Source organism: Streptomyces sp. NPDC091649 (assembly GCF_044756785.1).
In the GTDB taxonomy this organism is placed as follows: Bacteria; Actinomycetota; Actinomycetes; order Streptomycetales; family Streptomycetaceae; genus Streptomyces.
Window position 1 is genome coordinate 385374 of the sequence record NZ_JBIVTR010000003.1, and the last position, 54968, is coordinate 440341.

Here is a 54968-nt window from a genome sequence, read left to right on the forward strand (position 1 = left end):
CGGGCTGCTCGTCGGCATCGACATCGGCGAGACCCGGGTCCGCGTCGAGCTGTTCGACCTCTCCCTGACCGAACTGGCCCGCACCGAAAGGCCGCTGGCCCAGCACGGCTACGACGTCGAGCGCATCGTCGCCCACGTCCGCACCGGCGTCGCGGATGTCCTGCGTGTCGCGGGCGCGGACCCCCGCCGGCTCCTCGGCATCGGCATCGGAGTCCCCGGCATCATCGAGCGGGACGGCCCGGCCGGCCCCGACGGTGCGCGCAGCGCGGTCGTGCACGGCCAGACCATCGGCTGGCGCGCGGTCCCCTTCGAGCAGCTGCTCCGCGAAGCGGTCGACGTGCCGCCCGAGGTGCCGCTGTTCATCGACAACGGCGCCAAGACGCTCGGGCAGGCCGAGATATGGTTCGGCGGCGGCCGGGGCGCGGGCGCCGCGGCCATCGCCCTCATCGGCTCGGGCGTGGGCGCCTGCGTGGACCGGGGCGACATCCTCGACGAGGACCGCACGAGCCTCGCCCTCGAATGGGGCCACACCACCATCCAGCTGCGGGGCCGCCGGTGCCGATGCGGCTCGGTCGGCTGCCTGGAGGCGTACGCGGGCGCGGAAGCCCTGCGTGAGCGCTGGCGCGAGGCGGGCGGCCCGCTGCCCGAGGACGCCGACGACGAGACCGCGCTCGCCGCCCTGCTCGCCGCCGCCTATCCCGAGCCCCGCGGCCCCGCCCCCGACCCGGTGGCCCTCTCGCTGCTCGACGAGACGGCCGAATACCTCGGCGCGGCCCTCGCCGATCTGGTCAACCTCTTCCTGCCCGAGCGGATCCTGCTCGGCGGCTGGGCGGGGCTGCTCATCGGCCCCCGTCTGCTCCCCGAGATCCGCCGGTACGCGAACGAGTACGCCCTGAGCCACGCGGCGGCCCGCACCACCATCGAGATGGGCCGCCTCGGACCGGACGCGGTCACCGTGGGCGCGGCCACGCTCCCGCTCGCCGACTTCCTCACCCGGGGCGGCAGCCGCACGGCGCCGGGCAGCACCGGCGCGCCGCCCCGCAACGCCGTCCAGGCGGTCCGGGAACGCCACCGAACCCCGACGGGCTGAGGAAAGCCCGGCGGGGCTCGTCCGGGCCGGAGCCCGTGGGCGCGCTGCCCGCGCGTCGGCCGCCCCGGTGCCGGGGCCCGTCCCGCGTCAGCCGCCCGCACGCCCGCCCGCGTCCGTGCCCGACGCGGTCCAGCGCGGGTCCACCCGGTCCAGCCACGCGTCCTGGCCGTCGGCCAGCGGGCGCTCCAGAGGAAGCGGCGCGAACCGGCAGGCGAACCGCATCCCCGCGTCGGCGCCGTCGCCGCGCACCCGGTGCTCCCACGCCGGCGACCCGCCCGGCGGGGCGTCGAGCAGGAAGAAGGAGGTCAGCCGGGGCTGCCCGGTGCCGGGATGGGGCCGCTCGTCCACCGCGATCCGCCGGACGACCCGGGCCCCGGTCAGCCCGGTCTCCTCGGCGACTTCGCGCAGGACCGCCCGCTGGGCGTCCTCGCCCGGCCCGACCCCGCCGGCGGGCACCTGGGTGCCCGCATCGGGGGAGTCCACGTGGTCGAACACGAGAAGAGCCGGGAAGGGGTGACGCCGGATCACGTAGGCGGCGACCCGGACGCGGGGCTCGGCTGCGGGAGAGGTCATGCGGGCATCCTCGCGCACACCGCCGGACCCGCCCCGCCGGACCCGCCCCGCCGGACCCGGCCTCCCGGATCACCGGAGCCACCCGGCACACCCCGCACGCGCGTCCTCGGGGCGGAGGCGCACACCGAGGGGCTGGGGATCGGAATCCGGCCACGGATCGGCCGGGGGCGGCCGACTATCACGTTTTGCTTGTGATCAGTCACGGCACGGACCTACGTTGCCCCTGGCGAGATGTCTCAACGCAAGTGGGGGAGCCACGTATGGCCGCGAACGGACGGCACCGCAGATACCAGCCGAGCCGGATCAACCGTGTCTCGCTCACGGTGACCGCGGGCGGCGCGGGTCTTGCGCTCCCGCTCATCGCCGCGACCTCGGCGGGGGCCGCGTCGGGTGAGGTGTGGGAGAAGGTCGCCGCCTGCGAGTCCAGCGGCGACTGGACCGTCAACACGGGCAACGGCCATTACGGCGGGCTACAGTTCAGCGGCTCCACCTGGGAGGCGTTCGGCGGCACGCGTTACGCGCCGAGCGCCGATCGCGCCACCCGGGACCAGCAGATCGCCATCGCGGAGAAGGTGCTGGAGGGTCAGGGCCCCGGCGCCTGGCCCACCTGTTCCGTACGGGCGGGGCTCTCCCGGGGCGGGGACGCGCCCAACACCGCCCCGGCGGAGACCGACACGCAGAGCGCGGGAAACAGGCCCGTGCGGGCCCCGGCGCCGCAGAGCGCACCGCCCGGACAGCAGCAGGCCCGCCCCGCCGCGGCGACGCCCACCCATGTGCCGGGCAAGCGTGACTCGTACACCGTCGCGAGCGGCGACTCCCTCTCCGGGATCGCGTCCGCCCAGCGGGTGCGCGGAGGCTGGCAGGGCCTCTACGCGGCCAACCGCACCGTGGTCGGGAGCGACCCGGACCTGATCTTCCCCGGCCAGCGGCTGAGCCTCGACCGGAGCGGGGCGCCGAAGGCGGGGGAGGGAAGCGCCTCCGGAAAGCCCGGGCGGAAGACCGCCCCGAAGCCCCCGGCGGCGGCGCCCGAGGCGAAGAAGACCGAGCAGCGCGATTCCGCTCCCGAGAAGGGGGCGCCCGCGTCGGTCGCGCCGAAGAAGGAAGCCCCGAAACAGCGGACACCGGAACAGCAGGCGCCGAAGAAGGAAGCACCGAAGGAAGCACCGGGGAAGGCCGCCCCGCAGAAGGAGCGGCCCGCTCCGGAGCGGGCCGTGAAGCACTCCGGTTTCAGCGCCCCGGTGGCGGCCGGCACCGGCACTCCCTACCGGCAGGCCGGCGGCTGGTCCAGCGGATACCACACCGGGGTGGACTTCCCCGTTCCCACCGGGACATCGGTGAAGTCGGTGTCCTCGGGACGGGTCGTGTCGGCCGGCTGGGCCGGAGCGTACGGCTACGAGGTCGTCATCCGGCACAACGACGGCAAGTACAGCCAGTACGCCCACCTCTCCGCGCTCCATGTACGCGCCGGGCAGTCGGTCTCCGGCGGGCAGCGCATTGCCCGCTCCGGCTCGACGGGCAACAGCACGGGTCCGCACCTGCACTTCGAGATCCGCACGGGCCCCGGCTACGGCTCGGACGTCGACCCGCTCGCCTACCTCCGGGCGGGCGGCGTCAGGCTCTGAACGGGCCGGGCGGAGAGCGAGTGGCGCAGGCCGCCGCCCCGTAGCCGCTTCGTGACCGGGCCGGGCCTGCCGAACTCCACCTGCGGCACCGCGTGCCCCGGCGGCAGGGGCGACGCGGCGCGTGCCACGGGCAGCCGCCCGGGCAAGGGCGGTGACGGCGGGAGAGGTGGGTCCTCCCGCGCCTCCGTGCCGACGACCGTGTCCTTCCGCCCGAAGTCCGAGGCCGGACGCCGGGCGGCGGGGCCTGCCGACCCCGCTGCCGTACGCCGTTCTCCGGTCCGCTCCGAGCTCAGCCGCTCCGAGCTCAGCCGCTCCCGGGTCAGCATGATCAGGCCGCCGGCCGCCAGCGCCCCGCACGAGAGCGCCAGGGCGGCGCCCGGGAGGCCGAGGCGGAAGTGCTCGCCGAACAGGGTGATGCCGATCGCCGCTGCCACCACCGGGTTGACCACCGTCACCGTCGCCAGCGGAGCCGTGAGCCCCGCGCCCCGGTAGGCGGCCTGGGACAGAAACAGGCCCGCCGCCGCGAGCCCGGCGATCACCAGCAGCGTCGGCAGCCCCGAACGGACCGAGCCGGACGTCCACTCCACGGCCACGGTCTTGGTGAACACGGAAGCCATGCCGAACGCCGCGCCCGCGCCCGTGGCCAGGACGACGCTGCGCAGCACCGGCCGGCGCAGCGTACGGGCGAACACGACGAGCGCGCCGACGGCGCCGAACGTCACCGAGGCCAGCAGCGCCTGCTCGGGGCCGTTCAGGGTGTGCGGCTCGGCGTTCCCCGTGAGCGCCAGCAGGCCGCCCAGCCCCACCGTCGCCATCAGCGCGCCGCGCCAGGCCGTCGCCCCCGCCCGCCGCCCGACGAACAGGGCAGCCATCGGCAGGGCGAAGACGATCGTCAGGGCACCGAGCGGCTGGACCAGGCTGAGCGGACCGTAGGCGAGCGCCACCACGTGCAGGACCGCACCCGTCCCGTTGAGGAGGACGGCGACCCACCACACGCCGTTGCGCAGCAGAGTGCGCGAGGAGTTGTCACCGGTCGCGGCCACGCGCTCCTGGATGATCGCCCCGGCCGCGTAGGCGACCGCGGAGATCAGTGACAGCAGCACGGACCACGCAAGGGAACTCATGTACACCACGATGTCCCGTCCGGGGCCCCACGTCGTCGTCCTTGAGACTGCACTTCGGCGTACTGCCCCAGGAGTACGCCCGTCGCACCGACGTCCTCCTCCCGACGGTAGTCCTGCCGCCCCCCAGCCGTCAGAAGTAGCCGCCCGGCGGATACGGTGAGCCGCGGGGACAGCACAGCGGGTGGCGTACGGCGCTCACGGGAGCCGCCGGCGGACGGACCGGGACACCGAGAGGGAGCAGGGTATGGACCTGACGCTACTGAGCTCGGTCGGAGGATTCTTCGCGCTGCGGACCACTCCGGTGCCCGGCGGCGCGCACCGGCCGCTGGAGCGGTTGTACGCGGGGGAGGACGGTCCTCTCACCGCGCGTGTCGACCGGGTCGCGGCGCGCCTCGCGGCTCCCGAGCGCAGGGTCGCCGCCTCCATCGCCCATCTCGGGCTGGCCGCTCGGCTCTGGTCCCTCGCCCTGGGCCCGGCAGCGATCTTCGGACGGATGCCCGCACTGACGCCCGGCGCCCTCCACTGGGACCCGTCGTCCACCTCACCGGACGACCTGTGGCTCGCGGGGACGGCGGAGCTGCCCGGCACGGCGTCCACGATCCGCGAGGAGGTCCAGTACGGACATCTCGTCCCGCTGTCCGAGGCGTTCCGGCGCGACGGGAACATCTCCCCGAGGCTGCTGTGGGGCAACGCGGGGTCCGCGCTCGCCGGAGCCGTACGCGAACTCGTCGCCTTCGCCGGCGCCCACGACCGGCCGGACGTGGCCGCGCGGGCGCGGGCGCTGGCGGCCGGACTCTTCGACGACGACGCGTTGCGCGACACCGGGGCCCCGCACGGCCCGGCGTTCCGGCGGCGCAGCTGCTGCCTGTACTGGCGCTGTCCGGGCGGCGGGCTCTGCGGGGACTGCGTGTTCGACCGGGCGCCCGGGGCGGGCGGGGCCGGAGGCTGAGGGTTGTCCCGTTCGGGGTCGTGCCGGGCTCGCGGGCCCGGCACGACCGGAGCGGCGGGCCCTGGACCATCGCGCCCACCCCCCCGCCGGGCCGCGCCCGGGACCTCAGGGAGACGGAACGGCGTCGATGGCGTCCTCCACGGTCGGCAGGACGGGCAGTGCGGTGGCCAGACCGATCATGTCGATCAGACGACGCATGAACGGCGACGGGGCGGCCAGCCGCAGCCGGTCGCCCAGCGTGGTGTGTCCCTGGAGGAGCACGTTCACGGTGGTCGAGTCCGCGAAACCGATGCCCGAGAGGTCCACGACGACCGGGCCGGAGCCGTGGTCGGCCGCCGCGGTCAGAGCGAGGTCCAGGGGTCCGACGCTGTCGATATCGAGGTCACCCGACACGGTGAGGACCAGAGCACCCCGCTCCTGCCGGGTGGTGATGGGGACGGCTCTGTCTTCGTTGGGCGATGAAAGCACGGAAGGCACCTCGGACGGGTCGGAAGGGGGCGGAGAGCCGTTCTGCCGGACGGGTCGGCATGGTTCCGTCCCTGGTCGCGGCGGGGTACGGGGTAACGATAGAAGTAACAGTTGCCATTTGACAACATTCTCCATCGGGTAACAATCTGAACCCCGACGGTCGCCCGGCCGACGGCCGGGGGCGGAGAACCGATGGATGCGGAAGCAGGAGCCGGATGAAGCTAGGCGCTGTCGGCGACATCATCGCGGAGTGGGGTGGCGACCGTGTCCTTTCGCGGGGAGAGGCGCTCCGAAGCCGCGGCGTGGAAAGCCGCGAGACCCTCCGCCAGCGCGGCCAGGGCGCCGGGTTCCATCCGCTCCAGCACGGCGTTCAGTTCGCCGGCACGCAGGGCCCGGTACTCTTCGAGAAGGGCGCGGCCGCGCAGGCTCAGCCGCAGCTCCACCTCACGTCGGCTGGTCGGGCTGGGCGCCCGCTGGACGAGCCCCATCGCCTCCATCCGGTCGCAGAGCCTGCTGACGGAGGGGGCACGCGAGCCCAGAGCCTCGCCCAGGGCCCGCAGATTGGCGCCCTCCTGCCGCTCGATCACCAGCAGGGCCCGGAGCTGAGAGGGCGATACGGTTCCCGAAGCGGCGGATTCCTGGCCCCGGCCCCACAGCACCTCCAACAGCTCCGAGGCGGCGACGGCGTCGGCGGACGCCTGTTCGCGACTGCTCGGGCGGAATCCTCGGTGGGGCATTCAGCCACTGTGTCACCCGTCAGGCCCGCTTGTCAGCCCGGCCCCGGCCACTACCACGTCGCAGGACGAAGATTGCGCGAGAGACCGTGAACAGACGAACGGACATCGAGGCCGCCGTACGGGCCGCCGCGCCGCACGCCCTGCTGGCCACCCTGCGCACCAAGCTCAGCAGCGCCTACGGCGCCCTCGCGGTGGAGCTCCACCTCGCCGACTACGGTCTGCGCGTCCTCAAGTCCCTGGACCGGCCCGACGGGGAGGGCGAGCCGCTGTCCCTCCACAACAGCCCCGAGGGCCGGGCGTTCGGCAGTCAGGAGCCGCGTGAACAGCAGGTCCGGCACGACGACGCCGTCGACCACCACCTGCCCGTGACGGTACGGGGCGAACGGCTCGGCATCCTCACCGTCCGGCTGCCCCAGGCCCTGTCCACCCCGGAGCTCGTCGGCGAGCTGGCCCACATGGCCGATCTGCTCGGCCACGAGATCCTGGTAGCCGAACGGGACACCGACCTCTACCAGCGCGCCCGGCGCACCACCCGCCTCACCCTCGCGGCCGAGATGCAGTGGCAACTGCTGCCCGCCCGCGCCTGCACCGCCGCCGAGTTCGCCATCGGGGCCCAGCTGGAGCCCGCGTACGCCATCCACGGCGACAACTTCGACTGGGCCGCCGACGCCGACGAGCTGACCGTCGCCGTGACCAACGGCATGGGTGAGGGCATACAGGCGTCCCTCCTCACCAACCTCGCCGTGAACGCCCTGCGCAACGCCCGCCGGGCGGGCATCGGCATCGCGGACCAGGCGGCCCTCGCCGATCAGGCCCTCTACGACCAGCACCGCGGCGCCTCCCACGTCTCCACCCTGCTGCTCCGCTTCGAGCTGGCGACCGGGCGGGTCGGCGTCGTCGACGCGGGATCGCCGCAGCTGTGGATGCAGCGCGGCCGCACCGTGCGCCGGGTGGAGCTGGAGGCGCAGCTTCCGCTCGGCATGTTCCAGGAGTCGCAGTACACGGTCCAGGAGTTCCACGTGGAGCCCGGCGACCGGCTGCTGCTGCTCAGCGACGGCGTCTACGACGCGGTGTCGCCGCTCGGCGAGACGTACGGGGAGCGCATGCTGGCCCGTGCCATCCAGTCGACGCGGCTCCTCCCGGCCGCCACTGTCCCGCGCGCGATGCTCGGCGAACTGGCGGAGTACCGGGGCACGGAGACACCCGACGACGCGCTGGTGCTGTGCCTGGACTGGTTCGGCCGGCCGGAGGGCCGGGGCGTGTCCTAAGCCGTGTCGAAGGCGCGGCGGGCGGTCTCGATGTGACCGATGTGCTCATGGGTCCAGTCGCACATCACATGGACCGTCCGGCGCAGGCCCTGCCCCGGCTCGGTCAGGGTGTACTCGACGCGCGGGGGCACGGTGGGGTGCACACACCGCTCGACCAGCCCGTAGCGCTCCAGCATCCGCAGGTTCTGGGTGAGCATCTTGTGGCTGATGCCCTCGACCTCGCCCCGCAGCTCAGTGAAGCGGAGGGTGCCCCCGCCCAGGGCCTCGATGATCAGGAGCGCCCACTTGTTGGCGACGTCGGAGAACACCTCCCGCGCCAGCGAGTCCGCGCGCCGCAGATCCGCGTCTTCGGGCGACCCGCTGAACTGCTTGGTCACCATCAGGTTCCCCTGTCACCGAAAAGTGCGTTCTTCCATGTCAGCGGCCACTCTCCTACGGTTTCGGAGTAACCACAAGTGACCGGGAACCGACCGGTCCGGTGGAGAAGAGGGGGCGCACGGCCCCCGGGACGAGGAGGCGGGCAACATGGCCATCACCCTGGTGAACCCGAGCGGGCTGCCGGAGATCGGCGCCTACAAGCAGGTGTCGGTCGCGACCGGCTCGAAGCTGGTCTTCATCGCCGGACAGGTCGCCTGGGACGCGCGGGGCGCCACCGTCGGCGAGGGCGACCTCGCCGCGCAGGTGGAGCAGTGCTACGTGAACATCGGCATGGCCCTCGCGGCGGTCGGCGGCACCTTCGCGGACCTGGCGAAGCTGACCGTGTACGTCGTGGACTGGGCGCCCGAGAAGATGCCCCTGTTCCTGGAGGGCGTCTCCCGGGCCGCCGCGCGACTGGGCGGTGCTCCCGTACCGCCCGGCACGCTGGTGGGCGTCGCGGCCCTGGACGTCCCCGAGCACCTGGTGGAGATCGAGGCCACCGCCGTGCTCGACGCCTGAGGGACGCCGGCCGGGCTCAGGTGCTGAGCTGGAACTCCGCCCGGATCCGTTTGCCCACCGGCACCCGCTCGGCCGTGAGCCGGTCGCACAGGGCCACGACGATCTCCATGCCGTGACCGCCGAGGCGGGACGGATCGGGGGAGTACAGCACCGGCATCGCGGTACTGCTGTCGTACACCGTGACGCTGATGAGCTGTGCGCTGCCCTCCAGCTCCAGGAGGTACGGGCCGTGGCTGTAGCGGTCGGCGTTCGTGACCAGCTCGCTCACGGCCAGCATCAGGTCGCTGCGCGTGTGTTCGCCGATCGGGGCGAGGCACTCCACGGCGAGCTTCGTCAGGAACCGGTCGGCGAGCGCGCGGGCCAGCGCGATGCAGCCCGGCTCGCCGTCGAAGACCTCGGCGCTGAGCAGTACCTCCGCGGAAGCCAGCCCCTGACCGGGTTCTTCCGGTGGGGAGGTGAGCTGTTCGTTCATGTGCTCCAGCCAGGGCGCCGCAGTGAGGTCGCAGACCTTTTCCGCCATGCGTCTACCCGTGGCGAAGGATCCCACTCCAGGAGATCCGGACCGATCCTACGCACGTCCGGGCAGCCGCACCACGGTCACGAAGAACTCGTCGATCTGGCGCACCGCCGCGATGAACTGATCGAGGTCCACCGGCTTCGTCACGTACGCGTTGGCGTGGAGCTTGTAGCTGCGCAGAATGTCCTCCTCGGCCGAGGACGTGGTGAGCACGACCACCGGGATGAGGGAGAGTTCGGGGTCGCCCTTGATCTGTTCCAGCACCTGCCGGCCGTCGTACCGGGGCAGATTCAGGTCCAGCAGCACCAGGTCGGGCCGAGGGGCCTCGGTGTACTCGCCGCGCCGGTAGAGGAAGTCCAGCGCCTCCTGCCCGTCGCGCACGACGTGCAGGGTGTTGCGGATCTTGTTGTCCTCGAATGCCTCACGGGTCATCAGCTCGTCGCCGGGGTCGTCCTCGACGAGCAGGACCTCGATGGGCTGGACAGGGGTGTTCACGAAGGATCTCCCGGCTGGCTGGTGAGCAGGGCGGGAGCGAGCAGCTCCGCCGTGGTGTGGGTGGGCGCCTCGGGCGCCACGGGCAGGGTGAAGTGGACACGGGTGCCCTCGTCCGGTTCGGGCTCCAGCCAGATCCGGCCACCGTGGAACTCGATGATCTTCCGGCAGAGCGCGAGGCCGATGCCCGTGCCCTCGTACTCGTCCCGGGCGTGCAGCCGCTGGAAGATGACGAACACCTTGTCCGCGAACTCGGGCGCGATGCCGATCCCGTTGTCCGACACGGTCAGGTGCCAGTCCTCGCCCTCGCGTACGCAGTCGACCGAGATCCGGCTGGGAACGCCCTCGCGGCGGAACTTCACCGCGTTGCCGACGAGGTTCTGCCAGACCATGGTGAGCGCGGTCGCGTCCCCGAGCAGCTCCGGCAGGGACTCCGGCCGCTCGATCACCGCCCCCGACTCCTCCGTCACCAGAGCCAGATTGGCCAGGGCGCGGTCCAGGGCGCGGTCCAGATCCACGGGCTTCCAGCTCTCCTGCACCCGTCCCACCCGCGAGAACGTCAGCAGGTCGTTGATGAGGACCTGCATCCGCTTGGCCCCGTCCACCGCGAAGGCGATGTACTGCTTGCCGCGCTCGTCCAGCTCCTCGCCGTACCGCTTCTCCAGCAGCTGGCAGAAGGAGGCGACCTTGCGCAGCGGCTCCTGGAGGTCGTGCGAGGCGACGTACGCGAACTGCTCCAGCTCCGAGTTGGACCGGCGCAGCTCCTCCGTCTGCTCCGCGAGCAGGGCCTCGCGGTCCTGCGCCTCGGCCAGCTCGTCCGCCAGTCGGCGCCGCATGTCCTCCACCGCCCAGGCCACGGCCTGGACGTCGGACGGCCCCTTGATCTCGATCCGCGTCTTGAAGGCCCCCGACCTGACGCGGTCGGACGCGCCGCGCAGCCGGTTCAGCGGGACGCCCACCACCCGGTGGAGCAGCATGCTCAGCGCCACCATGGTCAGCAGGAAGCCGGTGACCAGCGCGAACAGCACCTGGTCGCGGGTGGTGCGCGCGGAGTCGAGATCGGCCCGCGCCTGATCGCGCGCCTCGGCGAGATGCCGCTGCTGGGTGGCGTAGGCCCGTCGCAGCTGGTCGAAGTCCGCCTTGCTGCGCTGCAACTGCGCGGAGGTGGCGGCCTCGCTCGGCCCCTGTTCCCGGACCGTGGCCATCAACGGCTCGACCTTGCTCCGCCGCCACTGCCGGGAGGCGGCGGAGATGGCGTCCAGGTCGTCGGCGTACCGGCTCCCCGGGCCCACCAGGCGCCGCACCTGGGCCAGGCGCTCCCGCTCGGCGGCCTTCCCCGCCTCGTAGGGTTCGAGGAAGGAGTCGTCGCCGGTCAGCGCGAATCCCCTGATCCCGGTCTCCTGGTCGAGCAGCGCGTTCTGGAGCTGGAAGGACGCCGATCTGGCGGGCTGGATCCGGTCCACCAGATCGGTCGTACGGTCGGAGATGCGGGACATCACGAGGCCGCCGACCACCAGGCAGCCGCAGACCACGACGATGAAACCGCCGAGAATCAGATGGACCCAGTTCTGCACCGACAGCCGTGCCGCGAAGCCGCTCGGCGCCGGTTCCTCCGTGCTGTCACCGTTCATCGGGTTCCCCTCCCCAGCCCAGATGCAGAACGGCCACATCGTCCGCGAGACCGCCGTAGGGGGCGGCCCCCTCGGCGGCTCCCGCCACCAGGGCGTCGACGAACGGGCGGGCCGCCAGGTGCCCGTTGGCCCGGGCCATCGCGAGCAGCCCCTCCTCGCCGAGGCGGCTGTCGGGTCCGGTACGCCCCTCGAAGAGCCCGTCCGTGAAGAGCACGAGCCCCGCACCGGGCGTCAGCGGGAGGTCGACCGTGGGCCAACGGCCGGCCCCGGGCAGCAGCCCGAGCGCCATGCCGCCCTCTGGCTCCACCCAGGCCACGTCCGTGCCCTGGCGCAGCAGCAGGCCCGGGTGACCGGCCCGCAGCACCTGGGCGTGCCGTTGCCCGGGCGGGAAGGCCAGCGAGGTCACCGTGGCGAACACGTGCGAGTCCGAGCGCTCGGCGACCAGGATCTCCTCCAGCAGGGCTATCTGCTCGGGCTGGGACGTACCGCACAGTACGGCGGTACGCCACGCGACCCGCAGGCAGACGCCGAGCGCCGCCTCGGCGGCGCCGTGCCCCGAGACGTCGCCGATCACCGCGTGCACCGTGCCGTCCGAGGTCTGTACGACGTCGTAGAAGTCACCGCTCAGCAGTCCGTGGACGCGTCCGGGCTCGTACCGGGCGCGCGCCCGGAAGCGGTCGTCCCGCAGCAGGGGGACGGGCAGCAGCCCGCGCTCCAGCCGGGCGTTCTCCTGGGCGATCAGCCGGTTGGCGCGCAGCGCGGCGGCGGCGCGTTCCACTTCCTTGCGCTGGAGGGCGTAGCGGATCGCGCGGGAGAGCACCTCGGGGTCCAGACGGCCCTTGACCAGGTAGTCCTGGGCGCCTCCGGCGACCGCGCGCAGCCCGGTCCCGGACTCCTCCAGGCCGGTGAGGACGACGATCGCGGCGTCGCTGTCGGACTCCAGTATCTGGCGCACGGCGTCCAGGCCGTGGACGTCGGGAAGGTGCAGGTCGAGGAGGACGCACACCGGGGCGGCGGAGGCGTGCAGGAAGGACCGCGCCTCGGCCAGGGTCTTGCACCAGGTGAGGGCGGAGTCCAGCTCGCTGTCGGTGAGCATCTCCTCCACGAGCAGCGCGTCGCCCGCGTCGTCCTCCACGAGGAGGATCGACGCGTTCAGGTTCCACAGCGGGGCTTCGGGGGTTCGCGAGGCCGCGACCTGCTGCGAGGGGATTCCGGAGATGCCCACAGGCCCCGGCGATGTTCCCACGGCCGACTCGATCAACCCTCCACCCCCTCGTGCGACGGCGCGGTTCGTCCGGCCTGATCGTCAGGAAGCATAGGCGAGTGACGGGACCCGCAGCGGACCGGTCCGCTGGTCGGGGGCTGCGAAACCGCCCGCCCGGAAGGGCGGACGGCTTGATTCCGGCCGGAATCCGATCGTCTCGCGCGGGCTCACGCCTCGACGCTCATCCCCTTGCGCAGCTGCTGCACGATCCTGCTGAGCAGCCGCGACACGTGCATCTGGGACACGCCCAGCTCCGCGCCGATCTGCGACTGCGTCATCTCCGCCCCGAACCGCATCTGCACGATCCGGCGCTCGCGGTCGTCGAGCCGGTCCAGCAGCGGGGCCAGGGTGTGCAGGTTCTCGACGGTCTCCATCGCCGGATCGGTCTCGCCGAGGACGTCGGCGTACGCCCGCTGCTCCTGGCCGGAGTCGCTGTCCGCGGAGGGGGTGTCGAGCGAACCCGCCGAGTAGCCGTTGGCGGCCACGAGCCCCTCGATGATCTCCTCCTCGGGGAGGTCGAGGTGGGCGGCCAGCTCCTTGACGGTGGGGTCGCGGTCGAGTTCGGCGGAGAGCTGCTCCTTCGCCTTGGCGAGGTCCACCCGCAGCTCCTGGAGCCGTCGCGGCACGTGCACCGACCAGGTGGTGTCGCGGAAGAACCGCTTGATCTCCCCGACGATGTACGGCACGGCGAAGGTGGCGAACTCCACCTCGCGGGACAGGTCGAACCGGTCGATGGCCTTGATCAGGCCGATCGTGCCGACCTGGATGACGTCCTCGGTGTCGTCGCCGCCGCGGTTGCGGAACCGGGACGCGGCGAAGCGCACCAGGGAGAGGTTCATCTCGATCAGGGTGTTGCGCGCGTACTGGTGCTCGTGGGTGCCCTCTTCCAGGACCTGGAGCCGGTCGAAGAAGATCTTCGACAGCGCCCGTGCGTCCTGCGGGGCGATCTTCCCGGCGTCCTCGACCCAGGGCAGGTCTCCGGTGACGTCCGCCGTCCGCGCTCCGGTTCCGGCGTCGCTCAGCGGCGCCGTCGCTCCGGTGGCTCGCACTGACATCGCCGTCATGGTGTCACCCTTCTTGCTGCCCAATGTGTCGGACGGTCGCATGCCCCGTTCCCGCGAAGTCATGCCTCCTCATTCCGTTTCTTTCGGCCGCCCCTCCCGCCGCCGCCTCCGACGCCGGGCGCCGGGACGCCGCTCGTACGCCGGTCGAACAGAGCAGTGGCCCGCGCATGGCAAACTTGGGCGGGGTGTTTCGGCCTGCGGTGATCCACGATCCGCGGCGAGAAGATGACAGAGGAACGGCAATGACGGTGACAGAGGACAGCCCGGAGTTCGCTCCCGGAATCGAGGAGTTCGGTCCCGGCATCGACCCGGAGCGGCTGGCCGTCTGCCTGAGCGTGCTCGACGAACTCGACCGGATCGAGGTGGACCACCCGGACGCCGTCGCCGTCCGCCGGGCCACCGCCGGGATCTACCGCACCGTGAAGCAGCGCCGCCGCCAGGAGCGCCGCGCCGCGAAGACCGCCCACGACCGGGCCGTCACCGAGGCCACGGCGACGGGTTCGGCCGAGCGCATCGACGACGAGACGCAGGGCGTGCTGCCCTCCTCCTCCGCCCAGGCCGAGATCGCCGGCATCCTCCAGCGGCCCCGGTCCTGCTACATCTGCAAGACGCGGTACGTCGAGGTCGACGCGTTCTACCACCAGCTCTGCCAGTCCTGCGCCCAGGAGAACCGCTCCCGCCGCGACGCCCGTACCGACCTGACCGGACGCCGGGCGCTGCTCACCGGCGGCCGGGCGAAGATCGGCATGTACATCGCGCTGCGGCTGCTGCGCGACGGCGCGCACACCACGATCACCACCCGCTTCCCCAACGACGCGATCCGCCGCTTCAAGGCGATGGAGGACAGCGACGAGTGGATCCACCGGCTGAAGATCGTCGGCATCGACCTCCGCGACCCGGCCCAGGTCGTCGCGCTGGCCGACTCGGTCGCGGCCGAGGGCCCGCTCGACATCCTGATCAACAACGCCGCCCAGACCGTACGCCGCTCCCCGGGGGCCTACAGCGAGCTGGTCAACGCCGAGTCGGCCCCGCTGCCCGCGGGCGAGCTGCCCGTCGCCGAGGTCATCGGCACCTTCGGCAGCGGCACGGTCGACCGTGTCGCCGCCCTGCCCGCCGCCCGCAAGGAAAGCCTGAGCGCCCAGGACGTCACGGGTCTCGCCCTGGTCACCGGTTCCGCCTCGCCGGCCAGGATCGCCGCGGGCACCGCGATCGACGCCGGCGGCCTCGTCCCGGACCTGCACGACACCAACAGCTGGATCCAGACGGTGGAGGAGGTCGAGCCGATCGAGCTCCTCGAAGTCCAGCTCTGCAACTCCACCGCGCCGTTCATCCTGATCAGCCGGCTGCGCCCGGCGATGGCCAGGGCCGCCGCGAAGCACGCGTACGTCGTCAACGTCTCGGCGATGGAGGGTGTCTTCAGCCGCGGCTACAAGGGCGCCGGCCACCCGCACACCAACATGGCCAAGGCCGCGCTCAACATGCTGACGCGGACCAGCGCCCAGGAGATGTTCGAGAAGGACGGCATCCTGATGACGGCCGTGGACACCGGCTGGATCACGGACGAGCGCCCGCATCCGGACAAGATGCGTCTCGCCGAGGAGGGCTTCCACGCGCCCCTCGACCTGGTCGACGGCGCGGCCCGCGTCTACGACCCGATCGTGCGCGGTGAGAGCGGCGAGGCCCTCTACGGCTGCTTCCTCAAGGACTACGCCCCCGCGAACTGGTAACCCGAACGGCTCAGCCCGCCCGCCGGTCTCCGTGCGGACGCCGAAATCCCGGTCCAGGGTGTTCCCCGGGCCGGGTTTCGCTGCACCCGGTGCTCGAATGTGACTCACCGCACACGTTCTATCGAGCGCGGTGGTGCTCATTTGGTTACGCTGAGGCGAACGGACGTCATCGAGGGGCTCACGAAGGTTCCTCGACCGTCCTGGGACATGGTCGGTAACCCGGCCGCTGTTCTGCCCGAAACCGGCGCCACCGCGACCGACATTTCCCCGACCCTGCCCCCGCGAGGCGGTCGCGCCCCGGCATCCCCGCCGGAGCGACGGCGCCCCCGGGCGACGCGACACGAAGGAGTGCGCGGTGACGACACCGGAATTGACCGAGCGCGAAATGCGCCCCGCCGAACGGAACGCGGGGCGGCCCGGCCGCCCCGAGAAGCTGCGGAACATCGAGGTCTGGGCCAGGTCCGCCCCGATCCGGCTCGCCGGATACGAGGACGACCTCGCCGAGCCGCACATCCTGCCCGGCATCGACTGACGGCTCAGCGCTTCCCGCGGCCCGTCTCCCGGCCCTCCCGCTCCGGCGGCAGCGGCCGGGAGACGGGCCGCAGGAATTCCCGGACATAGGTGCGGTGCCACCAGCAGCCGGTGGCCCGCAGCTCCCGGAACCCGGTGAACCGGTAGCGGAACACCCGGGCGCGCACCTGCCGGGGCGGGCCGTCGGGGAAGGGGTTGTGGCCCAGCAGCCGGAGAGTGTCCCGGTCACCGTCGAGCAGCCGTTCGGCGAAGGGCCCGAACCAGGAGCGCGCGTACGCGGGGGAGAGCGCCGCGAACCACATCATCCAGTCGAGCCGCAGGTGGTACGGGGCGAACAGGCGCGGCAGCCGGCGCGGATCGCCCGGCTTGCCGCGGAAACCGTACTCCCGCCACTCGGCGTCCTCGTGCGCCACCGGATCGGCGCTGCCCTCCACGACGACCTCCAGCCGCATCCGGCTGACGGACCCGAAGGCCCCGTACGTGTTGACGAGGTGCAGTGGGTCGTAGGACCGGTTCATCGCCTGCCGCCGCGAGAACAGATTGCGCGCCGGGCGGTAGCTGAGGACCAGGACCAGGGCGGTGACCGCGATCACGACCGCCTCGTACCAGAGGGGCGGTGCGGCCTGGGCCGGCGGCGGCCCGGCCAGCGGGGTCCAGTCGATCGCGGACAGCGCCAGTGTGATGGTGAGCCAGTTCAGCCAGGCGAAGTTCCCCGACAGGACGAGCCAGAGCTGGGTGAGGACCATGAGGCCGGCGGCCACGCTCGCCACCGGCTGCGGGGTGAACACCAGGAACGGGACCAGCAGCTGGGTGACGTGGTTGGCGGCGGCCTCCACCCGGTGCACGGGCCTGGGCAGATGGTGGAAGAACCAGCTCAGCGGTCCCGGCATCGGCTGGGTCTCGTGGTGGAAGTCCAGGCAGGTCAGCTCCCGCCAGCACGCGTCCCCGCGCAGCTTGATCAGCCCCGCGCCGAACTCCACCCGGAACAGCAGCCACCGCAGCAGCCACAGCACCAGCACCGGCGCGGCCGTGTCCCCGCTGCCGAGGAAGACCGCCAGGAACCCCGTCTCCAGGAGCAGCGACTCCCAGCCGAATCCGTACCAGACCTGTCCCACCTGGACGATCGACAGGTACAGCACCCAGGGCAGCGCCCAGAGCAGCATGCCGCCCCACAGCGGCAGCAGACCGTCGAGGCCGGCGATCAGGGCCACCGAGACGGCGCAGCCGCTCCAGGCGACGGCGGCGAAGAAGCGGTCCGAGTAGTGCAGCCGGAACAGTCCGGGAGCGGCCCGCCAGGGCGTGCGCCGCAGCAGCTGAGGCACGGGCAGCATGCCGCGCTCGCCGATCAGCGCCCGGAACTGGAGCGCGGCGGAGAGGAAGGCGGCCAGATAGACCACGGCCAGAGCCCGCTGGAAGACCAGCCGGCTCAGCCAGTAGCCGTCCGCGGTGAACCAGTCCATCCCTGCCAGTATCGGCCAGAAGTCAGCTCGCGGCGACGATGCGCCGCAGCGTGCGGCCGAGCCTGCGCGCGTACCAGTGCTGGGCGACGGGCACCAGCGGTCCGGCGAGGCGGGTGTACCAGGAGGCCGGGCGCGAGAACGCCATCACGGTGAACCACACGGCGCCGTCCTCCGCGAGCTCCACCACGAAGCACTCCTCGCCGCGCTCCGGATGCCCGGCGAGGGTGCCGTAGGCGAAGCCCGTGCGGCCGTCCTCCCCGTACGCTGTCCAGATCACCTCGCAGGGGGCCGTGAAACGCAGCGGTCCGAGCCCCAGGGACACCCGGACGCCGCCGCCCGGCTCCGCGCGCCGCGCCGGGGCCTCCACCCGCGCGCCCGAGGCGCGGTGCATCCGCCACTCGGTGACCGCCGCCCCGGCGGCCGCGAAGTCCGCCCGGCCCCGCCCGACCCGGGTGCGGTGGTGGAGGTGGTGGTAGCCCCGGGGGAGCGGGCCGAGACGGGTCGCGCCGACCTCCGGGTAGCTGAGAGTGCTCATGCGGTCCTGCCTCCGGTGCGTTGGGGTACTTCGGTGCGGACGGGTCCCTGGGCGCAGAGTCGCCGCCAGGCCAGCAGCGAGCAGAGGGCGAAGCCCAGGGCGTTGCCCAGGCCATGGGTGGCGGCCATCCAGGTCAGGGTGGGGTGGGGCAGCCCGGTCGCCTCGCCGAGCGCCCAGCTCAGCGCGAGGAGCATCGTCGCCACCAGGACGGCGGCGGAGGCGAGCAGCAGGAGCCGCGTCGTCCGGTCCCGGCCGTCGGCACGCCCCAGGCGCCAGGTCAGCAGGCCGACCGTCCACATGCCGGCCGTGAGGACGAGGGCCCCGGCGAGTTCGGCCCAGTCGCCGATGAAGTATCCGACGAGGACCAGCAGGGTGCCCAGCGGCACGCTCAGTGCGGCGAAGCGGCCCGCCGGACCGTCGGAGACCCGGCAGACGAGCCCGGCGATCAGGGCGGCGGCGAATCCGGCGAAGTGGAAGTGCGGCACGGTCAGCGCGAGGATGCCGAGGCCGAAGCCGAACAGCTCGTTCCCGGACCGTTCGGCGACCAGGGCGGTCGCGGCCACGGCCGGGGTGACCAGGGCGGTGAGCAGGGCGATCCCCGCGGGGTCGAGGTCGCGGCCGCGGGCCGCCCGGCGCGGGGCGTGCAGGGCGAGCAGGGCGGTGCCCAGCGCGTAGCAGCAGGCGAGCACCGTGGCGGTGGTGCCGCGCGGCAGCCACAGGGCGATCGCGCCCGGTACGGCGAAGACGGGCCAGAGCCTGCGGATCCGGTCCAGCTCTCGCCGCCCGGTCAGCCGCAGCCCCGCCGGCACCACGACGAGCATGCCCAGCATCACGATGGTGTTGACCAGCGCGGACATGACACCCCCTTGATTTGAACGTGTTCAAGTTCTGATGGTGAGCGTAGAGGGTTTCTTGAACGTGTTCAAGACTGGGGGTCGTGGCCGGTCGTCCGCTTGCGGGTCCGCGCCCGGTGCGGCACAGATGGTGACATCGATCCGTTCCCCAGGGACAGGCAGGAGAGCTCTGTGCGCTCACCCAGACGTTTCCGGCGTACGGCCCTCGCCGCGCTCTCCGCCGGGGTGCTGTTCGCCGCCGGCGGCTGCGGCGGGGGCGGCGGCCGCACGGCGAAGGGCACCACGGGAACGGCGGAGGCGGGGGACATCCTCCTCCAGCCGCTCGCGTCCCCCGGCCCGGGGCCGTTCACCGCTTCCACGGCTCGGGCGTCGGCCGCCCCGTCCCCGGGGGGCGCGCCGGATGCCGGTCCGGGCTCCGCCCCCCGGACGGCCCATCCCGTCTCCGGCGCCGTCCCGGGGCTCTACGGCGGCACCCGGTCGGTCGCCGCCTGCGATGTCGAGCGGCAGGCCGCCCTCCTGACGGACGACGAGGACAAGGCGCGCGCCTTCGCCGACGCGGCCGCCATCGAGGCCGTGCAGATCCCGGGATACCTGAAGTCGCTCACCCCCGTCGTCCTGCGCGCCGACGCCCAGGTCACCAACCACGGCTACAGCGCCGGCTCGGCCACCGCCTTCCAGGCCGTGCTCCAGGCGGGCACCGCCGTCCTGGCCGACAGCAGGGGGATGCCGCGTGTCCGGTGCGCCTGCGGCAACCCGCTGGGCCCGCCCGAGGCCGCCGACGGGAAGGCCGCCCACCGGGGTGAGCGCTGGCCCGGCTACGACCCCGCCCGCATCGTGGCCGTCGAACCCGGCGCCACGGCGGCCACCAGCCTGATCATCGTCGACGCCGACGACAACACCTGGATCGAGCGGGCCGTGGGCGACAGCGGTGGCCGCGACCGCGCCCCGGACGACCCGCCGCCCTTCGAGCCCGATGTCGACCTGCTCTTCCCGCCCCCGGGCCGCCCCTCCGAGCCTCCGCCCCCGGACACCGCCCCGACCGACCCGGACCCCTCCGGCCCCGTCGAACCGGAAGGGCCGACGGACCCCGGACCGGCCGAACCGTCCGACGACTTCGGCGACACCCCGCCCGAGGGGCCGTGGGAGTACGAGGAGGGCGATCCGGACGTCGCGCCGGAGCCGACCCAGGTCTTCCCCGCCGAGCCGGACGAGCCCGCCGGGCCGGCCGAACCTCCCTGGCCGGACGAGCCCATGGAGGCGGGCGTCGGTGACGTGTTCGCCGGCTGATCCGTCCCGTGCGCGGCGGGCTCACGGCCCGTCGGCCGTGCCGGGGCGGAGCGGCCCCGCCTCCGAGTGCGGTGAGGGGCGGGGGAAACGGACGAGAAGAATTGGACAAATGGTGGCAGAGTGGCCGACATGGATGATCGGGTAGCGGGTGCCCTGTCACTCCCCGACGACTGGCCCGCCCACCCGGACCTCAGCCTCGCCCTGAACCGTATGGGCAGCTTCGACTGGGATCTCGACACCGGCCTCATGCACATGGACCAGCCCGCCCTCGACGTGTTCGACCTGACGGCGGACGAGTACGACGGCGGGCCGGACTCGCTCGCGCCGCGCGTGCCGACGGACGAGGCGCAGCGCCTGGACGCGATGGTCTCGCACGCGCTCAAGAGCGGCCGCACCAACTACGGCGCCTACTTCCGCATCCAGCGGCGCGACGGCTCCCTGCGCTGGACGCACACCCAGGGGTTCGTCCGCCGGGACGGGACCGGCCGCCCGCGCCGCATCATCGGGATCGTCCGCGACGCCACCCAGGAGCTGGCCGACTCCACCGCCCGGCGCGAGCTGGACGACGAGCGCCGCCAGCGCACCAGCCTGGTCGAGGGCACCACCGCCGCACTGGCCCACGCCCGTACCGTCAAGGACGTCATCGCCGTCCTCAAGAACTCCCAGGGGCTCGCCCACCTCGGAGCCACCAGTCTCGTCATGGGCCTGCTGGAGTCCGGCCGCATCCACCTCGTGGCCGACGGGCCCGAAGACGCGTACGTCCCCGGTACCCGCTACACCCGGGTGGACGAGCCGTACCCGATGAGCGAAGTGGTCCGCACGCTGGCCCCGCGCTTCATCGAGTCCGCCGACGACTTCGCCGCCTCCTACCCGATCCTGTGGCCCAGCATCAGCCACCTCGGGGTCACCTCCGCCGCCTACATGCCGCTGATCGCCCAGGCCCGGCCGATCGGCGCGCTCGGCCTCCTCTACCGGGGCAAGGGGGGCTTCACCGCCGACGAACGCAATCTGCTGATCGCGCTCGGCACCTCGATCGCGCAGAGCCTCCAGCGCGCCATGCTCTACGAGCAGGAGCACGACCTCGCCGAGGGCCTCCAGCAGGCGATGCTGCCGCGCCGGATCCCGGCCGTGCCCGGGGCGCAGGTCGCCGTCCGCTACCGCTCGGCCCGGCTCGGCCGGGACATCGGCGGCGACTGGTACGACCTGATCCCGCTGCCCGGCGGCCGGGTCGGAGCCGTCATCGGGGACGTCCAGGGGCACGACACCCACGCCGCCGCCGTCATGGGGCAGCTCCGGATCGTCCTGCGCGCGTACGCCGCCGAGGGCCACAGCCCCGCCACGGTCATGGCGCGCGCCTCTGTCTTCCTCCACGAACTGGACACCGACCGCTTCGCCACCTGTACGTACGCCGAGGTCGACCTCACCACCGGCGTCGTCCAGGTGGTCCGCGCGGGGCATGTCGACCCACTGGTGCGCGACGTGGACGGGAGCTGCCGCAGGATGCCCGCCGAGGGCGGCCTGCCGCTCGGCCTCTCGGCGGAGTTCGGCCGGCTGGAGTACCCGGTCGGCACGGTCGAGCTGGACCCCGGACAGACGATGATCCTGTTCACCGACGGCCTCGTCGAACTGCCGGGCTCCGACCTGGACGAAGGCATGCAGCTGCTGACCGAGCTCGTCTCCAACGGTCCCCGGGACCTGCAGAAACTGGCCGACCGGCTGTGCGAGGCCGTCGACGGGCGCGGCGGCCAGGACGACGTCGCCCTCCTGCTGCTGCGCCGCCGGGCCGCGCACGCCCCGCAGCCGGGCGGCCGCCTCCAGCAGCACGTCGCCCAGAACGACCCCGAGGCGCTGAGTTCTTCCCGGCACATGATCCGCGCCGCGGTCCGGGCCTGGGGGGCGAAGGACCGGGCCGACGAGATCGAGCTCGCGGCCGACGAACTGATCACCAACGCCCTCATGCACACCGACGGCGGCGCCGTCGTGACCATCCGGGTGCTCGCCGGAACCGAGCGGCGTCTGCGCGTCGACGTCGAGGACCGCTCCAGCGCGCTGCCCCGGCGCCGCGACGCGGGAGAGGCCGGCGTGTCGGGCCGCGGCCTGATGCTGGTCGACCGGCTGGCCGACGTCTGGGGCGTGGAGTCGCGGGGCAGCGGCAAATGCGTGTGGTGCGAGTTCCTCATCCCGGCGCGCTGACATAACACTGCGTAATCCGTCAGTGCTTGACCGTGGCCGTGGGCAGGGGATTGACTGCGGGGTGCCGACCGCACCCCGACCCTGCCGCTTCCGACGACATGAGGCCCCCCGTTGGGTACCGAGCTCCTCGCCCCGCTCGATCTCGCTTTCTGGCACCTCGAAACGGACGCGCACCCGATGCACCTGGGCGCGCTCGCCGTCTTCGCCCCGGCGCCCGGCGTCGGTCCGGAGCGGATCCTCGGCCTGCTCGCGTCCCGCGCGGCCGCGATCCCCCGGCTGCGCATGCGCGTGCGGGACGTGCTGCTGCCGGTCGGCGGCAAGGCGTGGACGGTGGACAAGGACTTCGACGTGCACCGGCACGTCGAACGCGTCGTCGTGGACGACGGCGATTTCATGACGGAGGCCGCCCGGCTGGCCGGCGAACTCATGGAGCGGCCGCTCGGGCGCGGGCGGCCGCCCTGGCGGATGTACCTCCTCGGCGCTCGGAACGGCGGGCCCTTCGCCGTCCTGGTCAAGCTGCACCACGCCCTGGCCGACGGGATGCGGGCGGTGGCCATCGGGGCCGGGATCTTCGACGAGATCGCCGCCGTCACCAGCGCCCGCCCCGCCGTACGGGGCCGCCCCGCCGTCCCGCCCCGCTCCTGGCTGCCCGACCCCCGGGAGATGGCGGGCATGGCGATCGGGCGGATCGGCGAGGTCGGCCGGGCGCTCGGCGTGGGGGCCTCCGTCGTGCGCGCCGGCCGCCTCGACCTGCGCGGCACGACCGCCTTGACCGCGCCCTCCAGCGGCACCCGGCGGCTGGCCACCGCCGACCTGGACGCCGGGGACCTCCAGCGGATCCGGCGTGCCGAGGGCGGCACCGCCAACGACATCCTCCTCGCCGTCGTCGCCGGGGCGCTGCGCCGCTGGATGACCGGGCGCGGAGAGCGGCCGCCGGCCGCCGACCCGCGCGCCCTGGTCCCCGTCTCCCGGCGCCGGCCCGGCGGGGCCACCGCCAGCGGCAACCGGCTCTCCGCCTATCTCCTCGGCCTGCCGGTCACCGCCGCCGACCCGCGCGAGCGGCTCCGGGCCGTGCGGAGCGCGATGGACCGCAACAAGGCGGCGGGCCCCCTGAAGGGCGCCGGAGCCGTCGCCGTTCTCGCCGACCAACTGCCACCGCTGGCCCACCGGTTCGGCGCACCGCTGGCGGCCAACGCCGCCCGCCTGCTGTTCGACGTACTGGTCACCAGCGTGCCCCTGCCCCGCTCCGCGCTCTCGCTGGGCGGCTGCCCGCTGACTGCCCTCTACCCCATGGCGCCGTTGGCCCGGGGCCAGTCCCTGGCGGTCGCCCTCGCCACCTACGGCGGGCGGGTGCACGTGGGTCTGGTCGCCGACGGCAAGGCGCTGCCCGACCTCGAACGGCTCGCCGCGGCGGTCGAGGAGGAGTTCGCGGAGCTGTACGCCGTCGTCACCGGAGGGGACCGCTCGCCGGTGGCCTGACAGGCGGCACCCCACCGGCTGCGGCAGGCTGGAACCATGCCCGAACTGCCCGAAGTCGAAGCCCTGCGGGTCTTCCTCGACGACCACCTGGTCGGCAAGGAGATCGCCCGCGTCCTCCCGCTGGCGATCAGCGTCCTGAAGACGTACGACCCGCCGCCGGCCGCCCTGGAAGGCGCGGCCGTCACCTCGGTCGCCCGGTACGGCAAGTTCCTCGACATCGAGGCGGGCGGGCTCCACCTGTGCACCCACCTGGCACGGGCCGGCTGGCTCCGCTGGAAGGACTCCTTCCCGGCCGCCCCGCCCCGCCCCGGCAAGGGGCCCCTCGCCCTGCGCCTGGTGACCGCGGACGGCGACGGCTTCGACCTGACCGAGATGGGCACCAAGAAGCGCCTCTCGGTCCACCTGGTCCACGACCCCGCCGACGTCCCCGGGATCGCCCGCCTCGGCCCGGACCCCCTCGCCGACGCCTTCGACCGCGACGCGTTCGCCGCACTGCTCGCCGGGGAACGCCGCCAGATCAAGGGCGCGCTGCGCGACCAGTCGCTCATCGCGGGCATCGGCAACGCCTACAGCGACGAGATCCTGCACGTCGCGAGAATGTCCCCGTTCAAACGGACCGCCGACCTCGACGAGGACGACGTCACCCGCCTCCACACCGCGCTGCGCGACACGCTCAAGGACGCCGTGGCCCGCTCAGCCGGAGTGGAGGCGGGGAAGCTGAAGGCCGAGAAGCGGAGCGGGATGCGGGTCCACGGGCGTACCGGAGAGGACTGCCCCGTCTGCGGGGACACCGTCCTGGAGGTCTCCTTCAGCGACTCCTCGCTCCAGTACTGCCCCACCTGCCAGACCGGCGGCAAGCCCCTGGCGGACCGCCGGCTCTCGAAGTTCCTGAAATGACCGGACGAGCGGACGCCCGCCGCGCCGCCGTCCGCGCGGACGGCCGCCGCCGAGGGGGCGCCCCGCGGTCCGCGCACGGGCCGGACCGGCCGGACACCCCCTAAACTCCGGCCTCATGCTGCGCGTACTCGCCGTCGACGACGAACAACCCGCCCTGGAGGAACTCCTCTACCTCCTGCGCGCCGACCCCCGTGTGCGCAGCGCCGAGGGCGCCACCGGAGCGACCGAGGCGCTGCGCCGCATCGGCGGCGCGGTGGACGCGGGACCCGAGGACCCGGCCGCCATCGACGTCGTCTTCCTCGACATCCACATGCCCGGCCTCACCGGACTCGACGTCGCCCAGCTCCTCGCCGGATTCGCCGCGCCCCCGCTCATCGTCTTCGTCACCGCGCACGAGGGCTTCGCCGTCCACGCCTTCGACCTCAAGGCCGTCGACTACGTCCTCAAACCGGTCCGCCGCGAACGCCTCGCCGAAGCCGTCCGCCGCGTCGCCGAACAGGTGGGGGAGCGGTCCGCGCCGGTCCACGACAGCGCGGGCGACCAGATCCCGGTCGAGCTCGGCGGTGTCATCCGCTTCGTCCCCGTCGACGAGATCGCGTACGCCGAGGCACAGGGCGACTACGCGCGCCTGCACACCGACAATGGCAGCCATCTCGTCCGCATCCCGCTCACCACCCTGGAGGAGCGCTGGCGCTCCCGCGGCTTCGTCCGGATCCACCGCCGCCACCTCGTGGCGCTGGGCCGGATCGACGAACTGCGCCTGGACGCGGGCAGCATGAGCGTGCGCATCGGGGAGGCCGAGCTCGCCGTCAGCCGCCGCCACACCCGCGCCCTGCGCGACCTCCTGATGCGCCAGGGCGGCCGCTGACCTGGGCCCTTCCGTCCGGGCCGGGGCCCGGGAGAGATCCGTCATCCCTTCCCAGCACGGCCCGCCGACGCCTACACTCCGAGCCCATGTCCGCAGAGCCATCGCCCCGGCGCCACGTGGTCACGGGGGAGCCGCGGCGGGTGCGCCCGCTGCCCCGCTACCGCACCCAGTCGGAGATCGACGAGCAGACCGCCCTCGGCGGGGCGTACGTGCGCTCGCTGATGCGCGGCCAGCTGCGCGCCGGGCTCACCGTCTTCGGCGTGCTCGCCCTCGTCGCGGGGACCCTGCCGCTCCTCTTCGCCGCGCTGAACAGTTCCGCCCTGGTCTGGGCGGTGCTGGGCTTCGCCACCTACCCGCCGCTCACCCTGGCCGCCTGGTGGTACGTCCGCAGGGCCGAGCGCAACGAACGCGACTTCGCCCGGCTGGTGGAGGGCCGCCCCGCCCCGTGAGCGCCCCCGCCCCCGCGGCCTCCTGGGTGGCCGTCGCCCTCGTCGTCCTCGCCACCGTCCTCGTCGGCGGCTTCGGTCTGCGCATCTCCCGGACGACCTCCGACTTCTACGTCGCCTCGCGCACCGTACGGCCCCGCCTCAACGCCGCCGCGATCAGCGGCGAATACCTCTCCGCCGCCTCCTTCCTCGGCGTCGCCGGGCTGGTCCTCCTCCACGGCCCCGACATGCTCTGGTACCCGGTCGGCTACACCGCCGGATACCTGGTGCTCCTGGTCTTCGTCGCGGCCCCGCTGCGCCGCTCGGGGGCGTACACCCTGCCGGACTTCGCCGAGGGCCGCCTGGAATCGCGGCAGGTCCGCCGGCTGGTCAGCGCGCTCGTCGTCGGCGCGGGCTGGCTCTACCTCGTGCCCCAGCTCCAGGGCGCCGGACTCACCCTCAAGATCCTCACGGGCGCTCCGGGCTGGCTCGGGGACGTGCTCGTCGCCACCGTCGTGACCGCCGCCGTCGCCGCCGGCGGCATGCGCTCCATCACCTTCGTCCAGGTCTTCCAGTACTGGCTGAAGCTCACCGCCCTCCTGGTCCCCGCCCTCTTCCTGGTCCTCGCCTGGCAGGGCGACGGCCGGCCCCGGGTCAGCTTCGACGACCAGCTCGCCGTCTTCCGCGGCGACCATCCGCTGTACGCCACCTACGGGCTGATCGTGGCGACCTTCCTCGGCACCATGGGCCTGCCCCATGTCGTCGTCCGCTTCTACACCAGCCCGAACGGCCGCGACGCCCGCCGCACCACCGTCGCCGTCCTCGCCCTGGTCGGCCTCTTCTACCTGCTCCCGCCGGTCTACGGCGCTCTCGGCCGCCTCTACACGCCCGAGCTGCGCCACGGAGGGGACGCGGACGCCGCCGTCCTGCTGCTGCCCGCCCGCCTCATCGGCGGACTCGGCGGCGACCTGCTCGGGGCGCTGATCGCCGGCGGGGCGTTCGCCGCGTTCCTGTCCACGGCCTCCGGGCTCACCATGGCCGTCGCCGGAGTCATCACCCAGGACGTGCTGCCCGCGCGCGGGGTGCGCCACTTCCGGCTCGCCACCGTCCTCGCCATCGCCGTGCCGCTGGCCGGGTCCCTGCTGGTGAGCCGGGTGCCGGTGGCCGACGCGGTGGGCATGGCCTTCGCCGTCTCGGCCTCCTCCTTCTGCCCGCTGCTCGTCCTCGGCATCTGGTGGCGACGGCTCACCCCGCCGGGGGCCGTCGCCGGTCTCCTGCTGGGCGGCGGCTCCGCCCTGCTCGCCGTGGCCATCACCGTCAGCGGCTCCGTACGCCCGCCGGGCTGGCCGCACGCCCTGCTGGCCTGGCCCGCCGTCTGGTCCGTCCCCGTGGGGTTCCTCGCGATGATCCTGGTCTCGCTCGCCACACCGGGACGGATACCCCCGGGCACCAACGCCGCCATGACCCGCTTCCACCTCCCCGAGGCGCTCTCCTCGGGCCGGTCCGCCGGGAGGGAGGGATGACCGGGGCGACCGTCGCCGTGGTGGTGGTCCTGGCCGCACTGCTGCTGGGGGCCGGTTTCCGGCTGGGCCGCCGCACCTCCCGCCCGCTGCGCCCCAGTGACGTCGGCACGCCCGTCGAGCACGCCACGTTCGAGACCCTGCACACCGCGTCGCTGGCCGCCCCGCCGCTGCGGGCGGGCCTCACCGAGGAGAGCGCCCGGCGTGCCGCCCGCCGGCTGCGCTCCCTGCTCGGCACCGACGCGCTCTGCCTCACCGACCGGGACCGGGTGCTGGTCTGGGACGGCGCCGGGCAGCACCACGGCAAGGACGTGATGGGGCACCTGAAGGTGCTGCTGGACACCGGCCGCGGCACCGCCTTCGACAGCGGCTGCGACGACCTCGACTGCCCGCTGCGCTGGGCCGTCGCCGTCCCGCTCACCGTGGAGAACCGGGTCCTGGGCGCGCTCGTCGCCTACGCCCCGCGCGAATCGGCGGTGCTGGCGCGGGCCGCGGGGGAGGTGGCGCGCTGGGTCTGCGTCCAACTGGAACTGGCCGAACTCGACCGCTCCCGCACCCAGCTCATCGAGGCCGAGATCAAGGCGCTGCGGGCGCAGATATCGCCGCACTTCATCTTCAACTCGCTCGCCGCGATCGCCTCGTTCGTCCGGACCGACCCCGAACAGGCCCGTGAGCTGCTCCTGGAGTTCGCCGACTTCACCCGCTACTCGTTCCGCCGGCACGGTGAGTTCACCACTCTGGCCGACGAACTGCACTCCATCGACCAGTACTTGGCGCTCGTCCGCGCACGCTTCGGCGAACGCCTCGCCGTCACCCTCCAGGTCGCCCCCGAGGTGCTGCCGGTCGCGCTGCCGTTCCTGTGCCTCCAGCCGCTGGTGGAGAACGCCGTCAAACACGGCCTCGAAGGCGCCGCGACCCGCAGCCGCATCACCATCAGCGCCCTGGACGCCGGCTCGGAGGCCGAGGTGGTCATCGAGGACGACGGGACCGGCATGGACCCCGAACGGCTGCGGCGGATCCTGCGCGGCGAGGGCGACGCCTCCACCGGCATCGGCCTGCTCAACGTGGACGAGCGGCTGCGCCAGGTCTACGGCGACGACTACGGCCTCGTCATCGAGACCGGAGTCGGGGCGGGCATGAAGATCACCCTGAGGCTCCCCAAGTACCGTGCTGGGGTGCATGGTTCGTGACCCCGCCCGACGTACGGCCGTATCTGTCCGAGCATGCCCCGCGGCGCGCGGGCCCGGACCTCGACGCCCGAGCCGGCCGGGGAAGCCGGGCCTCAGCACAGGTGTACGGCCAGATGCCCCAGCGGCAGCCCCAGCTGCCACGCGGGCGTCCAGACCCGGACCTCCCGGTCGCCCGACGGGCCGGCCGCGAAGTCCCCGGGAGCGGACCCGATCGCGTCCAGGTCGGCCGCGAGCAGTTCGGTTTCCTCCAGCCAGCGCCAGGCCGCCCGTGCCAGCTCCAGATCGGGGTCGCCGGGCTCGGCGCGCCGCCCCGCCTCCGCCAGCCGCTCGCGGATCCAGGTGCGCCAGGCGCACTCGTACGCCGTCAGCGTCCGCAGCTCGTCGACCCGCGGCTCGGGCAGGGCGTGGAGCGCCGGTCCGTTCCGGGCGAACTCGCACAGGAACATCGTCAGCGCGAGCGCGTCGCGCCCCGCCCGGAACTCCGGGGTCGTCGGCTCCATCAGCTCGCCGGTCCGCAACAGCTCGTCGGCGATGTACTCGGTGGCAAGCCAGGCCATCGGTACCCGGAGCCCGTTCCCACCGGCCCCATCCGTATCCTCGGGACGCATCCCCTCTCGCCTCTTTCCTCGCTCGGTGCCGGGCTTCACGCAGCATTGAACCGGGGGCGGGCGTCCCGCGTGGGCAGAAGGTGAGGATCGCCCAGGAGATACGAGGCTGCCGATGAGTGCCGACCCCGGCGACGACCCGCATGTGCGCCTGCTGCTGGGCGCTTACGTCCTGGACGCCCTGGACGCCGAGGAGACGGGCCGGGTCGCACGCCATCTCCAGGGCTGCGACGGCTGCGCCCGGGCCTATGTGGAGGTCGCCGACGCCTCCGCCCTGCTGGCGCTGCTCCGGGTGGAGGACCTGCGGGAGTAGCCGGGGAGCGTGCGGGAGAGGACCCGCAGGGCGTAGTAGGAGCGGGACTTGACGGTCCCGGCGGGGATGCCGAGTTCCGCGGCCGTCTCGCCGACGCTCAGCCCGCGGAAGTAGATCTGCACCAGCACCGCCCGGTGCTCGGGACTGAGGGTGCGGACGGCCTCGCGTACGTCCAGGGCGCGGACGGCCGAGTCCGCGGGGTCCGGGGCGGCCGGAGTGCTCCCCAGCGCCGTGTCGCTGACCTCGGCCGGACGGGCCTGGCGGGAGCGCCGGGCGTCGATGGCGAGGCGGCGGCCGACCGTGAACAGCCAGGGCCGCATCGAGTCGTAGGGCGCGTCGAAGACCTCGGGGTGCTGCCAGGCGCGTACGAGGGTCTCCTGGACGAGGTCCTCCGCCCGCTGCCGGTCCCCGAAGGTCAGGCCGAGGAGGAAGCGGAACAGGGCCGGGCCGTGTTCCCGCTGCAACTCCGCGAGGGTCCGCTCATCGGTCGTCGTGGTCTTCATGAACGCCCTCTCCCGCCGAGGCCCCTGACGGCCTCGTTGCCGACGGGCGTATCCGAACGCATTCGGCGGCGCGGGAACAGACGGTGCGCCGAGGTGTGCGACGAGCGGTCGCTCAGTGCGGCGAATGGTGCGGTGAACGGTCGAGGGGCCGTCGGAGTCGGCCGGTACGACCAGTTCAGCTAGGTATACGGCAATGCTCCTTGCTTACACGATATGAAGATATGTGTAGTCGGATGGTCGTAATCATCCGAACGTGGAGTCGAGCAGATGACGCAGCGCATCCGACCGGGCACCGTGGCCGCCCTCGCCCTCCTGCTCGCCGCGACGGCCGGCTGCGCCGGGCCGCAGCCCACGGCCCCCGGACCGGGCGGACCGCCCGCCGCCCGGGGCGCGGGGGGCCAGAAGGCGGACGGGCCCCGCCCGTTCACCCTTCTCGCCGCGGGCGACGTCCTGCCGCACTCCTCCGTGATCGACCGGGCCGCCGCCGACGCGGGCGGTCAGGGCTACGACTTCGCCCCGATGCTGGCGGGCGTCGCCCCCGTCGTCTCGGGCGCGGACCTGGCGTTCTGCCACATGGAGACGGTGTACGGCAAGGAGGGCGGCCCCTACACCGGCTACCCGAGCTTCAAGTCGCCGCCCGAGGTCGCCGCGGCCCTGCGCGCCACGGGGTTCGACTCCTGCTCCACCGCCTCCAACCACACCCTCGACGGCGGGGCCGAGGGCGTCCGGCGCACGCTCGGGGCGCTGGACAGGGCGGGCATCCGGCACGCCGGCTCCGCCCGCACCGCCGCCGAGGCCGCCCGGCCCACGATCCTGCCGGCCGGGCCGGGGAAGGGGGCGGCCAAGGTCGCCCACCTCGCGTACACCTACGGCACCAACGACATCCCGCTGCCCGCCGGCCGGCCCTGGACGGTGAACGTGACCGACGAGCGCAGCATCGTCGAGGAGGCCAGGGCGGCCCGTCGCGCCGGTGCCGACGTCGTCGTCCTCTCCGCCCACTGGGGCACCGAATGGCAGGACGAGCCCGACGCGGAGCAGCTGGAGCTGGCCCGGCGGCTCACCGCGTCCGCCCACGGGGGCCGCCCCGACATCGACCTCATCATCGGCACCCACGCGCATGTGCCGCAGGCGTACGAGAAGGTCAACGGCACCTGGGTCGTCTACGGCATGGGCGACCAGATCGCCGGAGCGATGATCAACCACGACGGCGTCCAGGACCCGCGCGGCAACCAGAGCTCGATGGGCCGCTTCACCTTCGCGCCGCCCGCGAAACCCGGTGAGCGCTGGAAGGTGGAGAAGGCGGAATTCGTCCCGCAGTGGTACGACACCGCCACCGGGCGTGCCGTCAACCTCAACGCCGCCCTGGGCGACGGGGCCGGGTGCCTCCGTGAGATCCGCGACCGCATCCGTACCGTCGTCCTCGGCCGGGGGGCGGACAAGGACGGGCTCAGGATGGGCGAATAGCGGTCGGCGGCGGGGCCTCTGGGGGATGTCGTGCCGGCCAGGCCGCGGTGAGCGCGGCGTGCTCGGGAGAACCCCTACGGCACCACGGTGACCGGCCAGCGCCCGGCCTTCACCAGGCGCACGGCCACCGAACCGATGAGGCGGTGCCCTGCCGACTCCGACGCCCCGACCACCACCGCGTCCGCCTTCAGCTCGTCGGCCGCCGTGACCAGGCCGTTGTAGGGGTCGCCCCGGAAGGTGTGGAACTCCCAGCGCATGTCCCACGCGTCACTGAAGCGTTCGGTCGCCTCGCGGATCTCGGTGACCAGGCTGTCCGCGACCTCGCCCGTCACGTCTCCGAACGGCACGCCCAGCGCGGCGCCCGCCGGCATGACCGGCTGGACGTACACCAGTGCCAGCATGGCGTTCTGCCGGCGAGCGAGCCCGGCCGCGTAGGCCGCCGCGCGCATCGACGAATCGGAACCGTCGAGCCCCGCGACGATCACCTTGGGGCCGTCCGTGCCGCGTTCGAACCGGTGAGGCTGCTGCTCTGTCACGGCATCGAGGCTATCGGCTCGGCCCCGAGGGGAGGCTCCGGGACATCGACGGCTTCCACGGAGATGAACATACTGCGTCGATCGGGTACAAAACGGGCGACGTTCGGTGTCGGCGTCCGGGGCGGGCCTCCGACCGTGCGAGCAGTTGGCCATGAGACGTGATCCCCCCCGGCCCGAGCGCCGCACCGCGCTGAGGGTCGCCCTCGGCCTCGGAGCCGCCACCGCCGTGCACCTGATCGCCGCCGATCCGGCGTCGACGCCCAGCCGCTCCGCACCCGTCGCGGACACCCCGCCCGCAGCCGCCGCCGGGCCCCCGGCGAACGTCCGCCGCCGCCCCTCCCCGTACCGGCTCGACCCCATGACCGCGAACACCCCGCCCCGGTTCAGACCGGGCAGGCCGCCCGTGCGGACCCGGCCCTTCGAGCACCTCCCCGAGCTGGGCCACTCGATGGTCCTCAGCTTCGACGACGGCCCCGACCCGCTCTACACCCCGGACATCCTGGCCACCCTGCGCGAACACCGGGTCCGCGCGATGTTCTTCGTCTGCGGGGAGATGGCCGACGGCAACCCGGACCTGTTGCGCGAGATGGCCGACGACGGGCATGTGGTGGGCAACCACTCCTGGTCCCACCCGCTGATCCCGAACCTCTCGCGCGCCGGGATCCGCGACGAGCTGGGACGTACCAGCGAGGTGCTGGACCGGACGCTCGGGGCTCCGCCGCTGTGGTACCGCGCCCCCTACGGCGCGTGGAACCGCAACTCCTTCGAGATCGGGGCGGACCTGGGCATGGAGCCCATGGCCTGGACCGTGGACACGCTCGACTGGAAGACGCCGGGGACCGGAACGATCGTTCGCCGGGTGCTGGACGGAGCGGCGCCCGGCGTCGTCGTCCTCTCGCACGACGCGGGCGGCGACCGCTCGCAGAGCGTGGCGGCGCTGCGCCGCTATCTGCCCCGGCTGCTGCATTCCGGCTACCGCATCACGGTGCCGCACCGCGTCTGAGCCGGGGAGCACGTGCGCACGGCTGTGCCCGGCCGGGGGTCCGAGGCCGGTGGTCACCGGGAGACGGCCGTGCGGGACGTGCGCCGGTCAGCGGGTGTCGACCAGCCGGGCGAAGACCACCACGTTGCCGTCGTAGCCGCCCGCCTTGGAATAGCCGCCGCCACAGGTGATGACCCGCAGCTCCGCCTGACCGGTGTCGCCGTAGACCCGGGGGCCGGGGAAGTCGTTCTTCGAGAAGACCTCCACCCCGTACACCTCGAAGATCCCGACCCGTCCGTCGTAGCGGGTGACCTCGACGCGGTGCCCCTTCCGCAGCGAGCCCAGGCCGTAGAAGACTGCGGGCCCGGACATGTTGTCGACATGGCCGACGACCACGGCGGTGCCGCGCTGGCCGGGGGAGATGCCGTTCTGGTACCAGCCGGCGAGGTTGGGGTCCTCGGCGGGCGGGGCGTCGATCCACCCGTTGGCGTCCAGGTTGACGTCGATGATCGGAGCGTCCACGTCGATGGCGGAGATCTTCACCCGGGAGGCCGGGGCGTACGGCAGCGGCTGCACCCCCTCGCCCTCGGCCGGCGGCGCCGCCGTCTCCCTGCCCGGGTCCAGCGCGGCCGCCGCCGCGGGCTGCGGGGGGCCCGCCTCCCCGAACTCCGTGCCGTTGCGCATGAGGGCGAGGCCGCTGAGCATCACCAGGGCGATCGCACCCCAAGGCACACGTCTGGTCCGCTCGACGCCAGCGTAGTCCCGGCCCATGGCTCTCCCTTCGTCGCGACGCTGTGAACGTTAGGCGCGCCGCGTCCGGGCGGCGATCAGAGAAGGGCGAACGGGTGGCACCGGGACGGGGAGCTGCCGGACGACGGCCCATCGGAGTAATGAGCGGATAAAAGTTCTGACGCTCTGTGACCTGCGGCTCCGTCAGGTGCGGGGGTTTTCGTACGGCGTGTCGCGTCACCGGGGTGGCGCAACGCCGAAGTGCGATCCACGCGTCCGCTGGTGAGTGTTCGTCATGGGAGGCGTTCTCGTCGATCCAGCCCGGGGGACGAGCCCTCGGGGCGTTTCCCGCTGGAGGTTCACACGATGCGTGCTTCACGCGCTCTCGCGGTCACCGCGACCGCTTTCGCGGCCGTCGGGCTCGCGGCCCCCATGGCCGCCGCCACCAACGGTCCGAGCAACATCACCGTCAACCCGTACTCGGTCCACCAGGGCGCGACCATGAAGGTCACCGCGCAGGGCTGCGGTCACGGCGGCAAGGTCTGGTCGAACGCGTTCCCGACGACCGAGCTCTCCGCGGGCAGCACCGGGTACGCGAAGGCGCACATCCGTCACAACGCCACGCCGGGGCACTACAACCTCTCCGTGAAGTGCAGTGACAACAGCCGGATCGAGACGCACAAGTTCACCGTGCTCGCCGGCAACGGCGCGCAGGGCGGGCTCGGCGGCTCCATGGGCCCGAGCTCGGTGGAGATGCAGGTCGGCGGCGGTCTGGTGGCCGCCGCGGCCGTCGGCGGCGCGGTCTTCCTCGTCCGGCGCCGGCGGACGAGCCATGCGGCGTTCTAGGGCGTCGAACCTCCCGCCCGGCCCGATACGCCCGTCGCCCCGAGTCCTGGATCAGGACCCGGGGCGACTGCCGTGCGCCGCATGGCGGCGGTCAGTGACGGCGGTCGGTGGAGCGGCGCCGAGCGAAGTAGAGGGCGCCCGAGGCCGCGGCGACCACCAGGGCCGCGCCGGCGGCGAGCTCCACCGTGTCGGTGCCGCCCGAGCTTCCGCCGAGGCCGCCGCGCACGCCGCCCGGCACGAGGGCCGTGGAGCTGGCGGTCGGCACCGTGGTGGGTGTCGGGGTGCTCGTGGCGCCTCCGGTGATCGTCAGGTTGACGTTCCGGGAGGTGCCGGTCGAACCGCACGCAAAGGTCACCGCGTAGACAGCGCCCCGTCGGGCGCCCGTGTCGATGGTGGCGGTGGCCGTCGTGCTGCCGCTCGGAATGGTGACGGTGTCGAAGATGCCCGAGCTGACGGTCGTCTCGCCCGTGCAGCCGCCGGCGCCGAGGGTGACCCGGCCGCCCGGTGCGATGACCGACGGAGCGATGGTCGGGTTGAACGTGCTGGCCGCCCCGTCCGGCGCGGCGTGGGCGGCGGGCGGGGCCAGCAGCGTCAGGGCACTGGCGCCGAGCAGGGCGAGCGGTGCGACACGTATCGCGCGCATGGTGGATCCTCCGGTTCCCCGAGGGGCAGCTGCGGAACCAATTTCCACATAGCAGGAAAAATGCACCTCGATGCCCGACACGCTAAAAGGGGGCCCCGCTACCCGCGATCGGGGTCCGGCGAATGGGTCAGAGGAGTCCCCCGACCGGCCCACCGGCCGGGGGCGGGGCCTCAGCGGGCGGCCCCCGGGAACATGTCGAGGAAGGGCTCGGCGGTGGCCGAGATACCCCGGCCGAACGGCGCGTCGAAGTCCCAGATCAGAAAGAGCAGGAAGGCGATCAACGCGCTGAACAGGCCCGCCAGGAGCAGTTCACGGAACGTTCTGCGGATCTGGAGGGTGAAGATCAGCCCCACGGTCACCAGCGCCCCGATGATCAGCCCGAACCAGACCACCCCGGGCATCGTCGCGCCGGCGTTCTGCCCCCTGGAGCTGCGGGCGTCGTCCGCCGCCGCCACCTGGTCGACCAGTGGCTGGTACGCCTGCCCCTCGTGGTCGTTCCTGGGGACGTAGTCGGTGACGTCCGCACGCACCCGGTCCAGCAACCGGGTGCCGCGCTCGGTCAGCGTGTTCCGCTCGGACATCGCCTTCCACTCGTCGTGGACGACGTGACGGACATAGGCGTCGACGTCAGCGCGGATGCGGTCGCGGACCTCGGCCGGGTAGACGGAGGCCCGCGCCTGGATCTCGTGCAGCGCCTGCGCCTCGACGCGTACCGACTCCTGGGCGGCGCTGCGCCCTTCCCAGACCCCGGCGATGGCGAGCCCCAGGACGATCGCGTAGACCACACCGATCATCATCGTCATGTACTCGATGACGTCGGGCGTCTCGGACGGGTCGTCATCATCCCCGATCCGCCGGTTGTTCAGGATGGCGATCGTCAGGACGACCGCGCAGGCGGAGGCCATGGCAATGCTCAGTACGAGCCATTCGGACATGCGTCTCTCCTGGTCAGCGGGATGACCGCGGCCGCAGCACGGCGACGGCGAACACCGCCGGGGCGGTGATGAGCAGCGTCAGGGACACCAGCGAGGGGCCGCTTCTCGGCTGTTTGCGGGCGGGTTTGCGGTACGACGGCAGCGCGACGGGCCGGGGGGCCGGCGGTTCGGCCCGCACCGGGGGCTTCGGTGAGGGGGAGGAGGCGGGCGACGGCTTCGGCGGCGGTGCCGGTGCGGGCGGGGGAGGCGGTGGCGGGGGAGGCGGTTCAGCGGCCACCGGTGGCGGCGGGGGAGGCGGTGGGGGCGGTGGGGGCTCCGGAGGTGGCGGTGGCGGTGGCGCGGGCGGCGGCTCCGGTGGTGGCGGAGGCTCCGGCGGCGGCTCCGGTGGGGGCGGCGGTGGTGGCGGCTCCGGGGGCGGCGGGGGCTTCGGCCTGGAGACGGCGACGCAGCTCCCGTCGCCCGCCACGGCGACCGAGGAACTGCCGTCACCCCGCCCGATCGTGGCCACCGCGCAGGAGTCGGCGGTCGCGGGCAGGGGTACGGCTGTCAGCCAGAGGAGTGCGGCGGCGGTCGTGAGCCGCGCGATGCGTGATCCGTACACGTCGGGGAGCATGATCGACGCCGCCGGTGGACACGCGGTACCCGTGGGTGATTCGCCTGATCGTGCGAACAATGGGCCATTCGTGTTTGCGCGGTGCTTCCGACCCGCGGTAAGCGTGTCCCCGGGCTTCACGCTGTTTCGGCCCGAGAAGTGGCCGGTTAGTTGCTCTCCTGGCCGAAAGTGCGGTGGATGGCGTGCCGGCGAAGGGATTCGCCATTCGAACACCCCGGATGTGCCGAGCGGCGACCGTCGACAGTCCGCGCCCCACGCCCTTCGCGGGCCGGTGCCGAGGCGGGCGGCGCCGACCGGCGGGGAGCCTGCGGCGCCTGGCGACCCGTTTCCCCGGCATTCCGAACGCGTCGGCGCTTCCCTCGTTATGGCGAGCCCCGCGAGCAATCCCCCAGGAGCTCCAAGTGGCCCCGAACGACCGGGAAACGGCGTCCGGGGTGCCGGTCCGTCGCTGTACGCATACGCGCAGCGACGGATTCGCCGTGGATGCCACCGGAGTGTGACCAATAACGGATCGCGAATTTCCGTTTCCACTCGCTCTCTTGGCGGCCGGTCAGTAGCCTCTGGTCAACACTGACCATGAACATGGCCGGATCGCCGTGGCGACTTGTTGGAGACATCGATGGAGCGTCCCGCCTGGGCACCGCAGGGCATTGACATTTCGGTGCCGAGCGTGTCTCGCATGTACGACTTCTATCTGGGCGGATCGCACAATTTCGAGGTGGACCGGGAAGCCGCGCGCAAGGCCATGGAGTTCCTCCCGGGCCTTCCCAAGATCATGCAGGCCAATCGCGCCTTTATGCGCCGGGCCGTCCGCTACGCCGTCGACTCGGGCATCGACCAGTTCCTGGACATCGGCTCCGGCATACCGACCTTCGGCAACGTCCACGAGGTCGCCCAGGCCGCGGACCCCGGGGCCAAGGTCGCCTACGTCGACCACGACCCGGTCGCCGTCGCCCACAGCCAGGCCGTACTGGAAGGCGACGACCGCACGGTCGTCGCCGCCGCCGACCTGCGCCGCCCCAAGGACATCCTGACGAACCCGGAGGTCACCGGACTGCTCGACCTGGACCGCCCGGTGGCCCTGCTGCTGGTCGCGGTGCTCCACTTCGTCGAGGACGCCGACGACCCGCGCGGCGCGGTCGCCGAACTGCGCGAGTCACTGGCCCCCGGCAGCCTGATCGTCCTGACCCACGCCTCGTACGAGGGCATTCCGCGGTCCAGGGAGGAGGCGGCCGGCACGGTCGGCGTCTACCAGAACATCCGCAACCCGCTGGTCATGCGTTCGCGCGAGGAGATCGCCCAGTTCTTCGAGGGCTGTGGGATGGTCGAGCCGGGGCTCGTGCCGATGCCCGCGTGGCGGCCCGACACACCGCAGTCGCCGGAGCAGGAAGACCCGTACGCCTTCTCGGGCTTCGCAGGGGTTGGGCGCAAGGCGTGAGCATTCCCGCCCAGTCGTCCGGGGAGCCGGACGCGGAACCTGACGGCCCGGAAGGCCGCCTCCGGAGATTCGCCAGAATCTGGAGCAGGGCCATCTTCCCCCTGACGGCCACCTCCCTCACCCGCCCGGAGTTCGAACAGCATCTGCTGCCCCTGGCACGCGAGCTGAACGGCATCCTGCACGCCCACCCCTTCGACGCCTCGCCCGCCCAGCGGACCGGCGCCGCCCTCGTCGACGCGCACTGCACCGACCCGGACGCCCTCAGTTCCACGCTCGGCGTCGTCGACTCCTACCTCGTCCTGTACTGCGGCGGCAACGGGCCCGGCACGCTGTCCACCGAGGACGGCCGGGCCCGCTGCGCGCGGATCCAGCACACCCTCGCCGCCGGCTTCACCGCGGCCCTGCGCGAGCGCACGCTCGCCGAGCAGGAGGCCATCGCCCGCTCGGCGCTGGCCGCCCGCTCGCACGCGGAGCAGGCCCTGCACGCGACCGAGGCGCGGTTCCGCGCCGTGTTCAAGGACGCGGCCATCGGCATCGGCATCGCCGACCTGGACGGCAACATCCTGGAGATCAACGACACCCTCACCAGGATGTTCGGCGGGCTGGAGCACCACGTCCGCAGTCACAAGGTGAACGAGTGGGTCCACCCCGAGGACTCCCCCCAGGTCTGGAAGTACTACGACGAGCTGGTGCGCGGCGAACGCGACCACTACCGGGTGGAGAAGGCGTTCTACCGCAACGACGGCACCGTCCTGTGGACCAACCTCACCGTCTCGCTGCTGCGGGACTCCGAAGGCCGCCCCGAGTACCAGCTCGCGCTGATGGAGGACACCACCGAGCGGCGGCTGCTGAATCTGCGGCTGCGCTACGAGGCCACCCACGACGCCCTCACCGGACTGCCGAACCGGACCATGTTCTTCGAACGCCTGGAGAAGACCCTCGCCGCCAAGGAGGGCGTCCGCTTCGGCCTCTGCTACCTGGACCTCGACGGCTTCAAGGCCATCAACGACAGCCTCGGCCACGCCGCCGGCGACCGGCTCCTGGTCGAGGTCGCCGACCGGCTCCAGAGCTGCGCCACCGCGCGCGGCGAGATGGTCGCCCGGCTCGGCGGCGACGAGTTCGTCGCGCTGACCACCGGCCCGGACAGCGCCGACGAGGTGGACGAGCTGGCCGGCCGCATCCTGAACGCGCTCGCCTCCCCGATCCGCCTCGACGGCCGCGAGCTGACCGTCCGAGGCTCGATCGGCGTCGTCGAGGGACCCTCCGGAGAGCGCAGCGCCGCGGAGGTGCTGCGCAGCGCCGACATCACGATGTACCGGGCCAAGGCGGCGGGCGGCAACCGCTTCCAGCTCGCCGACGCCGAGGCCGACGCGCGCGTCATCACCCGGCACGGGCTGACCACCGCCCTCCCGGCCGCCCTGGACCGGGGGGAGTTCTTCATCGAGTACCAGCCGCTCGTGCACCTGGGCGACGGCAGCGTGCACGGCGCCGAGGCGCTCGTACGGTGGTGCCATCCGCAGCACGGGGTGCTCGGCCCCGACCGGTTCATTCCGCTCGCCGAGCACACCGGGCTCATCGTGCCGCTCGGCCGCTGGGTGCTGGAGGAGTCCGTACGGCAGGCGAACTTCTGGCAGGAACGGCACACCGACGGAGGACCGCTGCGCATCAACGTCAACCTCTCGCCGACCCAGCTGCACCACCCGCACCTCGTCGCCGAGACGGTCGACGTGCTGGAACGTTCCGGTCTGGAGCCGGGAGCGCTCTGCCTGGAGGTGACGGAGTCCGCCCTGATCGGCGCCGAGGACGACCTCCTCAAGCCGCTGCGGCAACTCGCGGAGATGGGCGTCGACATCGCGCTCGACGACTTCGGCACCGGCTACTCGAACCTGGCGAACCTGCGCCGGCTGCCGGTGAGCGTGCTCAAGCTGGACCGCTCCTTCACCCAGGGCATGCAGCAGCACCCGGCCGACCCGGTCGATCTGAAGATCGTCGAAGGCATCGTGTCGCTGGCCCACAGCCTGGAGCTCGCCGTCACGGTGGAGGGCGTGGAGACGGCCGCCCAGGCGGAGCAGCTGCGCCTGTTGGGCTGCGACACCGCCCAGGGCTGGTACTACGCCCGCCCCGGGGCTCCGGACCGCATCCACTCCCTGCTGCTGGCGGACGCGGTCTGACCGTGGCCGCGGCGCCCCCGGGCGGCGTGCGGCTCCCTCGGGGGCCGGTGCGCCGCCCGGCCCGCTCCGGCCCGGCGCGATCCGTCAGCCGGGGACCGGCCGGTGCTCCAGCAGCATCCGCTGGAGTTCGCGCGCGGCGCGGGGCGGATCCACGTCGCTGCGGTGCGCCAGCGCGATCGTGCGCCGCAGCCCGGCACCGGCCAGCGGAGTCCTCCGCAGGTCGTGGCCCGCCCGGATGGCTGTCATGCTCGGCACCACGGCGATGCCGAGCCCCGCCCGTACGAAACCGAGCACCGCGTCCATCTCGCCGCCCTCGACCGTGAACGACGGCTCGAAGCCCTCCGCGCGGCACGCGGCCAGGGTCAGCTCCCGCAGGTTGTAGCCGTGCCGGAACATCACCAGCGGCGCCCCCCGAAGATCGGCGATCCGGACCCGGCCGCCCCGTCCCGGGGGCGGCTCCGCCGCCGAGGAGACCACCACCAGGTCCTCGTGCAACAGCTCCACCGTGGTGAGCGCGGGGGAGGCGGCCGGCAGGGGCAGCACCACCAGGGCCAGATCGAGCGCTCCCCGTGCCAGCTGGCGCACGAGGTCGTGCGAGCCGCCCTCCTCCAGCAGCAGCCGCACCCCCGGATGCCGGTCGTGGAAGGCGCGCAGCACGTCCGGCAGCAGCCCGGTGCACAGGCTGGGCGTCGCCCCGAGCCGCACCCGGCCGCTGCGCAGGGAGACCAGCTCCTGGACCTCCTGCCGCGCCGTCTCCGCGTCGGCGAGGATCCGCCGGGCCAGCGGCAGCAGCGCCTCGCCCGCGTCGGTGAGGGCGATGTTGCCCCGGGCGCGGCTGAACAGGTCCGCGCCCAACTCCGCCTCCAGCGCCCGGATCTGCTGGGAGAGCGAGGGCTGCGAGACATGCACCGCCTCTGCGGCCCGGGTGAAGTGCCGGGCCTCGGCCACGGCCACGAAGTAGGTGAGCTGCTGGAAGTGCATAAGCCGACGATAACGTCCTTCCATAGACGTCGCCTATGGAGATGAGCCGGACCATGTCTTGGACTGATCAGGTCCTTCGCCCCTACCGTCGTGCCCATGGCATTGGCAACGCGGACGGACCGACGGCCGTCGATGACGCGTACGCTCTGGGACTCGACCGTCGGCAAGAAGACGATCATGGCCGTGACCGGTCTGGTCATGCTCGGCTACCTCGTCGCCCACATGGCGGGCAACCTGAAGATCTTCTTCGGGCCCGGCGAGTTCGACGGGTACGCCCACTGGCTGCGCACCATGGGCGAGCCGGTACTGCACTACGAGTGGGCGCTCTGGCTCGTCCGGGTCGCACTGGTCGTGGCGGTCGTCCTGCACGGCATCTCCGCCTACCAGCTGAGCCGGCGCGACATCAGGGCACGCCCGGCCAAGTACGTCCACAAGAAGCCCCGGGCGAGCTACGCCACCCGGACCATGCGCTGGGGCGGGATCATCCTCGCCCTCTTCATCGTCTGGCACATCCTCGACCTGACGACCGGCACCGTGCACACGAGCTTCGAGGCCGGGCGCCCCTACCAGAACGTCATCGACACCTTCTCGACCTGGTACGGCAACGTCATCTACATCGTCGCCGTGCTCGCCATGGGCCTGCACGTCCAGCACGGCTTCTGGAGCGCCGCGCAGACCCTGGGTGTCGGCAACGCGACCCGCGACCGCATCCTGAAGACCCTCGCCACCCTCCTCGCGGTCGTGCTGACGGTGGGCTTCATCTCCGTACCCGTCGCCGTCATGACCGGAGTGGTGAGCTGACATGCCCGACTACACGCAGTACCGCGAGGGCGAGCCCGTCGTCGACACGAAGGCCCCCGGGGGCCCGGTGGCCGAACGCTGGGACACCCGCCGCTTCCAGGCGAAACTCGTGAACCCCGCCAACCGGCGCAAACACACCGTCATCGTCGTCGGAACCGGACTGGCCGGCGGAGCGGCCGGCGCCACCCTCGCCGAACAGGGCTACCACGTCGTCCAGTTCTGCTTCCAGGACTCGCCCAGGCGCGCCCACTCGGTGGCCGCCCAGGGCGGCATCAACGCCGCGAAGAACTACCGCAACGACGGCGACTCCATCCACCGGCTGTTCTACGACACCGTCAAGGGCGGCGACTTCCGCGCCCGGGAGTCCAACGTCCACCGGCTCGCCCAGATCTCCGTCGAGATCATCGACCAGTGCGTCGCCCAGGGCGTCCCCTTCGCCCGCGAGTACGGCGGTCTGCTCGACAACCGCTCCTTCGGCGGAGTCCAGGTCTCCCGTACGTTCTACGCGCGCGGCCAGACCGGGCAGCAGCTCCTCCTCGGCGCGTACCAGGCGCTGTCCCGGCAGATCGCCACGGGCAACGTCGAACTCCACGCCCGCACCGAGATGCTGGACCTGATCGTGGTCGACGGCAAGGCGCGCGGCATCGTCGCCCGCGACCTGGTCACCGGGAAGATCGACACCTACTTCGCCGACGCGGTCGTCCTGGCCACCGGCGGCTACGGCAACGTCTTCTACCTGTCCACCAACGCCATGAACTCCAACGCCACCGCCGTCTGGCGGGCCCATAGGCGCGGCGCGTACTTCGCCAACCCCTGCTTCACCCAGATCCACCCCACCTGTATCCCGCGCACCGGCGAGCACCAGTCCAAGCTCACCCTGATGAGCGAGTCGCTGCGCAACGACGGCCGCATCTGGGTCCCGAAGGCCAAGGGCGACGACCGCCCCGCCAACAAGATCCCCGAGGACGAGCGCGACTACTACCTGGAGCGGATCTACCCCGCCTTCGGGAACCTGGTGCCCCGCGACATCGCCTCCCGCGCCGCCAAGAACGTATGCGACGAGGGGCGCGGCGTCGGCCCCGGCGGGCAGGGCGTCTACCTGGACTTCGCCGAGGCCATCGGCCGGATGGGCCGCAAGGCCGTCGAAGCCAAGTACGGCAACCTCTTCGACATGTACCAGCAGATCACCGACGAGGACCCCTACACGGTCCCGATGCGGATCTACCCCGCCGTGCACTACACCATGGGCGGCCTCTGGGTCGACTACGACCTCCAGACGACCGTCCCCGGCCTCTTCGCCATCGGCGAGGCGAACTTCTCCGACCACGGGGCCAACCGGCTCGGGGCCTCCGCCCTGATGCAGGGCCTGGCCGACGGCTACTTCGTCCTGCCCTCCACGATCAACGACTACCTCGCCCGCAATCCGCACACCGACACCGTGGACGAAAACCACCCCGCCGTCGCGGAGGCGGTGGCGGAGACCGAGGACCGCATCAACCTGCTGCTCTCGGTCGACGGCGACCGCACCCCCGACTCCTTCCACCGGGAGATCGGCGAACTCATGTGGGAGTACTGCGGGATGGCCCGCACCGAGGACGGCCTGCGCAAGGCGCTCACGAAGATCCCCCGGATCCGCGAGGAGTTCTGGCGCCGCATCAAGGTCCCCGGCACCGGCGAACAGTTCAACCAGTCGCTGGAGAAGGCCAACCGCATCGTCGACTACCTGGAGCTCGCCGAGCTCATGTGCCTCGACGCCCTGCACCGCGCCGAGTCCTGCGGCGGCCACTTCCGCGCGGAGTCCCAGACCCCGGACGGCGAGGCCGAGCGGCGCGACGAGGAGTTCTCCTACGCCGCCGCCTGGGAGTTCACCGCGACCGGCGGCGCCCCTGTCCTGCACAGGGAAGACCTCGTCTTCGAGTACGTCCACCCCACCCAGCGGAGCTACGCATGAAGCTCACCCTGCGCGTCTGGCGCCAGCGCAACGCCGAAGAGCCCGGCGCCATGGCCACCTACGAAGTCGACGGCATCTCCGCCGACATGTCGTTCCTGGAGATGCTCGACACCCTCAACGAGGAACTCACCCTCGCCGGGGACGAGCCCGTCGCCTTCGACCACGACTGCCGCGAGGGCATCTGCGGCGCGTGCAGCCTCGTCATCAACGGCGACGCCCACGGCCCGGAGCGCACCACCACCTGCCAGCTCCACATGCGGTCCTTCGCCGACGGCGACACGATCGACATCGAGCCCTGGCGGGCCTCCGCCTTCCCGGTCATCAAGGACCTGGTCGTGGACCGCTCCTCGTTCGACCGGATCATCCAGTCCGGCGGCTACATCTCCGCCCCCACCGGCACCGCCCCGGACGCCCACGCCACCCCGGTGCCCAAGCCCGACGCCGAGCTGGCCTTCGAGAACGCCGAATGCATCGGCTGCGGCGCCTGTGTCGCCGCCTGCCCGAACGGCTCGGCGATGCTCTTCACGGCCGCCAAGGTCAACCACCTCAACGTCCTGCCGCAGGGCGCCCCGGAACGCGAGACGCGCGTCCTGGACATGGTGGCCCGGATGGACGACGAGGGCTTCGGCGGCTGCACCCTGACCGGAGAATGCGCCACGGCCTGCCCCAAGGGCATCCCGCTGCCCTCGATCGCCGCGATGAACAAGGAGTGGCTGCGGGCGACCCGCAAGGTCCGCCGCTGACACGGGAGTTGACCCCGTACGGTTCCTGAGCCGTACGGGACCGACACCCTGCGCGCCGTCGGCTCAGCGCCGCAGCGCCTTCGCCAGGTAGGGCGCCGTACGGCTCCCGGCGGCGCGCGCCACCTCATCCGGCGTGCCGGCCGCGACGATCCGGCCGCCCCGGTCCCCGCCCCCGGGCCCCAGGTCGATGACATGGTCCGCACCCGCCACCACGGCCATGTCGTGTTCCACGACCACCACCGTGTTCCCGGCGTCGACCAGGGCGTGCAACTGCCGCATCAGCACCTCCACGTCCGCCGGATGCAGCCCCGTCGTCGGCTCGTCCAGCAGATACAGCGTGCGACCGCGCCGGATGCGCTGGAGTTCCGTCGCCAGCTTGATGCGCTGCGCCTCACCGCCTGACAGCTCCGTGGCGGGCTGGCCGAGCCGCAGATAACCGAGCCCCACGTCCAGCAGGGTGGTCAGCGCGCGCTCGGCGGCCGGCGTGCCGGCGAAGAACGCGGCAGCCGACTCCACCGTCAGATCCAGGACCTGAGCGATCGTCAGACCGCGCAGGGCGACCTCCAGGGTCCGCGGGTTGTAGCGCGCACCGTGGCAGTCCGGGCAGGGCGCGTACGTGCTCGGGAGGAACAGCAGCTCCACCGAGACGAAACCCTCGCCCTGGCAGGTCTCGCACCGACCGCCGCTCACGTTGAACGAGAACCGCCCCGCCGTGTACCCCCGCTCCCGCGCCGTCTCCGTCTGCGCGAAGAGCTTCCGCACGGCGTCGAACAGACCGGTGTACGTGGCCAGATTGGACCGGGGCGTGCGGCCGATGGGCTTCTGGTCGACCTGGACGAGCCGGTCCACCGCCTCCAGGCCCGTGGCCGCCGCGCAGTACCGATCGCCCGGTCCGGACTCCTCGCCCGCCCGCCGGTCCGCCAGCACCCCGGCGAGCACCTGGCCGACCAGAGTCGACTTGCCCGAACCGGACACCCCGGTCACCGCGGTGAACACCCCGAGCGGGAACGCCGCGTCGACGCCCCGTACGTTGTGCCGCTCCACACCGGTGAGCCGGAGCCACCCGGACGGGGTGCGCAGCTCGCGCACCGGCGCGGTGTCCCGGCCGTCCTCCCCGAACAGGAAGCGGCGCGTCGCCGACTCCGGGACGTGGGCGAGCTCCTCCGGCGGCCCGCTGTGCAGCACCCGCCCGCCGTGCTCCCCGGCCAGCGGACCCACGTCCACCAGCCAGTCCGCCCGCCGCACCACGTCCATCTGGTGCTCCACCACGAAGACCGAGTTCCCGGCCTCCTTCAACCGGCCCAGCACCCCGAGCAGCGCCTCGGTGTCCGCCGGGTGCAGCCCGGCCGACGGCTCGTCCAGGACGTAGACGACACCGAAGAGGCCCGACCGCAACTGCGTGGCCAGTCGCAGCCGTTGCAGCTCACCGGAGGACAGCGTCGGGGCCGTCCGGTCCAGGCTCAGATATCCGAGTCCCAGCTCCGTCACCGTCCCGATCCGCGCCGACAGGTCGTCCGTCAGTACCCGTGCGGCCTCCTCGCCGCCCGCTCCCGCCCCGGACAGCACCTCGGCCAGCTCGGCCAGCGGCAGCCCGGCCAGCTCCGCGATGGTCCGACCGGCGAAGGTCACCGCCATCGCCTCGGGCCGCAGCCGGCTCCCGCCGCACACCGGGCACGGTGCGCTGGTCAGAAAGCGCTCCGCCTTCGCCCGCAGGGCCCGGCTCCGGGTGTCGGCGAAAGTGTGCAGCACATAGCGCCGCGCGCTCATGTACGTTCCCTGGTACGGGCGTTGGATCCGGCCCGCGTCCCGCACCGGATGCACCGTCACCACCGGCTGCTCGTCGGTGAACAGGATCCACTCCCGGTCCCCGGCGGGCAGCTCGCGCCACGGCCGGTCGACGTCGTACCCCAGCGCGTCCAGCACGTCGCGGAGGTTCTTGCCCTGCCACGCCCCCGGCCAGGCGGCGATCGCACCCTCCCGGATAGACAGGGAGGGGTCCGGGACGAGTAGCGCCTCGTCCGTCCGGTGGATCCGCCCCAGCCCGTGGCACTGGGGGCACGCCCCGACGGCGGTGTTGGGCGAGAAGGAGTCGGAGTCCAGCCGCTCGGCCCCCGGCGGGTAGTCCCCCGCCCGGGAGAAGAGCATGCGCAGCGAGTTGGAGAGCGTCGTCACCGTCCCGACGGACGACCGGGCCCCCGGGGCGGAGCGCCGCTGCTCCAGCGAGACCGCGGGCGGCAGTCCCGTGATCTCCCCGACCGCGGGCGCGCCCACCTGATGGATCAGCCTGCGGGCGTACGGGGCCACGGACTCGAAGTAGCGGCGCTGCGCCTCCGCGTAGATGGTCCCGAAGGCGAGCGAGGACTTCCCGGACCCCGATACGCCCGTGAACACGGTCAGGGTGTCGCGGGGGATGTCGACCCGGACGTTCTTGAGGTTGTGCTCGCGGGCTCCGCGCACGCGGACGTACGGATCGTGGGGGGAGTGCATGGGGCTCGGCTCCGTACGGGTGGGGTTCTGACGCCTGATGGGACAAACAGTCTGATTCTAGGCGTCGGCGCCGACGACGGGCCCGCGGGAGAAGGCCCTGCCCGGCCCGCCGACCGCCGGATAACCTGCTTCGGCCGTGTACATGGCGGTGAGGACGGCCGGGGGCCCGTCGCGGGAGAGTGCGTCATGCCTCCCGGCGTTCCCGCTCCTCGCATTGAGGTCCGGCGGTTATCGAACGTCGAGGCTCCGCCCGTCGGCCCGGCCCCCTGTCCCGGCCATGCGGGCGAGCCGCCGCAGCGAGTCCACCAGACCCTCGCGGTCGTACGTGCTGGTGGTGACGAGCACCTCGTCCGCACCGGTCTCGGCGATGGCCCGCTCCAGCTGACCGGCCACCTGGTCCTCGGTCCCGTGGATGTGGCCGTCGAGCCCCCGCTCGTACAGCGTCCGCTCCTTGGCCGTCATGGCGAGGGCCTCGACGCGCTCGGCCGGAGCCAGCGGCGGAAAGTCCCCGTGCGTGCGGGAGTGCGCCATGGCCCACGCCTCCGGCACGAGCAGCCTGCGGGCCTCCTCCTCGGTGCCGGCGATGGCCACCGTGCCCGCGACGATCACCTCTGGCCGTTCCGCGCGGTCGGAGGGGCGGAAGGCGCGGCGATAGACCTCGACGGCGCGCAGCACCTTCTCCCGGCCGCGCAGATCACCGATGACGAGAGGGAGCCCGGCGGCCGCGGCGACCGACGCGCCCTCGCCGACCGCCAGGACGTACGCGGGGATGCGCAGGCCCTCCGCCGGACGGGCGTGCACCCCGGGGTGGGCTTGCTGGGTGCCGTCGATCCAGCCGAGCAGTTCGGCGAGCCGGCCGGGGAAGTCCTCGGCGTCCTCCTTGCCGTGGCCGAGAGCGCGGCGGACGCCGTCGGTGAACCCCACCGAGCGTCCGAGCCCCATGTCGATCCGGCCGGGGAAGAGGGAGGCGAGCACACCGAACTGCTCGGCGACGACCAGCGGCCGGTGATTGGGCAGCATCACTCCGCCGGTGCCGACCCGGATGGTGGAGGTCGCGGCGGCGACGGCGGCGGCCAGCACGGTCGGGGCGGACCCCGCGACGCCCGGCACGCCGTGGTGCTCGGCGACCCAGAAGCGGTGGAAACCGAGTGCCTCCGCCTCCCGGGCCAGGTCCACGGTGTCGCGCAGCGCCAGGGAGGCGTCGTGCCCCTCCCGGGTGCGGGAGCGGTCCAGGACGGAGAAGCGGGTCGACGCGATCACAGAGTTCACGCCCTCTTCAACGCCGCCGTTCTCCCAGGATTCCCGCGCCAGGCTCCGGGACTCCGCGGGATTCCGGCGCGGGGCCTCTCCGGGACGACCGCGCGACCCGGACCGCCGGGGGAAGACAGGCTTTCTAAGCTGGGGGAGTGGACAACGACGCACGGCCGCTGGCCGTATTCGACCTGGACGGCACGCTCGCGGACACCGCCCACCGGCAGCACTTCCTGGAGGGGCCGAAGCGTGACTGGGCCGGCTTCTTCGCCGCGGCCGTGGAGGACCCGCCGCTCCCGGAGGGCGTACGGATGGTGCACGCGAGCGCCGAGGAGTGCGCGATCGTCTATCTGACCGGACGGCCCGAGCGGTGCCGTCGCGACACCGTGCGGTGGCTGAGCCGTCAGGGGCTGCCCGAGGGCACGTTGTTCATGCGGCGCAACGACGACCGGCGCCCCGCGCGCCGGACGAAGCTGGACGTCCTCCGGCGGCTGGGGCGAACGGGGCGGGTGCGTGTGTTCGTGGACGACGACGCGTTGGTCTGCGATGCGGCCGAGGTGGCCGGATTCGCTGTGGTGCGGGCGCGCTGGGCCGACCCTTCGGCTGCGCTGAAGGATGCCCAGGAGCGTGAGGGACGTACCTGATCAGGCGCTTTCGTCGAGCCGGAAGCCCACCTTCAGGCCGACCTGGTAGTGCGCGATTCGGCCATTTTCGATATGACCCCGGACTTGGTTGATCTCGAACCAATCGAGATTGTGCAACGTTTCCGCCGCTCTTGCGACGCCGTTCCGGATTGCCGCGTCGACGCCCTCCTCGGAGGTTCCTACGATCTCGGTGACGCGGTAGGTGTGATTCGTCATGGTCTGTCTCCTTTCCTGGGACCACGTTGCCCCAAACCGCGGTGTCCCGCGAGAGGGGCGGGGGCGCGAGCCGGAACGCGCACCCGCCTTGACCTACTGAAAGGTCCATACCAAAATTCAGCCAACCACCCGTGCGAGCGTCGCCCGCAGTCCCCCCACACCGGGTCCCGATTTCGTTGTGCCGTTTCGCAGAAGGTGACCACGTGAAGAACCGCATACTGGCCGGAGCCATCGCGCTCGTCTCGTCCGTCGCGCTCGGCGGATGCGGCTACATATCGGGCTCGGACAGCGGGGACCGCACCGTCACGGTCTGGCTGATGAAGGACAGCGTCTCGCCCGGATTCCTGGACAAGTTCACCCGCTCGTACGAGGAGGAGAATCCCTCGGTCGAGCTGGAATTCACGATCCAGGAATGGAGCGGCATCGGCCCCAAGGTGCTCTCCGCGCTGGAGGGCGACGACGCCCCTGACGTGATCGAGGTCGGCAACACCCAGGTCGCCCAGTACGCGGAGAGCGGCGGCCTGCGCGATCTGACTCTCGAATCGATGCGCGACCTGGGCAGCGAGGACTGGCTTCCCGGCCTCGCCCAGCCCGGCAGCATCAACGGCGTGCAGTACGGCATCCCCTGGTACGCGGCCAACCGGGTGGTGATCTACAACAAGGAGATCTTCGAGGAAGCAGGCATCGACTCCGTGCCGAAGACGCGCTCCGAGTGGATCGCCGACACCGAGAAACTCAACACGGCTGGAAACCAAGGCATTTACCTGGCCGGTCAGAACTGGTACGTGCTCGCCGGCTTCATCTGGGACGAAGGCGGCGAGCTCGCCGACGAGAACGGCGGCGACTGGCAGGGCGCCCTGGACACTCCGGAGGCGCTGGCCGGCATGGAGTTCTACCAGAAGCTCCAGGCGCTCGGCGACGGCCCGACGGACGCCGACGAGGAGAAGCCCCCGCAGACCGACGTATTCGCCAAGGGCGACGTCGCCCAGATCATCTCGACGCCGGGCAGTGCCGCTCTCATCGAGCAGAAGAATCCCGAACTCAAGGGAAAGCTCGGCTACTTCCCCATCCCCGGCAAGACCTCGAAGGCGCCCGGCTCGGTATTCACCGGAGGCTCCGACCTCATCGTCCCGAAGAACGCCGACGAGCGCAGCGCCGGCATCGACGTCGTCAAGGCGCTGGCGGGCGAGAAGTGGCAGACCGAGCTCGCGCGGGGCATGAGCTACGTCCCCAACAAGCCGAGCCTCGCGCATGTCATCGAGGGCGACGAGGGCACCGCGGCGATGGCGGAGGGCGCCACCCGCGGCCGCGCCACCCCCAACTCGTCCCAGTGGGCCAGGGTCGAGGCCAAGAACCCGATCAAGCCGTACATGACGGCGGTGCTGGAGGGCGGAGACGCCGCCAAGGAGGCCAAGGCCGCCTCCGAGCGCATCACCGCCATGCTCACCGGCAGCGGCTGATCCCTCCCGGGCGGGCCCCCCGGGCAGCCGGCGGGCCGCAGTGCCCCCGGTATGCGGCGTCGCGGGGGATTCAGCCGTCGCACATCCCCGCTCCCCGCAGCGGTCACGTCGAATCCAGCCGGTGACGGAAGAAGTAAGGGGCCGGGCCGTCGCACTCCCGCGACGACCCGGACCGACCTGAGCTTCTCGCCGATCCGTCCCCGGAGACCGCCATGACCGTGCTGCCCGTCGCCCAGCTCCCCGCCCCGGCCCCTGCCTCCGGCTCCTCGGCCGCCCCCGGCCCGGCCGGCACCCCAAAACCGGCCTACCGCGTCTCCCTCGCCACCTGCCAGGAAGACGTACGCGCGGCCCAGCGCCTGCGCCACCTGGTGTTCGCCGGGGAGCTCGGAGCCCGGCTGGAAGGGCCCGAGCCCGGTCTGGACAGCGACGCCTTCGACGCCTACTGCGACCATCTGCTGGTCCGCGAGACCGCCACCGGGGACGTCGTCGCCACCTACCGGCTGCTGCCGCCGGACCGGGCCCGGATCGCCGGACGCCTCTACGCGGAGAGCGAGTTCGACCTCACCCGGCTCGCCCCCATCCGCGACGACCTCGTCGAGGTCGGCCGCTCCTGCGTCCACCCCGCACACCGCGACGGCGCGGTCATCGCCCTGGTCTGGGCCGGACTCGCCCGCTACATGGAGCGCACCGGCCACACCTGGATCGCCGGCTGCTGCTCCCTGCCGCTGGCCGACGGCGGCGCCCTGGCCGCCCGGAGCTGGAACACCGTACGCGCGGCACACCTCGCGCCGGAGAAGTACTGGGTGACCCCGCACCGCCTCTGGGACTCCTCCGCGCACGGCACGGACACCGGCTCCCGGGCGGAACTCCCGCCCCTGCTGCGCGGCTACCTCCGGCTCGGCGCCCAGATCTGCGGAGCACCCGCGTACGACCCCGACTTCAACGTCGCCGACCTGTACGTGCTGCTCTCACTGCGCCGCACCGACCCGCGCTACCTGCGCCACTTCCTCTCCCTGGCCCCGCTGCGATGAGCGGCTGGCTGCCCGTGGCCCCGTGCACCCCGGACGGCTGCGCCCGCCACTTCGGCACCGTACGAGCGCCACTGCCCGCGGTCCTCCTGCTGCTGGCCGGCTGCACCCTGGTCCTGCTGGGGGCCGCCTGCGTCCCGCTGGTCCGGCTGCTCGGTCCCGCCCAAAGGGGCCGGCTGACCCGGCAGTGGGCCCGCGCCGTACCCCGGGCCTTCGGCGTACGCGTCAAGGTCCGGCGCAACCCCGCCGAACCCCCCGCGGGCGGCGAACTCGTCGTCGCCAACCACATCTCCTGGCTCGACATTCCGCTGATCGCCGCCGTGCTGCCCGGCCGGATGGTCGCCAAGAGCGAGATCCGGCGCTGGCCCCTGCTCGGCGCCCTCGCCGCGCTCGGCGGCACCCTGTTCATCGACCGCGACCGGCTGCGCGCCCTGCCCGCCGCCGTGGGCACCGTCACCGCGGCCCTGCGTTCCGGCTCCCGGGTCGTGGTCTTCCCCGAGGGCAGCACCTGGTGCGGGCGGAGCGGCGGCGCGTTCCGGCCCGCCGTCTTCCAGGCGGCGATCGACGCCGGCGCGACGGTCCGGCCGGTCCGCATCGCCTACCGCACCGCGCCGCACCGCTCCCGGCCGGGCGCGGGCGCCGTCGCCTTCGTGGGATCCGATCCGCTCGCCGCCTCCCTGTGGCGGGTGGTACGGGCGGCCGGGCTCACCGCCCAGGTCGACGTCCTCGCGCCGATCCCCGCGGGCGTCGAGCCCGGCCGCCGCGCCCTGGCGAGCAGGGCGCGAGCGGCCGTTCTCGGACCCTCGGGCCGTCAGGCCGCCGTGGCCAGCGACAGGGCGAACCGGCCCGCCGCGTCCGTCCACCACTGAGCCAGCCGCATACCGGCGGCGGCCAGCTCCTCGCGGACGTCCTCCTGGCGGAACTTCGCCGACACCTCCGTACGCAGTTCCTCACCGGCCTCGAACGGCACCACGAGGTCCAGCTCCGGGATCTTGACGCTCAGCGCCCGGCGGGCCCGCAGCCGCATCTCGATCCACCGGTCCCGCGGATTCCACACCGCGCGGTGCTCGAAGTCGCCGAGCGGGAAATCGGCCCCCAGCTCACGGTTGACGACGTTCAGGACGTTCTTGTTAAAGGCCGCCGTCACCCCGGCCGCGTCGTCGTACGCGGCCACCAGCGTCTCCTCGTCCTTCACCAGGTCCGTGCCGAGGAGCAGCGCGTCACCGGGCGAGAGCAGCGAGCGCACCGACCGCAGGAACGCCGCCCGCTCCTCCGGCAGCAGATTGCCGATCGTGCCCCCGAGGAACACCACCAGCCGGGGCCCCGGCGTCCCCGGCAGGGCCAGGCCGCCGGTGAAGTCCGCGATCAGCGCGTGGACGGAGAGCCCGGGCCGCTCGGCGAGGAGAGACTCCGCCGCCCCCGTCAGCGCGCTCTCACTCACGTCCACCGGGACGTAACTGTGCAACTCGGTCAGGGCGTCCAGGATGTGACGGGTCTTCTCGGACGAACCCGAGCCCAGTTCGATCACCGTCCGGGCCCCGGAGGCCGCGGCGATCTCCTCGGCGCGCGTCCGCAGGATCTCCCGCTCCGCGCGGGTCGGGTAGTACTCGGGCAGCCGGGTGATCTCGTCGAACAGCTCGCTGCCGCGGGCGTCGTAGAACCACTTGGGCGGCAGCGTCTTGGGATGCCGGGTCAGGCCGCTGAGGACGTCGGCGCGCAGCGCCGCGTCCGTCGCGTCCAGCGGCAGGGTGCGGGTCAGCAGGAAGGGACTCACGCGGTGGGCTCCTTGAGCGGGGTCAGCAGGACGTCCGTGGAGGTCGCGACCAGCAGGGTGCGGTCGGGGACCTCGCGCCAGAGCGGGTCGTCGTCGTAGGGCTCCGAGGCCACCGCGGTGCGGCGGCCCGGTGTCGTGAGGTACCAGAGGGTGTCGCCCCAGGCGGTCGCCGTGATGGTGGCGCCGTCGGTGAGGAGCAGGTTCAGCCGCGAGCCGGGGGCGGCGGCCGCGACCTCGCGGACGGTCTCCGCGACGGCGCGCGGCACATCGTCCCCGGCGTCGGTCCGGTGGCGGACCAGCGCCCAGATCAGCGCCGAGTCGTTGCGGGCGGCCAGCGACAGGAGCTTCTCGGCGGGCAGGGCGGCGGCCGGCCCGGCCAGCGAACCGGGCCAGCCCCGCACCGCTCCGTTGTGGCTGAACAGCAGCCGGCCGGCGGTGTACGGCGCCGCCGCGGCCTCCCCGTCCGCACCCGCCTCGGTGGCATCCCGTACGGCGGCGAGCAACGCGGTGCTGCGGACCACCCGGACCAGATCGTTGAAGGTCTCGTCGCCCCAGACGGGTCCCCGGCGGCGGTAGCGGCCGGGCACCGGGTCCCCGTCCGCGTACCAGCCGACTCCGAAGCCGTCCGCGTTGACCGTGCCGTAGCGCTGGCGGCGCGGCTCCCAGGACTGCCGAACCAAGGAGTGCGGCGGCCGCTGGAGAAGCTCACTCAGCGCCACCGGCTCGCCCACATAGGCTATGTGACGACACATCAGGCGTCCCTCGCGGTGCGGAAGCCGGAGAATATCTGCCGCCTCACCGGGAGGTCCCAGTTGCGGAAGGTGCCGCGGCAGGCGACCTGGTCCACGGCGAACGAGCCGCCGCGCAGCACCTTGTGGCCCGGCCCGAAGAACACTTCCGAATACTCGCGGTAGGGGAAGGCCACGAACCCCGGGTAGGGCAGGAAGTCGCTGGAGGTCCACTCCCACACGTCGCCGATCAACTGCCCCGCCCCCGAGGGCGACCGGCCCTGCGGATACGCCCCGGCCCGCGCCGGGCGCAGATGCCGCTGCCCCAGGTTGGCGTGCTCCGGCGTCGGGTCCTCATCGCCCCACGGGTAGCGCCGCGAGCGGCCGGAGGCCGGATCGTGCCGGGCGGCCTTCTCCCACTCGCT

Annotated in this window: 54 protein-coding genes (2 of these 54 cut by a window edge); 28 read left to right on the forward strand and 26 right to left on the reverse strand. The window is 72.7% G+C overall.

Annotation, left to right across the window (positions count from 1 at the left end):
* Positions 1 to 1090 carry the 3' portion of an ROK family protein gene (locus ACIQMU_RS09240; RefSeq protein ID WP_402688546.1) on the forward strand. 245 nt of this gene lie to the left of the window's left edge, so the window shows 1090 of its 1335 coding nt (coding positions 246-1335); the start codon falls outside the window, past its left edge; the stop codon is at positions 1088 to 1090.
* An 87-nt stretch (positions 1091 to 1177) separates the two neighbouring features.
* On the opposite strand, the gene ACIQMU_RS09245 is transcribed toward ACIQMU_RS09240, so the two are convergent.
* Positions 1178 to 1663 carry an NUDIX domain-containing protein gene (locus ACIQMU_RS09245; protein ID WP_402688547.1) on the reverse strand — a complete coding sequence of 162 codons (486 nt, stop codon included), beginning with the start codon at positions 1661 to 1663 and terminating at the stop codon, positions 1178 to 1180.
* Between the two features lie 260 nt (positions 1664 to 1923).
* On the opposite strand from ACIQMU_RS09245, the gene ACIQMU_RS09250 reads away from it, so the two are divergent.
* Entirely contained in the window at positions 1924 to 3285 is a 1362-nt protein-coding gene (locus tag ACIQMU_RS09250) for a transglycosylase family protein (RefSeq protein WP_402688548.1), read from the forward strand.
* Here the strand turns inward: ACIQMU_RS09250 and ACIQMU_RS09255 are convergent.
* On the reverse strand, positions 3255 to 4409 hold the full coding sequence (locus ACIQMU_RS09255) for a DMT family transporter (RefSeq protein WP_352238678.1): 1155 nt from the start codon (positions 4407 to 4409) through the stop codon (positions 3255 to 3257). The genes ACIQMU_RS09250 and ACIQMU_RS09255 overlap by 31 nt on opposite strands.
* Before the next feature lie 244 nt (positions 4410 to 4653).
* On the opposite strand from ACIQMU_RS09255, the gene ACIQMU_RS09260 reads away from it, so the two are divergent.
* Positions 4654 to 5358 (forward strand): (2Fe-2S)-binding protein, encoded by a 705-nt coding sequence (locus ACIQMU_RS09260; RefSeq protein ID WP_402688549.1) that lies wholly within the window; start codon positions 4654 to 4656, stop codon positions 5356 to 5358.
* A 105-nt stretch (positions 5359 to 5463) separates the two neighbouring features.
* Here ACIQMU_RS09260 and ACIQMU_RS09265 read toward each other — a convergent pair whose 3' ends face one another.
* Positions 5464 to 5826: an STAS domain-containing protein gene (locus ACIQMU_RS09265; protein ID WP_352238676.1), complete on the reverse strand. Its 363-nt coding sequence runs from the start codon at positions 5824 to 5826 to the stop codon at positions 5464 to 5466.
* A gap of 221 nt (positions 5827 to 6047) precedes the next feature.
* Positions 6048 to 6563, reverse strand: coding sequence for a MarR family transcriptional regulator (locus ACIQMU_RS09270; protein WP_352238675.1), 516 nt, complete (start codon positions 6561 to 6563; stop codon positions 6048 to 6050).
* Positions 6564 to 6649: 86 nt separating this feature from the next.
* Between ACIQMU_RS09270 and ACIQMU_RS09275 the strand changes: the two genes are divergently transcribed.
* Positions 6650 to 7831: a PP2C family protein-serine/threonine phosphatase gene (locus tag ACIQMU_RS09275; protein ID WP_402688550.1), complete on the forward strand. Its 1182-nt coding sequence runs from the start codon at positions 6650 to 6652 to the stop codon at positions 7829 to 7831.
* Here ACIQMU_RS09275 and ACIQMU_RS09280 read toward each other — a convergent pair.
* Entirely contained in the window at positions 7828 to 8211 is a 384-nt protein-coding gene (locus tag ACIQMU_RS09280; RefSeq protein ID WP_352238673.1) for a helix-turn-helix domain-containing protein, read from the reverse strand. The genes ACIQMU_RS09275 and ACIQMU_RS09280 overlap by 4 nt on opposite strands.
* A gap of 145 nt (positions 8212 to 8356) precedes the next feature.
* Between ACIQMU_RS09280 and ACIQMU_RS09285 the strand changes: the two genes are divergently transcribed.
* On the forward strand, positions 8357 to 8767 hold the full coding sequence (locus tag ACIQMU_RS09285) for a RidA family protein (protein WP_402688551.1): 411 nt from the start codon (positions 8357 to 8359) through the stop codon (positions 8765 to 8767).
* 16 nt (positions 8768 to 8783) lie between these two features.
* On the opposite strand, the gene ACIQMU_RS09290 is transcribed toward ACIQMU_RS09285, so the two are convergent.
* The 5 genes from ACIQMU_RS09290 to ACIQMU_RS09310 form a co-directional block, all read right to left on the reverse strand.
* Positions 8784 to 9239: an ATP-binding protein gene (locus ACIQMU_RS09290; protein ID WP_352238999.1), complete on the reverse strand. Its 456-nt coding sequence runs from the start codon at positions 9237 to 9239 to the stop codon at positions 8784 to 8786.
* 96 nt (positions 9240 to 9335) lie between these two features.
* A complete protein-coding gene (locus ACIQMU_RS09295; RefSeq protein WP_069736306.1) occupies positions 9336 to 9779 on the reverse strand; it encodes a response regulator in 444 nt (147 codons plus the stop codon).
* On the reverse strand, positions 9776 to 11407 hold the full coding sequence (locus ACIQMU_RS09300) for an ATP-binding protein (RefSeq protein ID WP_402688552.1): 1632 nt from the start codon (positions 11405 to 11407) through the stop codon (positions 9776 to 9778). Before ACIQMU_RS09300 ends, ACIQMU_RS09295 begins: the two co-directional genes overlap by 4 nt.
* Positions 11397 to 12632, reverse strand: a complete 1236-nt coding sequence (locus tag ACIQMU_RS09305) for a SpoIIE family protein phosphatase (RefSeq protein WP_352238670.1) — start codon at positions 12630 to 12632, stop codon at positions 11397 to 11399. Before ACIQMU_RS09305 ends, ACIQMU_RS09300 begins: the two co-directional genes overlap by 11 nt.
* Positions 12633 to 12838: 206 nt before the next feature.
* The gene (locus ACIQMU_RS09310) at positions 12839 to 13735 is read right to left on the reverse strand and encodes an RNA polymerase sigma factor SigF (protein ID WP_352238669.1); all 897 of its coding nucleotides are present in this window, start codon (positions 13733 to 13735) and stop codon (positions 12839 to 12841) included.
* A 242-nt stretch (positions 13736 to 13977) separates the two neighbouring features.
* Here ACIQMU_RS09310 and ACIQMU_RS09315 point away from each other — a divergent pair, with 242 nt between their 5' ends.
* Both ACIQMU_RS09315 and ACIQMU_RS09320 read left to right on the forward strand, forming a co-directional pair.
* A complete protein-coding gene (locus tag ACIQMU_RS09315) occupies positions 13978 to 15462 on the forward strand; it encodes an SDR family NAD(P)-dependent oxidoreductase (RefSeq protein ID WP_352238668.1) in 1485 nt (494 codons plus the stop codon).
* A 355-nt stretch (positions 15463 to 15817) separates the two neighbouring features.
* Entirely contained in the window at positions 15818 to 15994 is a 177-nt protein-coding gene (locus ACIQMU_RS09320; protein WP_164610478.1) for a hypothetical protein, read from the forward strand.
* 4 nt (positions 15995 to 15998) lie between these two features.
* Here the strand turns inward: ACIQMU_RS09320 and ACIQMU_RS09325 are convergent, their stop codons facing one another.
* From ACIQMU_RS09325 to ACIQMU_RS09335, 3 genes are read right to left on the reverse strand one after another with little or no spacing between them, the layout of a single operon-like run.
* Positions 15999 to 17453: a lipase maturation factor family protein gene (locus ACIQMU_RS09325; protein WP_402688553.1), complete on the reverse strand. Its 1455-nt coding sequence runs from the start codon at positions 17451 to 17453 to the stop codon at positions 15999 to 16001.
* A 22-nt stretch (positions 17454 to 17475) separates the two neighbouring features.
* Positions 17476 to 17988 (reverse strand): DUF1990 family protein, encoded by a 513-nt coding sequence (locus ACIQMU_RS09330; RefSeq protein ID WP_402688554.1) that lies wholly within the window; start codon positions 17986 to 17988, stop codon positions 17476 to 17478.
* On the reverse strand, positions 17985 to 18845 hold the full coding sequence (locus ACIQMU_RS09335) for a YndJ family protein (RefSeq protein WP_352238665.1): 861 nt from the start codon (positions 18843 to 18845) through the stop codon (positions 17985 to 17987). Before ACIQMU_RS09335 ends, ACIQMU_RS09330 begins: the two co-directional genes overlap by 4 nt.
* A gap of 168 nt (positions 18846 to 19013) precedes the next feature.
* On the opposite strand from ACIQMU_RS09335, the gene ACIQMU_RS09340 reads away from it, so the two are divergent.
* The 8 genes from ACIQMU_RS09340 (at position 19014) to ACIQMU_RS09375 (ending at position 28701) form a co-directional block, all read left to right on the forward strand.
* Positions 19014 to 20129: a DUF6777 domain-containing protein gene (locus ACIQMU_RS09340; protein WP_402688555.1), complete on the forward strand. Its 1116-nt coding sequence runs from the start codon at positions 19014 to 19016 to the stop codon at positions 20127 to 20129.
* A 129-nt stretch (positions 20130 to 20258) separates the two neighbouring features.
* Complete coding sequence (locus ACIQMU_RS09345; protein WP_352238663.1) at positions 20259 to 22322, forward strand: SpoIIE family protein phosphatase; 2064 nt, start codon at positions 20259 to 20261, stop codon at positions 22320 to 22322.
* Positions 22323 to 22433: 111 nt separating this feature from the next.
* Positions 22434 to 23801 carry a wax ester/triacylglycerol synthase family O-acyltransferase gene (locus ACIQMU_RS09350; RefSeq protein ID WP_402688556.1) on the forward strand — a complete coding sequence of 456 codons (1368 nt, stop codon included), beginning with the start codon at positions 22434 to 22436 and terminating at the stop codon, positions 23799 to 23801.
* 36 nt (positions 23802 to 23837) lie between these two features.
* Complete coding sequence (locus tag ACIQMU_RS09355) at positions 23838 to 24698, forward strand: DNA-formamidopyrimidine glycosylase family protein (RefSeq protein WP_352238661.1); 861 nt, start codon at positions 23838 to 23840, stop codon at positions 24696 to 24698.
* Between the two features lie 115 nt (positions 24699 to 24813).
* Positions 24814 to 25566 carry a LytTR family DNA-binding domain-containing protein gene (locus ACIQMU_RS09360; protein WP_352238660.1) on the forward strand — a complete coding sequence of 251 codons (753 nt, stop codon included), beginning with the start codon at positions 24814 to 24816 and terminating at the stop codon, positions 25564 to 25566.
* Between the two features lie 86 nt (positions 25567 to 25652).
* On the forward strand, positions 25653 to 26015 hold the full coding sequence (locus ACIQMU_RS09365) for a hypothetical protein (RefSeq protein WP_352238659.1): 363 nt from the start codon (positions 25653 to 25655) through the stop codon (positions 26013 to 26015).
* On the forward strand, positions 26012 to 27514 hold the full coding sequence (locus tag ACIQMU_RS09370; RefSeq protein ID WP_352238658.1) for a cation acetate symporter: 1503 nt from the start codon (positions 26012 to 26014) through the stop codon (positions 27512 to 27514). The genes ACIQMU_RS09365 and ACIQMU_RS09370 overlap by 4 nt, the downstream gene beginning before the upstream one ends.
* Positions 27511 to 28701: a histidine kinase gene (locus tag ACIQMU_RS09375; protein WP_352238657.1), complete on the forward strand. Its 1191-nt coding sequence runs from the start codon at positions 27511 to 27513 to the stop codon at positions 28699 to 28701. Before ACIQMU_RS09370 ends, ACIQMU_RS09375 begins: the two co-directional genes overlap by 4 nt.
* Positions 28702 to 28793: 92 nt before the next feature.
* Here the strand turns inward: ACIQMU_RS09375 and ACIQMU_RS09380 are convergent, their stop codons facing one another.
* Positions 28794 to 29309, reverse strand: a complete 516-nt coding sequence (locus ACIQMU_RS09380; protein WP_352238656.1) for a hypothetical protein — start codon at positions 29307 to 29309, stop codon at positions 28794 to 28796.
* Between the two features lie 112 nt (positions 29310 to 29421).
* Here ACIQMU_RS09380 and ACIQMU_RS09385 point away from each other — a divergent pair, with 112 nt between their 5' ends.
* Positions 29422 to 29619, forward strand: coding sequence for a zf-HC2 domain-containing protein (locus tag ACIQMU_RS09385; RefSeq protein WP_352238655.1), 198 nt, complete (start codon positions 29422 to 29424; stop codon positions 29617 to 29619).
* On the opposite strand, the gene ACIQMU_RS09390 is transcribed toward ACIQMU_RS09385, so the two are convergent.
* On the reverse strand, positions 29553 to 30122 hold the full coding sequence (locus ACIQMU_RS09390) for a sigma-70 family RNA polymerase sigma factor (RefSeq protein ID WP_352238654.1): 570 nt from the start codon (positions 30120 to 30122) through the stop codon (positions 29553 to 29555). The genes ACIQMU_RS09385 and ACIQMU_RS09390 overlap by 67 nt on opposite strands.
* Before the next feature lie 267 nt (positions 30123 to 30389).
* On the opposite strand from ACIQMU_RS09390, the gene ACIQMU_RS09395 reads away from it, so the two are divergent.
* Entirely contained in the window at positions 30390 to 31586 is a 1197-nt protein-coding gene (locus ACIQMU_RS09395; protein WP_402688557.1) for a CapA family protein, read from the forward strand.
* 74 nt (positions 31587 to 31660) lie between these two features.
* On the opposite strand, the gene ACIQMU_RS09400 is transcribed toward ACIQMU_RS09395, so the two are convergent.
* Positions 31661 to 32122: a universal stress protein gene (locus ACIQMU_RS09400; RefSeq protein ID WP_352238652.1), complete on the reverse strand. Its 462-nt coding sequence runs from the start codon at positions 32120 to 32122 to the stop codon at positions 31661 to 31663.
* A 151-nt stretch (positions 32123 to 32273) separates the two neighbouring features.
* On the opposite strand from ACIQMU_RS09400, the gene ACIQMU_RS09405 reads away from it, so the two are divergent.
* Positions 32274 to 33125 carry a polysaccharide deacetylase family protein gene (locus ACIQMU_RS09405; RefSeq protein ID WP_402688558.1) on the forward strand — a complete coding sequence of 284 codons (852 nt, stop codon included), beginning with the start codon at positions 32274 to 32276 and terminating at the stop codon, positions 33123 to 33125.
* A gap of 87 nt (positions 33126 to 33212) precedes the next feature.
* On the opposite strand, the gene ACIQMU_RS09410 is transcribed toward ACIQMU_RS09405, so the two are convergent.
* Positions 33213 to 33875 carry a class F sortase gene (locus ACIQMU_RS09410; protein WP_352238650.1) on the reverse strand — a complete coding sequence of 221 codons (663 nt, stop codon included), beginning with the start codon at positions 33873 to 33875 and terminating at the stop codon, positions 33213 to 33215.
* 324 nt (positions 33876 to 34199) lie between these two features.
* Between ACIQMU_RS09410 and ACIQMU_RS09415 the strand changes: the two genes are divergently transcribed.
* A complete protein-coding gene (locus tag ACIQMU_RS09415) occupies positions 34200 to 34679 on the forward strand; it encodes a hypothetical protein (protein WP_352238649.1) in 480 nt (159 codons plus the stop codon).
* Positions 34680 to 34770: 91 nt separating this feature from the next.
* On the opposite strand, the gene ACIQMU_RS09420 is transcribed toward ACIQMU_RS09415, so the two are convergent.
* Together ACIQMU_RS09420 and ACIQMU_RS09425 are read right to left on the reverse strand one after the other, a co-directional pair.
* Positions 34771 to 35322 (reverse strand): hypothetical protein, encoded by a 552-nt coding sequence (locus ACIQMU_RS09420; protein ID WP_352238648.1) that lies wholly within the window; start codon positions 35320 to 35322, stop codon positions 34771 to 34773.
* 170 nt (positions 35323 to 35492) lie between these two features.
* The gene (locus ACIQMU_RS09425) at positions 35493 to 36257 is read right to left on the reverse strand and encodes a DUF4239 domain-containing protein (protein ID WP_352238647.1); all 765 of its coding nucleotides are present in this window, start codon (positions 36255 to 36257) and stop codon (positions 35493 to 35495) included.
* A gap of 1232 nt (positions 36258 to 37489) precedes the next feature.
* Here ACIQMU_RS09425 and ACIQMU_RS09430 point away from each other — a divergent pair.
* Entirely contained in the window at positions 37490 to 38308 is an 819-nt protein-coding gene (locus ACIQMU_RS09430) for an SAM-dependent methyltransferase (protein ID WP_352238646.1), read from the forward strand.
* Positions 38305 to 40479, forward strand: coding sequence for an EAL domain-containing protein (locus tag ACIQMU_RS09435; protein ID WP_352238645.1), 2175 nt, complete (start codon positions 38305 to 38307; stop codon positions 40477 to 40479). Before ACIQMU_RS09430 ends, ACIQMU_RS09435 begins: the two co-directional genes overlap by 4 nt.
* Positions 40480 to 40563: 84 nt before the next feature.
* On the opposite strand, the gene ACIQMU_RS09440 is transcribed toward ACIQMU_RS09435, so the two are convergent.
* Positions 40564 to 41460, reverse strand: coding sequence for a LysR family transcriptional regulator (locus ACIQMU_RS09440; RefSeq protein WP_402688559.1), 897 nt, complete (start codon positions 41458 to 41460; stop codon positions 40564 to 40566).
* 132 nt (positions 41461 to 41592) lie between these two features.
* Between ACIQMU_RS09440 and ACIQMU_RS09445 the strand changes: the two genes are divergently transcribed.
* From ACIQMU_RS09445 to ACIQMU_RS09455, 3 genes are read left to right on the forward strand one after another with little or no spacing between them, the layout of a single operon-like run.
* On the forward strand, positions 41593 to 42261 hold the full coding sequence (locus ACIQMU_RS09445) for a succinate dehydrogenase (RefSeq protein ID WP_352238998.1): 669 nt from the start codon (positions 41593 to 41595) through the stop codon (positions 42259 to 42261).
* Between the two features lies 1 nt (position 42262).
* Entirely contained in the window at positions 42263 to 44212 is a 1950-nt protein-coding gene (locus tag ACIQMU_RS09450) for a fumarate reductase/succinate dehydrogenase flavoprotein subunit (protein ID WP_402688560.1), read from the forward strand.
* Positions 44209 to 44955 (forward strand): succinate dehydrogenase/fumarate reductase iron-sulfur subunit, encoded by a 747-nt coding sequence (locus ACIQMU_RS09455; RefSeq protein ID WP_352238642.1) that lies wholly within the window; start codon positions 44209 to 44211, stop codon positions 44953 to 44955. Before ACIQMU_RS09450 ends, ACIQMU_RS09455 begins: the two co-directional genes overlap by 4 nt.
* Before the next feature lie 63 nt (positions 44956 to 45018).
* Here the strand turns inward: ACIQMU_RS09455 and uvrA are convergent, their stop codons facing one another.
* On the reverse strand, positions 45019 to 47442 hold the full coding sequence (gene uvrA, locus ACIQMU_RS09460) for an excinuclease ABC subunit UvrA (RefSeq protein ID WP_352238641.1): 2424 nt from the start codon (positions 47440 to 47442) through the stop codon (positions 45019 to 45021).
* Between the two features lie 228 nt (positions 47443 to 47670).
* Complete coding sequence (locus tag ACIQMU_RS09465) at positions 47671 to 48711, reverse strand: MsnO8 family LLM class oxidoreductase (protein ID WP_352238640.1); 1041 nt, start codon at positions 48709 to 48711, stop codon at positions 47671 to 47673.
* Between the two features lie 137 nt (positions 48712 to 48848).
* Here ACIQMU_RS09465 and ACIQMU_RS09470 point away from each other — a divergent pair, with 137 nt between their 5' ends.
* Positions 48849 to 49337, forward strand: coding sequence for a hypothetical protein (locus ACIQMU_RS09470; protein ID WP_352238639.1), 489 nt, complete (start codon positions 48849 to 48851; stop codon positions 49335 to 49337).
* Here the strand turns inward: ACIQMU_RS09470 and ACIQMU_RS09475 are convergent, their stop codons facing one another.
* Entirely contained in the window at positions 49338 to 49553 is a 216-nt protein-coding gene (locus ACIQMU_RS09475; RefSeq protein ID WP_352238638.1) for a dodecin, read from the reverse strand.
* A gap of 203 nt (positions 49554 to 49756) precedes the next feature.
* On the opposite strand from ACIQMU_RS09475, the gene ACIQMU_RS09480 reads away from it, so the two are divergent.
* From ACIQMU_RS09480 to ACIQMU_RS09490, 3 genes are all read left to right on the forward strand, one after another.
* Entirely contained in the window at positions 49757 to 51013 is a 1257-nt protein-coding gene (locus ACIQMU_RS09480; RefSeq protein WP_352238637.1) for an extracellular solute-binding protein, read from the forward strand.
* Positions 51014 to 51225: 212 nt separating this feature from the next.
* Positions 51226 to 52044 (forward strand): GNAT family N-acyltransferase, encoded by an 819-nt coding sequence (locus ACIQMU_RS09485; protein WP_352238636.1) that lies wholly within the window; start codon positions 51226 to 51228, stop codon positions 52042 to 52044.
* Positions 52041 to 52910 carry a lysophospholipid acyltransferase family protein gene (locus ACIQMU_RS09490; RefSeq protein ID WP_402688561.1) on the forward strand — a complete coding sequence of 290 codons (870 nt, stop codon included), beginning with the start codon at positions 52041 to 52043 and terminating at the stop codon, positions 52908 to 52910. Before ACIQMU_RS09485 ends, ACIQMU_RS09490 begins: the two co-directional genes overlap by 4 nt.
* On the opposite strand, the gene egtD is transcribed toward ACIQMU_RS09490, so the two are convergent.
* The 3 genes in view from egtD to egtB are tightly spaced (each overlapping or abutting the next) and all read right to left on the reverse strand, a layout consistent with a single transcriptional unit that may run on beyond the window.
* Complete coding sequence (egtD, locus tag ACIQMU_RS09495; protein ID WP_402688562.1) at positions 52853 to 53815, reverse strand: L-histidine N(alpha)-methyltransferase; 963 nt, start codon at positions 53813 to 53815, stop codon at positions 52853 to 52855. The two genes, ACIQMU_RS09490 and egtD, sit on opposite strands and share 58 nt — an antisense overlap.
* Positions 53812 to 54567 (reverse strand): ergothioneine biosynthesis protein EgtC, encoded by a 756-nt coding sequence (egtC, locus tag ACIQMU_RS09500; protein ID WP_352238633.1) that lies wholly within the window; start codon positions 54565 to 54567, stop codon positions 53812 to 53814. The genes egtD and egtC overlap by 4 nt, the downstream gene beginning before the upstream one ends.
* Positions 54567 to 54968 carry the end of an ergothioneine biosynthesis protein EgtB gene (egtB, locus tag ACIQMU_RS09505; RefSeq protein ID WP_352238632.1) on the reverse strand. The gene runs 1032 nt beyond the window's last position, so the window shows 402 of its 1434 coding nt (coding positions 1033-1434); the start codon falls outside the window, past its right edge — the gene reads right to left on this strand; it ends in the stop codon at positions 54567 to 54569. The genes egtC and egtB overlap by 1 nt, the downstream gene beginning before the upstream one ends.

Excerpts from the sequence above, each read along its gene's own strand:
- ACIQMU_RS09245 (WP_402688547.1), bottom strand. The coding sequence starts at position 1,663 with ATGACCTCTCCCGCAGCCGAGCCCCGCGTCCGGGTCGCCGCCTACGTG.
- ACIQMU_RS09250 (WP_402688548.1), top strand. The coding sequence starts at position 1,924 with ATGGCCGCGAACGGACGGCACCGCAGATACCAGCCGAGCCGGATCAAC.
- ACIQMU_RS09255 (WP_352238678.1), bottom strand. The coding sequence starts at position 4,409 with ATGAGTTCCCTTGCGTGGTCCGTGCTGCTGTCACTGATCTCCGCGGTC.
- ACIQMU_RS09260 (WP_402688549.1), top strand. The coding sequence starts at position 4,654 with ATGGACCTGACGCTACTGAGCTCGGTCGGAGGATTCTTCGCGCTGCGG.
- ACIQMU_RS09270 (WP_352238675.1), bottom strand. The coding sequence starts at position 6,563 with ATGCCCCACCGAGGATTCCGCCCGAGCAGTCGCGAACAGGCGTCCGCC.
- ACIQMU_RS09280 (WP_352238673.1), bottom strand. The coding sequence starts at position 8,211 with ATGGTGACCAAGCAGTTCAGCGGGTCGCCCGAAGACGCGGATCTGCGG.
- ACIQMU_RS09285 (WP_402688551.1), top strand. The coding sequence starts at position 8,357 with ATGGCCATCACCCTGGTGAACCCGAGCGGGCTGCCGGAGATCGGCGCC.
- ACIQMU_RS09290 (WP_352238999.1), bottom strand. The coding sequence starts at position 9,239 with ATGAACGAACAGCTCACCTCCCCACCGGAAGAACCCGGTCAGGGGCTG.
- ACIQMU_RS09300 (WP_402688552.1), bottom strand. The coding sequence starts at position 11,407 with ATGAACGGTGACAGCACGGAGGAACCGGCGCCGAGCGGCTTCGCGGCA.
- ACIQMU_RS09310 (WP_352238669.1), bottom strand. The coding sequence starts at position 13,735 with ATGACGGCGATGTCAGTGCGAGCCACCGGAGCGACGGCGCCGCTGAGC.
- ACIQMU_RS09315 (WP_352238668.1), top strand. The coding sequence starts at position 13,978 with ATGACGGTGACAGAGGACAGCCCGGAGTTCGCTCCCGGAATCGAGGAG.
- ACIQMU_RS09325 (WP_402688553.1), bottom strand. The coding sequence starts at position 17,453 with ATGGACTGGTTCACCGCGGACGGCTACTGGCTGAGCCGGCTGGTCTTC.
- ACIQMU_RS09330 (WP_402688554.1), bottom strand. The coding sequence starts at position 17,988 with ATGAGCACTCTCAGCTACCCGGAGGTCGGCGCGACCCGTCTCGGCCCG.
- ACIQMU_RS09335 (WP_352238665.1), bottom strand. The coding sequence starts at position 18,845 with ATGTCCGCGCTGGTCAACACCATCGTGATGCTGGGCATGCTCGTCGTG.
- ACIQMU_RS09345 (WP_352238663.1), top strand. The coding sequence starts at position 20,259 with ATGGATGATCGGGTAGCGGGTGCCCTGTCACTCCCCGACGACTGGCCC.
- ACIQMU_RS09355 (WP_352238661.1), top strand. The coding sequence starts at position 23,838 with ATGCCCGAACTGCCCGAAGTCGAAGCCCTGCGGGTCTTCCTCGACGAC.
- ACIQMU_RS09360 (WP_352238660.1), top strand. The coding sequence starts at position 24,814 with ATGCTGCGCGTACTCGCCGTCGACGACGAACAACCCGCCCTGGAGGAA.
- ACIQMU_RS09365 (WP_352238659.1), top strand. The coding sequence starts at position 25,653 with ATGTCCGCAGAGCCATCGCCCCGGCGCCACGTGGTCACGGGGGAGCCG.
- ACIQMU_RS09375 (WP_352238657.1), top strand. The coding sequence starts at position 27,511 with ATGACCGGGGCGACCGTCGCCGTGGTGGTGGTCCTGGCCGCACTGCTG.
- ACIQMU_RS09380 (WP_352238656.1), bottom strand. The coding sequence starts at position 29,309 with ATGCGTCCCGAGGATACGGATGGGGCCGGTGGGAACGGGCTCCGGGTA.
- ACIQMU_RS09385 (WP_352238655.1), top strand. The coding sequence starts at position 29,422 with ATGAGTGCCGACCCCGGCGACGACCCGCATGTGCGCCTGCTGCTGGGC.
- ACIQMU_RS09390 (WP_352238654.1), bottom strand. The coding sequence starts at position 30,122 with ATGAAGACCACGACGACCGATGAGCGGACCCTCGCGGAGTTGCAGCGG.
- ACIQMU_RS09395 (WP_402688557.1), top strand. The coding sequence starts at position 30,390 with ATGACGCAGCGCATCCGACCGGGCACCGTGGCCGCCCTCGCCCTCCTG.
- ACIQMU_RS09405 (WP_402688558.1), top strand. The coding sequence starts at position 32,274 with ATGAGACGTGATCCCCCCCGGCCCGAGCGCCGCACCGCGCTGAGGGTC.
- ACIQMU_RS09410 (WP_352238650.1), bottom strand. The coding sequence starts at position 33,875 with ATGGGCCGGGACTACGCTGGCGTCGAGCGGACCAGACGTGTGCCTTGG.
- ACIQMU_RS09415 (WP_352238649.1), top strand. The coding sequence starts at position 34,200 with ATGCGTGCTTCACGCGCTCTCGCGGTCACCGCGACCGCTTTCGCGGCC.
- ACIQMU_RS09420 (WP_352238648.1), bottom strand. The coding sequence starts at position 35,322 with ATGCGCGCGATACGTGTCGCACCGCTCGCCCTGCTCGGCGCCAGTGCC.
- ACIQMU_RS09425 (WP_352238647.1), bottom strand. The coding sequence starts at position 36,257 with ATGTCCGAATGGCTCGTACTGAGCATTGCCATGGCCTCCGCCTGCGCG.
- ACIQMU_RS09430 (WP_352238646.1), top strand. The coding sequence starts at position 37,490 with ATGGAGCGTCCCGCCTGGGCACCGCAGGGCATTGACATTTCGGTGCCG.
- ACIQMU_RS09440 (WP_402688559.1), bottom strand. The coding sequence starts at position 41,460 with ATGCACTTCCAGCAGCTCACCTACTTCGTGGCCGTGGCCGAGGCCCGG.
- ACIQMU_RS09445 (WP_352238998.1), top strand. The coding sequence starts at position 41,593 with ATGACGCGTACGCTCTGGGACTCGACCGTCGGCAAGAAGACGATCATG.
- ACIQMU_RS09450 (WP_402688560.1), top strand. The coding sequence starts at position 42,263 with ATGCCCGACTACACGCAGTACCGCGAGGGCGAGCCCGTCGTCGACACG.
- ACIQMU_RS09455 (WP_352238642.1), top strand. The coding sequence starts at position 44,209 with ATGAAGCTCACCCTGCGCGTCTGGCGCCAGCGCAACGCCGAAGAGCCC.
- uvrA (WP_352238641.1), bottom strand. The coding sequence starts at position 47,442 with ATGCACTCCCCCCACGATCCGTACGTCCGCGTGCGCGGAGCCCGCGAG.
- ACIQMU_RS09475 (WP_352238638.1), bottom strand. The coding sequence starts at position 49,553 with ATGACGAATCACACCTACCGCGTCACCGAGATCGTAGGAACCTCCGAG.
- ACIQMU_RS09485 (WP_352238636.1), top strand. The coding sequence starts at position 51,226 with ATGACCGTGCTGCCCGTCGCCCAGCTCCCCGCCCCGGCCCCTGCCTCC.
- ACIQMU_RS09490 (WP_402688561.1), top strand. The coding sequence starts at position 52,041 with ATGAGCGGCTGGCTGCCCGTGGCCCCGTGCACCCCGGACGGCTGCGCC.
- egtC (WP_352238633.1), bottom strand. The coding sequence starts at position 54,567 with ATGTGTCGTCACATAGCCTATGTGGGCGAGCCGGTGGCGCTGAGTGAG.